This is a genomic window from Streptomyces sp. NRRL B-1347 (assembly GCF_000720325.1).
Lineage (GTDB): Bacteria > Actinomycetota > Actinomycetes > Streptomycetales > Streptomycetaceae > Streptomyces.
This window is the reverse complement of the sequence record NZ_JOJM01000009.1, coordinates 1-57,671: the sequence shown is the minus strand read 5'-3', so window position 1 is coordinate 57,671 and position 57,671 is coordinate 1. Positions and strand designations below refer to the sequence as shown.

Genomic DNA, 57,671 nt, shown 5'->3' with positions numbered 1-57,671 from the left:
ATGACGGTCATGCGCAGCGGCTCGGGGCGGCGCGCGACGGGGGTCTCGTAGGGGTGGCGCACGCCCATGTAGATGGCGGTGCCGAAGGCGACGGCGATCAGGACGACGAGGATCGCGACCTGCCGGGAGAGCCGGCGGTGGGGGTTCGGCCTGCGGCGCACGGCGCGCGCGTGGTCGCCCATGCGCTCGCGCGCGGAGAGTTCCTGTAATCGCGCAGCGCGCACGAACGACTCGTCGAAGACGACGGATCGGTACTCGTCCTCACCTCCGGGAGCGCCCTCGGGTGTCCCCGCAGGTGGTTCTCCTGGCCCGCCCATACCTTCAGGGTAGGTCTCCGGGGCGCGCGGTAAACGCCCTGGTACACGACAAGTTCTGACAACTCCTCACGCGCCGCGTCAGCACGTTCGCCGAGCTCGCGCGGGGGTTCGCGGGGCGGTGTCAGGGAGTGCGCGGCTCCGCCGGTACGGCGGGCTGGCCGAACTCCGCCGAGGCGGAGGGGCCGCCGGTCTCGCCCGCGCCCCTGGTCTGCTCGACCTCGGTGGTCGCGGGCGGGGGTATGCGGTCCTGGCGGCCCGACGACGCGCCCCGGTACACCGCGGCGAAGGCGAAGGCCACCATGCCTATGCCCATCAGGAGGGCCAGCATCCAGGCGACGGGGCGGTGCCAGCGGACCTTGCCGCCGCGCCGGCCGTAGCGCCCGCGGCCGTCCTCGAGCAGCTCCGCCTCGTCGAGGTCGTCGAAGTCGTGGTCGTGGTCGGGGCCGAAGACGCCGTCGTCCGGGCCGTATCCGTCGTAGGCGTAGTCGTCGAAGTCGTCGTCCGCCGCGTCCCGTCCTTCGGTGCCGGAGCGGCGGGCGCGGCCGCGGCGGGCCTCGGCCTCGGCGCGGGCCTGGGCGGCGGCCAGGAGGCGCTCCACGGCGGTGGGTTCGTGGATCCGCGCGGCCCGCACGAAGTCCTCGTCGAAGACCACGGAGGCGAACTCGTCGTCCGCACCCCCGTGGTCGCGGTCGTCGTCGGGCTCCCCGCCGCCTGGGAACGGCGTGCCCCCCACGTCCTCCGGCACGCGTCCAGCGTAGACCTGGAGGGGTGGATTTGGGCAGACGGAAAGGGAATTCAGGGGTTGTGACCCCGAACGCCCCCGCCCGTCGACCGGCGGCCGGGACGGCTCAGCGCACGTGCCCGTCGCCGGTCACGATGTACTTCGTCGAGGTCAGTTCCGGAAGGCCCATCGGGCCGCGCGCGTGCAGCTTCTGCGTGGAGATGCCGATCTCGGCGCCGAAGCCGAACTGGCTGCCGTCGGTGAACCGGGTGGAGGCGTTCACGGCGACCGTCGTGGAGTCCACGAGCTGGGTGAACCGGCGGGCGGCCTGCTGGGAGGTGGTGACGATGGCCTCGGTGTGGCCGGAGGTCCACAGCCGGATGTGCTCCACGGCCTGCTCCAGGGAGTCGACGACGGCGGCCGCGATGTCGTACGAGAGGTACTCGGTCTCCCAGTCCTCCGCGGTCGCCGGTACGACGGTGGCCTTCGAGCCGGGGGCGTACGTCTGGACGCGCTCGTCGGCGTGCACGGTCACGCCCGCGTCGGCGAGGGCGTCCAGGGCGCGCGGCAGGAAGGCGTCGGCGATGCCCGCGTGCACGAGGAGGGTCTCGGCGGCGTTGCAGACGCTGACGCGCTGCGCCTTGGAGTTGATCAGGATCTCGACGGCCGTGTCGAGGTCGGCGTCCTGGTCCACGTACACGTGGCAGTTGCCGGTGCCGGTCTCGATGACGGGGACGGTGGACTCCTCGACGACGGTCCTGATCAGCGAGGCGCCGCCGCGCGGGATCAGGACGTCGACGAGGCCGCGGGCGCGCATCAGCTCGCGGACGGATTCGCGGCTCTCGCCGGGCACGAGCTGGACGGCGTCGGCCGGGAGCCCGGCGCCTCCGACGGCGTCGCGCAGGACGCGCACCAGGGCCGTGTTGGAGGAGTAGGCGGATGACGAACCGCGCAGCAGCACCGCGTTGCCGGACTTCAGGCAGAGGGCGGCGGCGTCCACGGTGACGTTCGGCCGGGCCTCGTAGATGATGCCGACGACGCCGAGGGGGACGCGGACCTGGCGCAGGTCGATGCCGTTGGGCAGCGTGGAGCCGCGCACGACCTCGCCGACGGGGTCGGGCAGCGCGACGACGTCCCGCACGTCGGCGGCGATGGCGCGCACGCGCTCGGGCGTGAGCGTGAGCCGGTCGACGATGGCCTCGCTGGTCCCGGCCGCGCGGGCGCGCTCGACGTCCTCGGCGTTGGCCTCGACGATCTCCGCCGTACGCACTTCGAGGGCGTCGGCCATGGCGAGCAGCGCGTCGTCCTTCGCGGCCCGCGGCAGCGGCGCGAGCTGCGCGGCGGCGGCCCGGGCGCGGTAGGCGGCCTGGGCGACCGGGGTCATGTTGTCGTACGGCGAGAGCGGGGCGGTCATGGGGGCAGGGTAACCGCGCGTCCCTGGCCGTCCAGCCGGTATCCCACTCCGCGAGACATGGCCGGTAATGACCAGTGGTGCGTAACCTCGCCGGTGGGGGCGCCTTCAGGGTGGACCGCACCACGTTGTCGGGCGTCTGCGGTTTCGTCGTGGCCGGTCGCGCCCACGCGGCGGCGCCGCACGTCGAAACGGTCCCGCGCCCCTACGGGGCGCTCCCCCTGCTCAGAAGGGGTGGACGCCGACGGGCGTCGCGGGCAGCGGCCCGTACCCCTCCGCGATCCGCTGGTGGTAGGTGTCGCGGTCGATCACTTCGAGGCCGACGATCTCCCAGGGGGGAAGCTGTGCGGTCTGCCGGTGCTCGCCCCACAGGCGCAGCGCGACCGCCGCGGCGTCGTGCAGGTCGCGGGCCTCTTCCCAGTAGCGGATCTCCGCGTGGTCGTGGGCGTACCGGCTGGTCAGCAGAAAGGGGTGGTCGTGGGCGAGCTGTTCGAGGCCCCGCCTGACCTCCTGGAGCGGAGTCCTGGCGCCGGAGACGCTGAGGGTCACGTGCCACAGGCGCGGCGCCTCGGCGCGCTCGCCGCCCGTGTCGTGGGGGCTCTCGTCCGTCTGCCGCGCCTCTGACTCCCGGTCGTGGCCCTCGCCCGCCTCCTCGGCGTACGTCGCCCCCGCGGCGACGCTCGTCAGGGCGCGCTCAGCCGACCCGCGGGACGCCGCCCCTGGGCGCACTCGTCTCACGACGGCCTCCTTCAACCAGTGCTGATGCGGATACGCAACGGTCGTTACGCAACGGTCGTGCGGAACTGCCTTGCCACAAAGTTGAGCAGGACAAGCGGTCTCTCGGGGCGATTTTCCGGAGTTTCCCCTCGGGCGGGCCGGTCCCGGGACGGCGTTCGCGCCTGTTTTCGGCCTGTTTTCCGCTGGTGTCGGTGGGGTCGGCGGGGATAGCGGGGCAGGACGCACAGGGGTTCGGGCGGGGCGCGGCCCGGCGGCCCCGGTCCCGGCCCTGGCCCCGGCGCCTCAGGGGTGCAGGACCACCAGGTCGTCCCGGTGGATCACTTCGCGCTCGTAGGCGGGGCCGAGCTCGCGGGCGAGCTCGCGCGTGGAGCGGCCGAAGAGCCGGGGCAGCTCCTTGGCGTCGAAGTTCACCAGGCCGCGGGCGACGGCGCGCCCCGAGGGGTCCCGCAGCTCCACCGGGTCGCCCGCGATGAAGTCGCCCTCGACGGCCGCGATGCCCGCGGGCAGCAGCGACTTGCGGCCCTCCACGACCGCGCGGACGGCCCCGTCGTCGAGCGTGAGCGCGCCCCGGGGCGCGGAGGCGTGCTGGAGCCACAGCAGCCGGTCCGCCGAGCGGCGCCCGGTGGCGTGGAAGTACGTGCCCGTGTCCCGGCCCGCGAGTGCGTCCGAGGCGTGGCTCGCGGAGGTCAGGACGACGGGGATGCCCGCGGCCGCGGCGATCCGGGCGGCCTCGACCTTGGTGACCATGCCGCCGGTGCCGACGCCCGCCTTGCCCGCGCTGCCGATCTTGACGTGCGCGATGTCGGCGGGGCCGCGCACCTCGCCGATGCGCGCCGTGCCCGCGGCCGCGGGGTCGCCGTCGTACAGGCCGTCGACGTCCGAGAGCAGGACGAGCAGGTCGGCGCGGACGAGGTGGGCGACGAGGGCGGCGAGCCGGTCGTTGTCGCCGAAGCGGATCTCGTCGGTCGCGACGGTGTCGTTCTCGTTGACGACCGGCAGGGCGCCCATGGCGAGGAGCTTGTCGAGGGTGCGCGAGGCGTTGCGGTGGTGGGCGCGGCGGCTGGTGTCGTCGGTGGTGAGCAGGACCTGCCCGACGCGGATGCCGTAGCGCGCGAAGGAGGCCGTGTAGCGGGCCATGAGCAGGCCCTGGCCGACGCTGGCCGCGGCCTGCTGGCGGGCCAGGTCCTTGGGGCGCCGGCGCAGGCCGAGCGGCGCGAGCCCGGCCGCGATGGCGCCGGAGGACACGAGCACGATCTCGTGCTCCCCCCCGCTGCGGTGTCTGGCCAGCACGTCGACGAGCGCGTCAACGCGATCCGCGTCGAGGCCGCCCGAAGCGGTGGTCAGCGAGGAGGACCCCACTTTGACGACGACCCGGTGAGCCTCTGCCACGCCCTGCCTAGTCACGCGCTTCCCCAAATGATCCCGATGCTGCTGGCCCTGCGAATCTACGCGAAGACGGGGGCCCGGCGCCCCGGCGTTCCGGCCGGTGGACCACGCGGGGGCGTCCGGCCGGCCGCACGGGGGCGGCAAGCAGCCACGCGGTGGAATTCCGGCCCCCGCACCCCGTGACCTTTGCCCCTATATGCGGTGATTAGCATCACGGAAGATTGCTAGGGAGGCACCCGGCGTCATACGGTCAGGGGTCTTCTACTCATCCGGATGCGCGATGACCTCGTCCGCTCGCCCGGATTCCCGCACCGCCCCCGCCCTGTCCGACCGCCCCCCGCCAGGAGCTCAAGCCCGTGCCCTCCGCCGGACTCGCCAACCGCCGCATCGTGCAGCTCACCGCGCTGCTGACGATGTTCGCACTCTTCGCGGCTCAGCTCGCCACCGCGCTGATCCCGTACGTCCCGGTGTTCATCGCCGCCTCCGCGGCGAACCTCGCGCTCGACATCTACCTGCAGTACAAGCAGCCGGGGCTGCTCTCGCTGCTCGGCAAGGTCCGCTTCGACGTCATCGTCCGGCAGCTGCTGCGGGACATGCTGATCCTGGTCGGCCTGCTGCGCATCGACGGCATCGAGCCGCTCTCCGAGCAGTCGCCGCTGACCATCTCGCTGCTCGTCTTCTTCGCGCTGCACTTCACCTGCACGGCCACCGCCGTCATGGTCCGCCGCAGCCGTCAGCTGCCGGTGGTCACGCGGAACATCGACACCTCCGCGCTGCACCTCACCGCCGCGCCGCCGCGCCTGCTGGCCCGCCAGCACGCGCGCCGCCTGCTCCTGTTCTCGGTGCCGACGACCCTGGGCCTGCTGCTCACGGCGGCCACCACCGACGCGTACTGGGGCGGCATCGGCCTCGGCATCTCCCTCGCGCTCCTGGGCGGCAGCGTCGCCTACCTCGCGACCTGGCTGTTCCCCAAGAAGCGCGCCAAGAACACCGAAGCGGTCATGGAGTGGCTCGACCAGTGGCTGGCCGACTACCAGCCGACGGTCGGCATGTACTTCTCCGGCGGCACCACGTCCGCGTACCAGGCCAACATGTGGCTCTCCACGCTCTCGCAGCTCGACGGCAACCCGCTGATCGTCCTCCGCGAGCGCTTCATGGTCCAGAAGATCGACTCCACGGACGTGCCGATCATCTGCTTCCCGAAGGTCGCCACGATGTTCTCCCTGGAGCAGTCGACGCTGAAGATGCTCCTGCACCCGGCGAACGCCGCGAAGACCTCGCAGGTCCTGCGCATCCCGTCGATCAAGCACGCCTTCATCAACCACGGCGAGAGCGACAAGCTCTCCTCCTGCAACCCGTACGCCAAGGCGTACGACGAGGTGTGGGTCGCGGGTCCCGCCGCGCGCGAGCGCTACCAGCTCGCCGACATCGGCGTGGACGACAAGGACGTCGTCGAGGTCGGCCGTCCGCAGCTGTCCCCGATCCGTCCGTACGCGGGCCCGCCCACCGGGTCGCACACGACCGTCCTGTACGCGCCGACCTGGGAGGGCTGGGACGGCAACCCCGGCAACACCTCGGTCATCCTCGCGGGCGAGAACATCGTCCGGCACCTGCTCGCCGACCCCGGCGTGCGCCTGATCTACAAGCCGCACCCGATGACCGGCTCCCAGATCCCGGCCGCGGGCGCCGCCAACGAGCGCATCAAGGCCATGATCCGCGAGGCCAACGCCCAGCGCTCCGGCGCCCGGCCCGGCCCGGAGGCCGAAGCCGAGCTGGTCCGCCGCACCGAGGAGCTGAACCTCCTCACCGCGAAGAAGTTCCGCAGGGGCGCGGACGAGCAGGAGCGCATGATGCTCCAGGGCAAGCCCGACGGCGACATCCGCGCCGCGATCATCGAGGCGACCCTCGCCTGGGAGACCGCGTACTGGGCGGCCCTGCCGGAGTGGGAGCACCAGATCATCACCGAGTCGCGCCCGGCGATCTTCTCCTGCTTCAACCAGGCCGACGTGCTCATCAGCGACGTCTCCTCGGTCGTGTCCGACTGGCTGAGCAGCGAGAAGCCGTACGCCGTCGCCAACACGACCGGGCTGAGCGAGGCGGACTTCCGCGCCGGCTTCCCGACCGTGCGGGCCGCGGCCATCCTGTCGCCCGAGGCGGAGGGCGTGCCCGCGCTCCTGTCCGCCGTGCGCGACCCGCGCCACGACGTGCACGCCGAGGCGCGGGCCGAGCTCAAGGAGCACCTGCTCGGTCCTTCCGACCCGCCCTCCCTCGTCCGCTTCAACGCGGCGGCGATGGAGCTGTGCGCCAAGTCCGAGGCGCGGCGCGTGCGCGCTGCCGCCCGGGTCGCGGCGGAGATCCCCGCGCAGCGGGAGGAGGCCGCGGAGGAGGCTGCCGCGGAGGCGGCCGAGTCGGCCGCGGAGGAGCTGGAGTCGGCGTAGTCCGTACGACGAAGGGGCCCGGAGCGAGTGATTCGCTCCGGGCCCCTTCGCTTGCTCCGGGACGGTTGCTCGGCGCCTGCCAGGCAGCGCCTAGAACGGGTTGAAGTCCTTGAACTCCCGTTCCGACTCGTCGCGCTCGGCGTCGCGGTCGCGGCGGCGCTGGGCCGCGGGACGCGGGGCCTCAAAGCGGTGGTCCTCGCCGCGGCGGCCGAGCATCTCGGCGCCCGCGGACATCGACGGCTCCCAGTCGAAGACGACGGCGTCGTCCTCGGGGCCGATGGCGACGCCGTCGCCCGCGCGGGCGCCCGCCTTCATCAGCTGGTCCTCGACGCCGAGGCGGTTGAGCCGGTCAGCGAGGTAGCCGACGGCCTCGTCGTTGTTGAAGTCGGTCTGGCGGACCCAGCGCTCCGGCTTCTCGCCGCGGACGCGGTACACGACCTCGCCGTCCTCGTCCTCGCGCGTCACGGTGAAGCCCGCGTCGTCGACGGCCTTGGGCCGGATGACGATGCGCGTGGCCTCCTCCTGGGGCTTGGCGGCCCGCGCCCCCGCGACCAGCTCGGCGAGCGCGTACGAGAGCTCCTTGAGGCCCTTGTGGGCGACGGCGGAGACCTCGAAGACGCGGTAGCCGCGCTCCTCCAGGTCGGGCCTGACCAGGTCGGCGAGGTCCTGGCCGTCGGGGATGTCGACCTTGTTGAGGACGACGAGCCGGGGCCGGTTCTCCAGGCCCCCGCCGTACTGCCGCAGCTCGGCCTCGATCACGTCGAGGTCGGAGACCGGGTCGCGGTCCGACTCCAGGGTCGCGGTGTCCAGGACGTGCACGAGCACGCTGCACCGCTCGACGTGGCGCAGGAACTCAAGGCCCAGGCCCTTGCCCTGGCTGGCGCCGGGGATGAGGCCGGGCACGTCGGCGATGGTGTAGACGGTGGAGCCCGCGGTGACCACGCCGAGGTTCGGCACGAGCGTCGTGAACGGGTAGTCCGCGATCTTCGGCTTGGCGGCGGACAGGACCGAGATCAGCGAGGACTTGCCCGCGCTCGGGTAGCCCACGAGCGCCACGTCCGCGACGGTCTTCAGTTCCAGGATCACGTCGCCCGCGCCGCCGGGCACGCCGAGCAGCGCGAAGCCGGGGGCCTTGCGCCGGGCGGAGGCGAGCGCCGCGTTGCCGAGCCCGCCGCGGCCGCCCTGGGCGGCGACGTACGAGGTGCCGTGGCCGACGAGGTCCGCCAGGACGTTGCCCTCGCGGTCCAGGACGACCGTGCCGTCCGGCACCGGCAGGATCAGGTCCTGGCCGTCCTTGCCGGAGCGGTTGCCGCCCTCGCCGGGCTTGCCGTTGGTGGCCTTGCGGTGCGGGCTGTGGTGGTAGTCGAGCAGGGTGGTGACCGACTGGTCGACGACCAGCATCACATCGCCGCCACGGCCGCCGTTGCCGCCGTCCGGGCCGCCCAGCGGCTTGAACTTCTCACGGTGGACGGAGGCACAGCCGTGGCCTCCGTTACCCGCGGCGACGTGCAGCTCGACGCGGTCCACGAAGGTGGTCATGGTTCGGTGCCTCCAGAAACGTACGGGGTTGTCACTGCTTGCTGTGTCTATTCAAAACACGCGAAAGGCGGACCCGCTTCCCGACAGGGAAGTGAGGTCCGCCTCGCGAAAGTTCCGGTCAGAGTGCCGTTCAGGCGACCGGGACGATGTTCACGACCTTGCGGCCGCGGTGGGTACCGAACTCCACCGCACCGGCGTCCAGGGCGAACAGGGTGTCGTCCTTGCCGCGGCCGACGCCCGAGCCCGGGTGGAAGTGGGTGCCGCGCTGGCGGACCAGGATCTCACCGGCGTTGACGACCTGACCGCCGAAGCGCTTCACGCCGAGCCGCTGAGCATTGGAGTCGCGACCGTTCCGGGTGGACGATGCGCCCTTCTTGTGTGCCATCTTGTCTCAGTCCCTTACTTCGCAGCCGTGGGGATGCCGGTGACCTTGATCGCCGTGTACTGCTGACGGTGACCCTGGCGACGGCGGTAGCCGGTCTTGTTCTTGTAGCGCAGAATGTCGATCTTCTGGCCCTTGTGGTGGTCCACGACCTCAGCCGTGACCTTGATGCCGGCCAGGACCCACGGGTCGCTGGTCACGGACTCGCCGTCGACAACGAGCAGGGTCGAGAGCTCGACCGTGTCGCCAACCTTGGCAGTGGAAATCTTGTCAACCTCAACGATGTCGCCGACAGCAACCTTGTGCTGGCGACCACCGCTGCGCACGATGGCGTACACGCGGATCTCTCTCTCGCTCGGAACGGAATCCCCGCAGTCCAGCCGCCCGGCGCGACAGCGCGAACGGCCTCTCCCGGACACTTCTGGGAAATTCCCGGGAGGAAGAAGGTTTACGAGGGTGGGCGCACGTATGGACACGCCGACGGTCAAGATTACGGGGCCCGCCCGTACGGGTCAAACCGGGCCCCGCACAGCGCTCAGCGCGTCGGCTTCTCACCGTCCGGCGGCAGCGGCTTCACGCCCCTGCACAGGTCCGTCTTGTCCTTGGTCCCCGGCCACGCCACCTTCTTCACGCGGTTGAAGTGCTTGAGGTAGGTGTTGTGCACGGCGTCGTCGTCGACCTTCACGATCAGCTCGTCGTTCTCGCGGAGCGCGGGCGCGGTGTAGTTCTGCGAGCCGGTGAAGGACACCTTCTTGATCTTGCCGTCGTACTTGCCGTCGATGAGCACGTACTTGCTGTGGATGATGAACGGCGTGACGAGCTTCTGGCCGGGCCTGAGCGGGTCCCGGTCGTCGTTGTAGCAGCGCAGGGCCGGGCCGCCGGGCTCGTGCAGCCCCTCCCAGGTGCCGGGCTTGCCGTTCTGGCTCTTGGCGCTGTCCGTCTCGGCGTACACGAGCTCGACGGCGCAGCCCGCCTTCTGCAGGGAGACCAGCTTGTCGGCGATCTGCTTGCGGGTGATCTTGAAGATGGAGGCGCGGACCTTGGTGCTGCGCTTGACGCCCTTCGCGTCCTTGTACGTGCACGAGACGTTGTTCAGGACCGAGTACATGGTGTCGGTCTCGTTCACCGTGCCGACGCGCGGGAAGAAGTACGCCTTGTAGCGCCCGCTGCTGACCGTGCGGTAGTCCCAGGCCTCCCAGTTCCTGCCGACCATGTCGGTGAAGTACTCGGAGAACGCGTCGTACATGGCCGGGTTGTCCGGCAGCAGCAGCGCGTCGTTGAAGAACTTGGTGTGCGCCGACGGGGTCGAGTTCGACGTGGTCTGCACGACGACGTCCCGGGCCCCCTTGACCTCGGAGAACAGCCAGAACTTGTTGTGCATGATCGATTTGCCGTACTTCGGGTCGCCGAGGCACGACTTGTTCGGCGGGCACAGCGTGACGAAGGACGACTTGGCCCGGTTGGCGCCGAGCTCGTTCACGAGCGTGGCGTACGCGGTGTTGTCCGGGCGGTCCGTCTTGCTGGTCGAGTCGAGCAGGATCTGTACGTCGACCCCGCGCTTGTGGGCGCTGACGAGCGCCTCGACTATGGGGGCCTCCCACACGTGGTAGACGGCGACCTTGATGGTCGAGCCCGGCACGGCCGCGTCGGTCAGCTCGATGAGCCGGGTGCGGATCGCGTGCTGCTGGTCGACGGTGCCCAGCGGGTCGTTGAAGACCGGGCCCTCGGGCCAGGAGGGCGTCGTGGCGGGCGCGGCGGTGGCGGTGGCCGTGGCCGGCAGGGTGGCGGCCGACAGGACCGTCGCCAGGACCGCGGCCTGGCGCCCTCCCTTGGCGGGCCGTACCGCCCTGTGGCGCCCCGTGCCCCTCAGGCGTATCCCCCGTGGACGTGCTGCCGCCATGTCCATCCCTCCCCTTGCTCAACGGACCGGATGAGTCTTACAGGTATCCGGCTCCGCCACCAAGTGCGGGGTGAAAAGGCGATATCGACAACGGATGGGTGACAGTGGAGCGCGGGAACGCAGGAGCCCCCGCCCGGCGGAATCGCCGGACGGGGGCCCCGAGCTCCTGACCTCTGCGGTCGCTGTGCCCTTACGGGTCAGCTCGCGTCGGCCGAGACGGCGGACGGCGACGACTGCTCGGCCGCCGCGGCCTTCTTGGCGGTGGTCTTCTTCGCCGCCTTCTTGGCCGTCGTCTTCTTCGCGGTCGTCTTCTTGGCCGCGGTCTTCTTGGCCGCCGTCGTCTTCTTGGCCGCCGTCTTCTTCGTGGCGGCCTTCTTGGCGGTGGCCTTCTTGGCCGTCTTGCGCGCCGCCTTCTTGGCGGGCTTGGCCTCGGCGTCGGCCTCGGGGGCCGCTTCCGCGGCCGCCTCTTCGGCGGTCGCGGACGGGGCCTCGGGGGCCTGCTCCACCGGCTTGTCGGCCGGCTTCTCCACCGGCTTGTCCGCCGCGGGGAGGACCACCACGGCCGCGTCCTCCGACGCGGTCGGCGCGGTCGCCTTGCGGACGGCGCGGCGGCGCGGCCGGGCCGGGGCCTCGGCGACGGGCTCGGCGACGGGCTCCACGACCGACTCCGCGACGGGCTCGGCGGCAGCGGCCACCGGCTCCGGCTCGGCCGGTGCCGTCGGCTCCTGCTTGGCGGCCTCAGTGACGACCACCTCGGCGTCGACGGCGGCCTTCGGCGAACCGGCCGGAGCCGATGCCTTACGGGTCGCGCGGCGGCGCGTACGCCCCTTGGGAGCGGCGTCGTCCTCGGCGGCGGGCGCCGGGGCCGAGGCCTCGGTCACCGGGGCGGCCTCGACGGGCGCCGCCTTCTCGGGCGCCGCCTGCGCGGGCTCGGTCTTCGCGGGCTCCTCGGCCTGCACGGACTCGGCCTTCGCGGACTCGGCCTTCTCCGACCGGGTCTTCGCCGAGCCGGACTTGGCCTTCTTGGCCTTGCGTCCGGACTCCGGCCGCTCGGCCTCGGGCGACTGCTCGGGCTGCTCGGCCCGCGCGGTCGCGGCGGGGGCCTCCGCGGTCTGCTCCGACTGCGGCGCGCCCGCCGGAGCCGACGCGCGGCGCGTGGCCCGGCGCCGCGAACGGCCCCGGGTCGCCGCGGCCGCCTCGGCCTCCGCGGCGCTGCTGTACAGCTCCTCGTCCGGCGCGAAGTCGGGCTCGGGCAGCGCCGTCGGCGCGGCGGTCTCCGCCTCGACCTCGGCCGCCGTCTCGGTCGTCGTGTCCTCGGACTCGACGGCCGCGGGGGCCTCGTGCGTGTGCTCGGCACCGCCGCGTCCGCGCTTCTTGCGCTTGCCGCCGCCACCGGCGGACGTCGCCTGGTCCATGTGCACGATCACACCGCGGCCGTTGCAGTGGACGCAGGTCTCGGAGAAGGACTCCAGGAGGCCCTGGCCCACCCGCTTGCGGGTCATCTGGACGAGGCCGAGCGAGGTCACCTCGGCGACCTGGTGCTTCGTACGGTCGCGGCCCAGGCACTCCAGCATCCGCCGGAGGACCAGGTCGCGGTTGGACTCCAGGACCATGTCGATGAAGTCGATGACGACGATGCCGCCCAGGTCGCGCAGCCGGAGCTGGCGCACGATCTCCTCGGCCGCCTCCAGGTTGTTCCTGGTGACGGTCTCTTCGAGGTTGCCGCCCTGACCGGTGAACTTGCCGGTGTTGACGTCGATCACGACCATGGCTTCGGTCTTGTCGATCACCAGCGAGCCGCCGCTCGGCAGCCAGACCTTGCGGTCGAGCGCCTTCGCCAGCTGCTCGTCGATCCGGTACGTCGCGAAGACGTCGACCTCGGACGTCCAGCGCTGGAGCCGGTCCGCCAGGTCGGGGGCGACGTGCGAGACGTAGCCGTGGATCGTCTGCCAGGCGTCGTCACCACTGATGATGACCTTGGAGAAGTCCTCGTTGAAGATGTCGCGGACCACGCGGACGGTCATGTCCGGCTCGCCGTACAGCAGGCTCGGCGAGCTGGTGGTGGTCATCTTCGACTTCTTGAGGATGTCCTCCCACTGCGCCTGGAGCCGCTCGACGTCGCGGCGCAGCTCGTCCTCGCTCGCGCCCTCGGCGGCGGTGCGCACGATCACGCCCGCGTCCTCGGGGACGATCTTCTTGAGGATGGTCTTCAGACGCGCCCGCTCGGTGTCGGGCAGCTTGCGGCTGATGCCGGTCATCGAGCCCTCGGGCACGTAGACCAGGTAGCGGCCGGGCAGCGAGACCTGGCTGGTCAGACGGGCGCCCTTGTGGCCGATCGGGTCCTTGGTGACCTGCACCAGGACCGACTGGCCGGACTTGAGGGCGGACTCGATGCGGCGCGGCCCGTTGGCCATGCCGAGCGCCTCGAAGTTGACCTCACCGGCGTACAGGACGGCGTTGCGGCCCTTGCCGATGTCGATGAAGGCGGCCTCCATCGACGGCAGGACGTTCTGCACCTTGCCCAGGTAGACGTTGCCGACGTACGACGTCGACTGCTCCTTGTTGACGTAGTGCTCGACGAGCACGTTGTCCTCAAGGACGCCGATCTGGGTGCGGTCGCCGTTCTGGCGGACGATCATCTCGCGGTTGACCGCCTCGCGGCGGGCCAGGAACTCGGCCTCGGTGATGATCGGCACCCGGCGGCGGCCCTGCTCGCGCCCCTCGCGGCGGCGCTGCTTCTTGGCCTCGAGACGGGTCGAGCCCTTGATGGACTGCACCTCGTCCGACGGCGCGTCGTCGCTCTTCTTGCGCGGCTCGCGCACCTTCACGACCGTGCGCTCGGGGTCGCCGTCGCCCGGCTCGGACTCGGCGGCGTCACCGGCGCGGCGGCGACGGCGGCGGCGACGGCGGCTGCTGCTGGAGCCGGCCGGGCCGTCAGCGGCGTCGTCGGCCTCTTCGGCGTCCTCCGCGGTCTGCTCGGCGGCGTCCTCGGCGTCCTGCTCCGCCTGCTCGGCGGCGATGTCGGCATCGGCCTCGGCGTCGGCGCTGTCGGCGTCCGCGGACTCGCCGCGACGACGACGGCGGCCACCACGGCGGCGACGGCGGCCCTGGCGCTCGCCGGCCTCCTCGCCATCGGCGGCCTCGGTCTCGGCCTCGGCCTCGGCGTCCTGGGGCTCATCGGCCTCGGGGGCCTCGGGAGCCTCCGTGACCACCGCGGTCTCGACGGGCTGCGGGGCCTCGACGGGCTGCTCGTCGGCGGCACGGCGGCGACGGCGACGGCGCGGGCCCGTCTCCTCCTCGGCGGCGGGCGCGCTCTCGGCCTCGGCCGCCTCGGCGGCGGCAGCGGCGGCGGCGCGCTCCGGGGTCTGGAACATCGGCTCGGTGAACACCGGCGCCTGGAACACGGCGACGGACGGGCGCGCGGGCCGCTGGCCGTCGTCGCCCTTCGCACGCGCCTCGGCGGGCGGCGCGGTGAACCCGGCGGCGGCCTTGCGGGTGGCGCGGCGGCGGGCGCGAGCGGGGCGGGCGGCCTCGGCCTCGGCCTCCGGCTCGGCGGCGGCCTGCGGGGCCTCAGCGGCCTTCGCCTCCGCGGCGGGCGCGGCGGCCGCGCGGGTGGCACGGCGACGGGCGCGGCGGGGCGTCTCGGTCTCGACGGCCGCGGGGGCCTCGGCGGCCGGGGCGGTCTCGGCGGTGGTGGTGTCCGGCACGTCGGCGGTCTCCTCGGCCTGCGGCTCGGCGGCGGGGGCGGCGACGGCGCGGGTGGCACGACGGCGCGCACGACGCGGCGCGGCCTCGACCTCGGCCTCCGGCTCGGCGGCGGCCTCGGGCTCCTCCGCGGCGACCGGCTCGGCGGCCTCGGCGGCGGGCTCCTTCGGGGCCTCGTCAGCGGCCTTGGGGGCACCGGCCGGAGCCGACGCCTTACGGGTCGCACGACGACGCGTACGCGCCGCAGGCGCCGCCTCAACGGTCTCAGCGGCCTCAGCGGTTTCGGCGACCGACGGCTCGACGGCCTCGGCCTGCTCCGCGGCGGCCTCCTTCGGGGCCTCCTCCGCGGCCTTGGGCGCACCGGCCGGAGCCGACGCCTTACGGGTCGCACGACGACGCGTACGCGCCGCAGGCGCCGCCTCAACGGTCTCAGCGGCCTCGGCGACGACGGCCTCGGCGGCCGTCTCGTCCGTCTCCTCGGTGTCCACGTCCACGGTGGCGGGGGCGGCCGGTATGGCCGGAGCGGCGTCCGTGGCGGTGCCCGCGGGCGGTCCCGCGGGGCGCGACGCGGCGCGGCGCCGACGGCGCGGCGGCAGCGTGTCGCTGGGGGTGCTGCTGTTCTGCGATCCCTCAGTGGGGTCGTTCGGCTCAAGCATGCGGGCGGTTCTCCCGTCACGCTCCCGGGCGCCGCGCCGTAAGCCGGACGTACCCGCGGCCCTCGCCTGTCGCGGGGGGCCGCCATCCGAGGGCGTGGGCGCCGCACGGGAGCTGTCTATGTCTTGTCTCGCCGGTTCCGTACGCTCCTGGCGGACGGCCTGGCGAAAGTCTTCTGGTCAGTGCGCTGCCCGACCCAGGTGGCTCCCGAGTACCAAGGGCGGCGCTGCGGTGTTCTCGGCGAACGCCCCTACGCGGGACCTTCCGGCACCGGCGCCGTCGCGGCGGCAGCTGCGGCGGCCCCTGAATCGGGGTGCCGATCGGCCGGGGCGGCCGTGACTGCCTCGCGGTCGGGCGCGAGCGGGTCGGTCACCGTGCCGGTCTCGTCATCGAAAAGCCCCTGCGCCAGCCTGGTCACCGCTGCGGGGACCGGCGGCGCCAGGTCGGCCACAGCTCGGAGACCGGACAGGACGTCGTCGGGTCGGACGGCAGGTGTCACGTGCCGTACAACCAGCCGCAGTATCGCACAGGGCTTGTCGGTCGGCCTATCAGCGACGGAGGCGAGCGCCTCCGGGCCGAGGGCGTCCAGGCTCACGACGGCGGCGCGGGCGTCGAACGTGCGCATCCCGTTCTTCGTGCGGCGCTGGACCTCGACGGTCTCGGCGGCGCGGAAGGCGGCGGCGGCCCGCTCGGCGTCGGCGGTCTCCACGCCGTCAAGACGCAGCTCCCACACGGAGGCGGTCAGCCGGTCGGCGAGGCCGGAGACACGGGCCTCGACGGCGTCCGTGATGTCGAGCCCGGCGGGCAGCGACTCGTTGAGCAGCTCCCGCAGCTTCTGCGGGTCGCGCGGCTCGGTGAGCGCGATCTCCAGATACTCGGCCTCGCTGCCCGTGCCGGTGGGTGCGGCATTGGCGTACGACACCTTCGGGTGCGGGGTGAAGCCCGCCGAGTACGCCATGGGCACCTCGGCGCGGCGCAGCGCCCGCTCGAAGGCGCGCTGGAAGTCACGGTGGCTGGTGAACCGGAGGCGGCCGCGCTTGGTGTAACGCAGACGGATGCGCTGCGCCACGGGCGCGGGCGGCGGGCCTTCGGGCTGTCGCTTGCCCAGTGTCCTAGTCCTTCGTGAGTGGGGTCGTACCGCTACCTAGGGTACGTCCCCGGCCAGTGTCCGGTTCCCGCCGGGCCCCGGGTCCTTCGATGACGGGCGCCTTCTCGCGGGACGTGCCGAACAGCATCCGGCGGAAGTCGGCCCGGGCCTCGCGCACGCTCTCGCGCACGGAGCCGAGCGCCTGCCGGGCGACGTGGCCCACGGCCCGGGCGCCCCGCGCCACCGGGCGCCACAGCGTGTCGCGCACGGCGTGCCCGACCGGGGTGAGGAGGTTCCGGTACACCCAGCGCACCGGCTCCACGACCATCAGCTTGAAGAGGTGGCACAGGAAGCCCCACACGGCCCGCGAGATGTGCCCGGCGATCCGCCATGCGTGTCCGAACGCGTCCCCGATCTCCCCGGCGACGAAGACGACGGCCCGGCCGACCGGCGCAAGCACCCAGCGCCACAGGGCGACCACGGGCACCACGAAGATCCACCGCAAGAGTGTGCCGACGGCGGTCCCGATGCCCCGGACCACCCACCAGATCCCGAGGCCGATCCCCCGCAGCACCCACCAGACGCCCCGGGCGAGCCACGCGATGCCGTGCCCGACGGGCGTCAGGAGGCGCGCGTACAGCCACCGCGCGGGCTCGACCACGAGCACCCGGCCGAGCCAGGCGAGCCCGTGCCCGACCGGGGTGAGCACCCACCGGTACACCCACACGGCGGGTACGACGACCAGCACGTGCCCGAGCCAGAGAAGGCCTAGCCCGATCGGCTTGAGCACGAACCGCCACAGGGCCACCCAGGGCCAGACGAAGAGGGCCTTGCCGACGAAGCCGAGGACGGCGCCGATCCCCCGCCCGAACCAGGCGAGCGCCCGCCCCAGGGGCCGCAGCGCCCGGTCGAACACGAACCGTCCGCACACCACCAGGGCGTCCCACACGATCCGCACCGGCACCACGAGCACCAGGACCACGATCCGCAGCGGCAGCCGCAGCGCCACCACGAGACACCCCTCGGCCCGCGGGGCGGGCTCGGGCGCGCTCTTCGTCAGCCGCACGGGCCCGGCGGCCGCCTCCGGCGCCCGCGCGGGCCACGGCTGCCGCTCCGGCTGCGGCTGCGGCTCCGCCGGGAGCCCCTTCTCAAGGTCCATGCCTACTGAGACGCCGTCACCGACGCCCCGTTCCCCCCGTTTCCGAACTGCGACGAGCGGGGCCCGCTACTTGACGACCGTGAGCGGCAACAGCTTCTTGCCGGTCGGGCCGATCTGGATCTGCGTGTCCATCTGCGGACACACCCCGCAGTCGAAGCACGGGGTCCAGCGGCAGTCCTCGACCTCGGTCTCGTCGAGGGAGTCCTGCCAGTCGTCCCAGAGCCAGTCCTTGTCGAGGCCGGAGTCCAGGTGGTCCCAGGGCAGGACCTCCTCGTAGGTGCGCTCGCGGGTGGTGTACCAGTCGACGTCGACGCCCATCTCGGGCAGCGTCTTGTCGGCGCACTGCATCCAGCGGTCGTAGGAGAAGTGCTCGCGCCAGCCGTCGAAGCGGCCGCCGTCCTCGTAGACGGCGCGAATGACGGCGCCGATGCGGCGGTCGCCGCGGGAGAGGAGGCCCTCGACGATGCCGGGCTTGCCGTCGTGGTAGCGGAAGCCGATGGAACGGCCGTACTTCTTGTCGCCGCGGATCTTGTCGCGGAGCTTGGCGAGGCGGGCGTCGGTCTCCTCGGCGGAGAGCTGCGGGGCCCACTGGAAGGGGGTGTGGGGCTTCGGTACGAAGCCGCCGATCGACACCGTGCAGCGGATGTCGTTCGAGCCGGAGACCTCGCGGCCCTTCTGGATGACGTTCATCGCCATGTCGGCGATCTGGAGGACGTCGTCGTCGGTCTCGGTGGGCAGGCCGCACATGAAGTACAGCTTCACCTGGCGCCAGCCGTTGCCGTACGCGGTGGCGACGGTGCGGATGAGGTCTTCCTCGGACACCATCTTGTTGATGACCTTGCGCATGCGCTCGCTGCCGCCCTCGGGGGCGAAAGTGAGGCCGGAGCGGCGGCCGTTGCGGGTCAGCTCGTTGGCCAGGTCGACGTTGAAGGCGTCCACGCGGGTGGAGGGGAGGGACAGGCCGATCTTGTCCTCGGTGTAGCGGTCCGCGAGGCCCTTGGCGATGTCGCCGATCTCGGTGTGGTCGGCGGAGGAGAGGGAGAGCAGGCCCACCTCTTCGAAGCCGGTGGCCTTCAGGCCCTTGTCGACCATGTCGCCGATGCCCGTGATCGAGCGCTCGCGCACCGGGCGCGTGATCATGCCCGCCTGGCAGAAGCGGCAGCCGCGCGTGCAGCCGCGGAAGATCTCCACGGACATGCGCTCGTGCACCGTCTCGGCGAGCGGCACGAGGGGCTGCTTCGGGTACGGCCACTCGTCCAGGTCCATGACGGTGTGCTTGGACACGCGCCACGGCACGCCGGACTTGTTCGGCACGACGCGGCCGATGCGGCCGTCCGGAAGGTACTCGACGTCGTAGAACGCCGGGATGTAGACACTGCCGGTCCTGGCGAGGCGGAAGAGGACCTCCTCGCGGCCGCCGGGACGGCCCTCGGCCTTCCAGGCGCGGATGATCTCCGTCATGTCGAGCACGGCCTGCTCGCCGTCGCCGATGATCGCCGCGTCGATGAAGTCCGCGATCGGCTCGGGGTTGAAGGCCGCGTGCCCGCCCGCGAGGACGATCGGGTCGTCGAGCCCGCGGTCCTTGGACTCCAGCGGGATGCCCGCGAGGTCCAGGGCCGTCAGCATGTTCGTGTAGCCGAGCTCCGTGGAGAAGCTCAGGCCGAAGACGTCGAAGGCCTTCACGGGGCGGTGCGAGTCGACGGTGAACTGCGGGACCTTGTGCTCCCGCATCAGCTCCTCCAGGTCCGGCCACACGCTGTACGTGCGCTCGGCGAGGACGCCGTCCCGCTCGTTGAGGACCTCGTAGAGGATCATGACGCCCTGGTTGGGCAGACCGACCTCGTACGCGTCCGGGTACATCAGCGCCCAGCGGACATCGCAGGATTCCCACGGCTTGACCGTGGAGTTGAGCTCGCCGCCTACGTACTGGATCGGCTTCTGCACATGCGGGAGCAGGGCTTCGAGCTGCGGGAAAACCGACTCGACAGACATCGCTGGACCTTCGTGAGCTGACAGGGGTGACCCTCAAGCCTAACGTGACCGGGGCCGCGCCCCGTACCTCGATCGGCCCACCCCCGGCGCGCGCTCAGTCGCCGAGCGCCGCCCGCAGCTTCGGTGCCGCCGCCCTGGCCCACACCTCGGGCAGCTCCCGCTCCCGGGCCGCCGCGGCCGCCTCCTCGCGGCCGTACAGCAGGCCCCAGGTGTACGCGGACTCGCCCGCCGCGTGCGCCTGGATCGCCAGGTTCCGCAGGGCCTCGCGGGCGACGACGCTGTCCTGGTGCTCGCCGAGGACGCTCTGCACGGCCTTCATGCGCTTCGCGAAGCGCTTCGCGGGCTTGCCGAGGGCGGGCTTCGCGGCCTCGCCCGCGTACCGGGCGCGCTTGGCCGCCTTGCGGGCCTCGTGCATCGCCGCGTCGCGCTCCTCGCCGGGGGCGAGGGCGAGGGCGTGGTCCACGCGGGCGGCCAGGCGGTCGAAGTCCTTGCGGACCGCCTCGGGCAGGACGTTCCCCGCGGGGGCCGCGGCGGCCTTGCGCAGCGGCGGGTCTGCGAGCAGCGCGTCGACGGCGTCCAGGAGGGCAAGATAGCGCGGCGAGTCGAGGACGGCGACCGTCTTGCGGCGCGATCCGGTGCGGCCCGCGATCGACCAGATCCGCAGGCGGGCGCGGACCGGGCCGAGGCGCAGCGTGCGGGGGACCTCCGCGAGGGCCGTCGTGAGGCGCTCGGTGAGGACCTCGCGGTCGCGGTCCACGCCCAGCTCTCCGGCCAGCCACTTCAGCTCGTCGCCGAGCGGGTCGGTGGCCTCCCTGTCGAGGACCTTCCGGTACGTCTTGAAGGCGCTGCGCATGCGGCGCGTCGCCACGCGCATCTGGTGGACGGAGTCGGGGAGGTCCTGGCGGACGGCGGGGTCCATGGCGATCAGGGCGTCGCGCTGCTCGCGGAGGTAGGCGAGGACGTGGGCGCCGGCTCCGTCACCTGTGCGGGGCTGGGGGTGGGTCACTCGTCCCGCGGGACGACCGCCCGCGGCGAGGACCCCGTCTGCCGTCTCCGACAGCGCCCGGGCCAGCTTCGAGCTCGATGTCGAGCGGCGTACGCCCGCCTTGCGGAGCTTCTTCTCGACCCTGTCCAGGAGTTTCGGGTCCGCCGTCTCCCCCAGTTCGACCTCGATCTCCGTCCAGGCGGTCGCGCCGGGGCCGCCGTGCAGGCGTTCCGCCCGTACGCCGTCGACGCTGACCTCGGCGAGGAGGGTGCCCGACCCGTCCACGAGGTGGCGTACGGCGCGTGCCGAGCGGAGGCGTACGACCGGCACCAGCGGGGTGTCGCGCACGCGGGAGCGGACCAGGCCCGCGAGGGGGCGGGGGACGTCGTCCGACAGGGGGGCGTGGACCTCGTCGCGCACGCCGTCCGCGAGCGCGACGGGGAGCTTCAGGTGCCAGCCCGCGTCGGAGCCGCCGGTGCGGCGGCGCAGGGTGATGGCGGCCTCGGCCAGGCGCTGGTCGGCGGTGTCGTAGTAGACGGCGTCCAGGTCGGCGACGCCCTTGTCGATGACGTCGGCCACCCCGGCGACGCCGCTCAGGTCGGGGAGGCTTCCGTCGGCTCCGGCGTCGTACTTGCGCTCGATCTCGCGGTGCGTCGCAGTCCCGTGCTTCGTGTCCGCCATGAACCGAATCTAGACGCGATCCGGGGCGCCCGGCAGTCCCTGGGCGCCCCGGTTGCGGGATCAGGCCGACAGCGGCCGCTGCACCTTGATCGACTGGAGGAGGCCGACGGCCACCCAGACGGCGAACATCGACGTTCCGCCGTAGGAGACGAAGGGCAGCGGGAGGCCCGCCACGGGCATGATGCCGAGGGTCATGCCGATGTTCTCGAAGGCCTGGAAGGCGAACCAGGCGATGATCCCGGCGGCGACGATCGTGCCGTACAGCTCGGTCGTCTCGCGGGCGATGCGGCAGGCGCGCCACAGGACCACGCCGAGGAGGAACAGGATCGCGCCCGCGCCGACGAAGCCCAGTTCCTCGCCCGCGACGGTGAAGACGAAGTCGGTCTGCTGCTCGGGCACGAACTGGCCGGTGGTCTGGGAGCCGTGGGTGAGCCCGGTGCCGGTGAGGCCGCCGGAGCCGATGGCGATGCGGGCCTGGTTGGTGTTGTAGCCGACGCCCGCCGGGTCGAGCGCGGGGTTGGCGAACGCGGCGAAGCGGGCGATCTGGTAGTCGTCGAGGACGCCGAGCTGCCATATGGCGACGCCGCCGAGCGCGCCCGCGCCGAGCAGTCCGAAGACCCAGCGGTTGGAGGCGCCGGAGGCGAGCAGGACGCCGAGGACGATCATCACTATCACCATGACCGAGCCGAGGTCAGGCATCAGCATGATGATCATGATCGGTACGGTGGCGAGGCCGAGGGCCTGGACGACGGTGCGGTGGTCGGGGTGCTCGCGGTCGCCCGCGTCGACGCGGGCCGCGAGCATCATCGCCATGCCCAGAATGATGGTGATCTTGCAGAACTCGGAGGGCTGGAGCGACTGGCCGCCGATGACGATCCAGGCGTGGGCGCCGTTGACGGTCGCGCCGAGCGGGGTGAGGACCAGCAGGATCAGGAAGACCGAGATGCCGTAGAGGATCGGCACGGCGGTGCGCAGCATCGTGTGGCCGAGCCAGATCGTGCCCGCCATCAGCGCGAGGCCGATGCCGATGTTGATGACGTGCTTGATCACGAAGGCGTACGGGTCGTCGCCGACCAGCTCGGTGCGGTTGCGGGTCGCCGAGTAGACGAGCGCCGAGCCGATCACGGAGAGCGCGAGGGCGGCGAGCAGTATCCACCAGTCGAGGCGGCGCAGCAGCGAGTCGCGGGCGAACAGGCGGGCCATGGTGGAGCGCTCGGGGCCGTAGCCCGAGACGGAGAAACCGCTGGTGCCGGCCATCAGTCGCGCCTCCAGCCCGCGGGCGCGCCCGCGAGTTCCTGCTGGTCCTGGTCCTGGTCCCGCCGACCCGGGTCCTGCTGGTCCTGTTGCTGCTGGTCCTGCTGCTGTTGCTGGTCCTGCAGCTCCTGCGGCGTCTTGGGCTTGCCGGGCTTGTACGGCTTGATCTTCGGGGCGTCGATGGAGCCGTCGGCCCCGATCTTCGGCAGGGACTTCTGCGGCTCGGGCAGCAGGGCCTTCTTCAGGTCCTGGTTGCCGCTGTCGTCGAGGCCGTAGATCGCGTTGTAGATCTGGCGCACGGCGGGTCCGGAGGCGCCGGAGCCCGTACCGCCCTGGGAGATCGTCATCACGATCGAGTAGTCCTTGGTGTACGTCGCGAACCACGACGTCGTCTGCTTGCCGTAGACCTCGGCGGTGCCCGTCTTGGCGTGCATCGGGATCTTGTCCTGCGGCCAGCCGCCGAACCGCCAGGCGGCGGTTCCCTTGGTGGCGACGTCGGCGAGGGCACCGTCTATGTCCTTGCGCAGGGCCGCGTCCATGGGCAGCTTGCCGTGCGCCTTGGGCTTGATCTCCTCGACGTGCTTGCCGTCGGGGCTGATGATCGCCTTGCCGACGGTGGGGTCGTAGAGGGTGCCGCCGTTGGCGATGGCGGAGTAGATGGTGGCCATCTGGATGGGCGTGACGAGGGTGTCGCCCTGGCCGATGGAGTAGTTGACGGAGTCACCGGCGCGCATCTTCATGCCTTCGAGGCAGTTCTCGTAGGCGATGCGCTCGGCGTAGTCGCCGCTCTTCTTGCCCTGCTTGCACCAGGCGTCCTTGTTGGCCTTCCAGTAGTCCTTCTTCCAGCGGCGGTCGGGGACGCGGCCGCTGACCTCGTTGGGGAGGTCGACGCCGGTCTCCTTGCCAAGGCCGAACTGGTGGGCGGTCTTGTAGAACCAGTCCTTGGGGTCCTTCGCCGGCTTGTTGCCGCCGTCCTTGCGCCACTCGTCGTGCGACAGCTTGTAGTAGACGGTGTCGCAGGAGACCTCCAGGGCCTGGCCGAGCGTGATGCTGCCGTGGCCCTGGGACTCGAAGTTCTTGAAGACCTGGCCGCCGATCGCGTACGAGCTGGGGCAGGGGTAGCGGCCGTTGAACTCGTAGCCCGCGTTGACGGCGGCGGTCGTCGGGATGACCTTGAAGATCGAGCCCGGGGCGGCCTGGCCCTGGATGGCGCGGTTCAGGAGCGGGTAGTTGGACTTCTTGCCGGTGAGCTTGGCGTAGTCCTTGCCGGAGATGCCGCCGACCCAGGCGTTCGGGTCGTACGTCGGGTTGGAGGCCATGGCGACCACGCGCCCGGTCTTGTTCTCCATGACGACGACGGCGCCCGCGTCGGCCTTGTAGTTCTCGCCGGTGTTGTCGTCGAACTCGTCGCGCGCCTTCTTCATCGCGTCGTTCAGCCAGTACTCGGACACGGCCTGGACGCGGGCGTCGATGCTGGTCACGACGTTCGAGCCGGGCTCGGCCTTGTCGGACTTGGCCTTCCCTATGACCCGCCCGAGGTTGTCGACCTCGTAGCGGGTGACGCCGGCCTTGCCGCGCAGCTGCTTGTCGTACGTGCGCTCGAGGCCGGAGCGGCCCACCTGGTCGGAGCGCAGGAACGGCGAGTCGGTGTCCTTGGCCTTGTTGATCTCGTCGTCCGTGACGGGCGAGAGGTAGCCGAGGACCTGGGCGGTGTTCGCCTTGCCGGGCGCGCCGTAGCGGCGGACGGCGGTGGGCTCGGCGGTGATGCCGGGGAAGTCCTCGGAGCGCTCGCGGATCTGCAGGGCCTGCTTGGGCGTGGCCTCGTCGGTGATGGGGATCGGCTGGTACGGCGAGCCGTTCCAGCAGGGCTGCGGGGTCTTGGAGTCGCACAGCCGGACCTTGTCCGAGACGTCCTTGGTGCTCATGCCGAGGACGTCGGCGAGCTTGGCGAGGACGCCCGCGCCGTCGTCCTTCATCTTCATCAGCTCGGTGCGGGACGCGGAGACCACGAGGCGGGTCTGGTTGTCGGCGATGGGCACGCCGCGGGCGTCGAGGATCTCGCCGCGCACGGCGGGCTGGACGACCTGCTGGACGTGGTTGCCGGAGGCCTCCTCGGCGTACTCGTCGCCGTTGCGGACCTGGAGGTACCAGAGGCGGCCGCCGAGGGTGAGGAGCAGCGAGACGACGAGGATCTGGATGACGACGAGGCGGATCTGGACGCGTGGCGTCCGGCCGGTCTCGGGAATGTTGGTCATGGGCGCAGCCCCTTCTTCGGAAGGGCGGTGGCGGGCGACGGGTGGGCGTTGGTCACTGCTTCGCTCCTCCCCTGTTCCGTACGTCGACGGGTGCGCCGCCTTCGCCGTACGTCAACTGCGGTGCGCTCACAGGCGCTTGACCCCCTTGATCCGTCCGGCGCGGGCGGCGCGGACCTTGGCCGCCTTGGTGCGCAGGCCGCCGCCGCGCTGGTTGCCGATGCTCAGGCCGGTGCCGGAGGACAGGAAGCCCGAGGAGACGTCGGCGGCCTTGCCGCCCCCGGCGGTCTCGCCCAGCGGGTCGTTCTCGGCGCGGCGGGCGAGCGCGATGATCAGCGGAATGGTGAACGGCGCGAGCAGCAGGTCGTACAGGGCGGCCGTGAACAGCAGGCCGCCGAGGCCGACGTGGCGGGCCGCGTCGTCGCCGACGAGGGCACCCACGCCCGCGTACAGGAGCGTCGAGCCGACGGCGGCGCCGACCACGACGAAGAGCGGGCCACTGGCGGAGCGCAGTCGGCCGGTCTCGGGCTTGGCGAGGCCCGCGAGGTAGCCGATGACGCACAGCACGAGGGCGTAGCGCCCGGCGGCGTGGTCGGCGGGCGGCGCCAGGTCGGTGAGCAGGCCCGCGCCGAAGCCGATCAGGGCGCCGCCGACGTGGCCGTAGACGAAGGCCAGGCCGAGGACGGTGAGCAGCACCAGGTCGGGGACGGCGCCCGGCAGCTGGAGCCGGGCGAGCACGCTGACCTGGACGACGAGGGCGACCACGACGAGGGCGCTGGAGAGCAGGATCCGGTTGAAGCGCATGGTGTCAGTGCTCCTACTGCTCGTATCGCTCGGTGCCGTCGGCGGGTGCCTGCCCGGACGGCGTCGCGGTGACCGTCACGGTCGGGGCGGGCTTGGGCTTGGCGGGCTTGTCGGGCAGGACGGTGTCGCGGGGGTCCTTGCGGGGGGCCTCGACGACGACGCCGACGACGTCCAGCTTGGTGAATCCCACGTACGGCCGTACGTACACGTTCCGGGTCAGGTCGCCGCCGGAGGGGTCGACGCGGACGACCTCGCCGACGGGGACGCCGGGCACGAACGGCTTGTCGGCCTGCGAGCCGAAGGTGACCAGGCGGTCGCCCTTCTTGATCTTCGCCTTGCCGTTGAGCATCTGGACCCGCAGCGGGCGGTCGCCCTGGCCGGAGGCGAAGCCGAGCTCGTCGGTCTTCTCCATGCGGGTGCCGACGGTGAAGTCGGGGTCGTTGGCGAGCAGGACCGTCGCGGTGGACGGGCCGACGGTGGTGACGCGGCCGACCAGTCCTTCGCCGTTGAGGACCGTCATGTCGCGCTTCAGGCCGTCGTTCGCGCCGGCGTCGATGGTGACCGTCCAGGAGAAGCCCTGGGCCGCTCCTATGCCGATGACCTCCGCGCCCTTGATGCCGTACTGGCCCGCGCCCGCCTTCTTGAGCAGGGAGTCGAGCTGTTTGACCCGGCTGCGGTTGCGGTCGTCGCTGCCGAGCTTGGCCTTGAGCGCGGCGTTCTCCCGCTCCAGTTGCGCGATGCGGTCGTGGCGGTCACCGGAGTCGCGGACCGCGCCGATGGCGTTGCCGATCGGGTCCACTGCGCCCGCCATGCCGTCCTCGACCGGGCCGAAGACCGTGGCGGCGGCCTGTCGGGCACCGTCGACCGGTGAATCCTCGCCACCACGGATGTCCACCGTGATCAGTGCGAACGCGATGGCGATCAGCAGCACCAGGAGCAGCCGGCTCTCTCGTGTGTCCCTCACGTGCGGCGGCCGTGCCTTCCTCAAGTAGGAATCTGCGGAATGTGAGCCCGCGGGGTCCCCGGAGCCCCGAAGTCCGCGGAATTCTTATGCCTTGCCTATATATCAACGATCCGCCGCACGAGGCGGCAGGCACTCGTACGGCGGACCTTTTCACGTCAGGTCGTGTGCGGGTCGTGACGTCCGGTCAGCGGACGCGGGCCGCCCGGCCACCGTGGTGACCGGGCGCGTGGTGCGCGACGCGGCGGGACGTCGACCGGGTGCCCCCGCGTCGTCGCCGCGTACGCGTCGTCTTCCCCAAGGGTCAGCGGCGCGGCTGGGCGTCGAGCACCTGCTGCAGCGCCTCGAACTCCTCGACGCACTTGCCGGAGCCGAGCGCCACGCTGTCCAGCGGGTCCTCGGCGATGTGGATCGGCATGCCCGTCTCGCGGCGCAGCCGCTCGTCGAGGCCGCGCAGGAGCGCGCCGCCGCCGGTCAGGACGATGCCGCGGTCCATGACGTCGCCGGACAGCTCGGGCGGGCACTTGTCGAGCGTGGTCTTGACCGCGTCGACGATGGCGTTGACGGGCTCCTCGATCGCCTTGCGGACCTCGGCCGCGGAGATCACCACGGTCTTGGGCAGGCCGGAGACCAGGTCGCGGCCGCGGATCTCGGTGTGCTCGTCGGCGTCCATGTCGTACGCGGAACCGATGGTGATCTTGATCTGCTCGGCCGTGCGCTCACCGAGGAGGAGGGAGTACTCCTTCTTGATGTGCTGGATGATCGCGTTGTCCAGCTCGTCGCCCGCGACGCGGATGGACTGTGCCGTGACGATTCCGCCGAGGGAGATCACCGCGACCTCGGTGGTGCCGCCGCCGATGTCCACGACCATGTTGCCGGTGGCCTCGTGGACCGGCAGGCCGGAGCCGATGGCGGCGGCCATGGGCTCCTCGATGATGTGCACCTGGCGGGCACCCGCCTGCGAGGAGGCCTCGATGACGGCGCGGCGCTCGACTCCGGTGATGCCGGAGGGCACGCAGACGACGACGCGCGGGCGGGCCAGATACCGACGCTTGTGGATCTTCAGGATGAAGTAGCGGAGCATCCGCTCGGTGATCTCGAAGTCGGCGATGACGCCGTCCTTCAACGGGCGCACCGCGACGATGTTGCCGGGCGTGCGCCCGATCATCTTCTTCGCTTCTGCGCCGACCGCGAGGATGCCGCCGGTGTTGGTGTTGATCGCGACGACGGACGGCTCGTTGAGTACGATCCCCCGACCCCTGACGTACACCAGCGTGTTGGCGGTCCCGAGGTCGACAGCCATGTCACGGCCGATGAACGACATGTTGTTCCCCATGAGGATGCGTCTGGCCTTCCCTAGTGGAGCGTGTGATGGCTTGTTAGGTAGGCGAGGTGGGTGCTGTGTGGCGTGGAGGCTTCCATCGTAGTCTCGCCCGCACGCACACGGCGCGAGGGTCTCCGCCATTGTCAGCAGATGATGTGCCGCCCCGCTCTTGGAGACGTGCCATCCGAGGCACGGGTTCCCCCAATCGGGGCGCATATGCCAAAAGACGGCCGAATTTCTTCGGCCGTCCCTGGTCGGTGGAGCGTTCGCACTGACTACATGTCAGAACTGGGAATCTCAGACGAGACCCGGAAAGAAGATCTTCAGCTCGCGCTCGGCGGACTCCTCGGAGTCCGAGGCGTGCACCAGGTTCTCCCGGACGATGCTGCCGAAGTCGCCGCGGATGGAGCCGGGCGCGGCGGCGATCGGGTCGGTCGGGCCCGCGAGCTGGCGCATTCCCTCGATCACGCGCTCACCCTCGACGACGAGGGCGACGACCGGGCCGGAGGCCATGAAGGCGACCAGCGGCTCGTAGAACGGCTTGCCCTTGTGCTCCCCGTAGTGCGCCTCCAGGGTGTCCTGGTCCAGGCTGCGCAGTTCCAGCGCGGAGATGGCCCAGCCCGCCTTGCGCTCGATACGGCCGATGATCTCCCCGATCAGTCCGCGGCGGACGGTGTCGGGCTTGAGAAGAACGAGCGTGCGCTGGCTCATGGTGTGCGGCTCCAAGCGGTGTTTTTACGATCACATGGGATGGGTTCCGCACGATACCGGGGGCACTACGGAGGGTGGCCATCGGGTGAGCGCGATAACGGGCCACTCCGGCAGGTCGGATTCACAGGGAAAGCGACCGCCGCAGCACCGATAAAGCCCGTCCGGCGATTGAGGACAAGCGCGCAGCGCGACGCACGGCCCGGGGCCCGGGGGCGAAGGCCCGCTCAGCCCCCGGAGGCCTCCCCCTGCTCGGCCAGCGCAGCGAACCGCGCCTTCGCCTCGTCGATCTTCTGGCCGAAGTGCACGGACGCCCACCACAGCGCGGCGAACATCGCCCCCATGAAGAACATGATCGGCACCACGAAGCCGCTCGCGATCAGGGCGACCTGCAGGGCCCAGCCGAGCTGGACCCCACCCGGCCGGGTGACCATGCCGCACAGCAGGACGGACAGGGCCATCGCGACGCCGCACACCGTCCAGACCGTGCCGGTCTCCAGGTCCGGGTCCTTCATGGCGACCAGACCCGCGAAGCCGATGACGAAGAACTCGCCGATCAGGGTCGAAGAACAGAGCGTACGCACAGCGGTCAGCGCCTTCCCAGGAGCAGTCGGGCCTCACCCACGGTGATGACGGAGCCGGTGACGAGGACGCCGCCGCCCGCGAACTCGCCCTCCTCCTCGGCGAGGGTGACCGCCGCCTCCAGGGCGTCGTCCAGGCGCGGCTCCACCTGGACGCGGTCGTCGCCGAAGATCTCGACGGCGATGGCCGCGAGCTCGTCCGCGCCGAGGGCGCGGTCGCTGGAGTTCTGCGTGACGACGACCTCGGCGAAGATCGGCTCGAAGGCCTCCAGCATCCCGCGCGCGTTCTTCCCGTCGCTCACGCCGAGGACGCCGATCAGCCGGCTGAAGTCGAAGACCTCGCCGATGGACGCGGCGGCGGCGCGGGCCCCCGCCGGGTTGTGCGCGGCGTCCAGGACGACCGTGGGCGAGCGGCGGACGACCTCGAGGCGGCCCGGGGACGCCACCGAGGCGAAGGCCTTGCGGACCGTCTCGATGTCCAGGGGTTCCACGCGCTGGGCGCCGACGCCGAAGAACGCCTCGACGGCGGCGAGCGCCACCGCCGCGTTGTGCGCCTGGTGCTCGCCGTGCAGCGGCAGGAACACCTCCTCGTACTCGCCGCCGAGGCCGCGCAGCGTGAGCAGCTGCCCGCCGACGGCGACCTGACGGGCGGCGAGGCCGAACTCAAGGCCCTCGCGCGCGACCGTCGCGTCCACCTCGACGGCCTTCTTCAGGAGCACCTGCGCGGCCTCCACCGGCTGCTGGGCCAGGATGACCGTCGCGTCCTGCTTGACGATCCCGGACTTCTCCACGGCGATCTCGGCGGGCGTGCTGCCGAGCCGGTCGGTGTGGTCCAGGTCGATGGGGGTGACGACGGCGACCGCGCCGTCGATCACGTTCGTGGCGTCCCAGGTGCCGCCCATGCCGACCTCGACAACGGCGACGTCGACCGGGGCGTCCGCGAAGGCCGCGTACGCCATGCCCGTGAGCACCTCGAAGAAGGAGAGGCGGTGCTCCTCCTTGGCGTCGACGAGCTCCACGTACGGCTTGATGTCCTGATACGCCTCGATGAAGCGCTCGGGGGCGATGGGGGCGCCGTCCAGGCTGATGCGTTCCGTTATCGACTGGACGTGCGGGGAGGTGTACCGGCCGGTGCGCAGCTCGAAGGCGCCGAGGAGGGCCTCGACCATGCGGGCCGTGGACGTCTTGCCGTTCGTCCCCGTGATGTGGATCGACGGGTACGCGCGCTGGGGCTCGCCGAGGACGTCCATCAGCGTGGCGATGCGCCGCAGGGACGGGTCCAGCTTGGTCTCGGGCCAGCGGGCCGTGAGCTCCCTCTCGACCTCGCGCAACGCCCTGTCCACCTCGGGGTCGGCGGGGCGGGCCGGGACGTCGGCCTGCGGCGGGCCTGCCTGGGTGCGCAGGGTGCGGCTGCCCGCCTCGATCACGGCGAGGTCGGGGTCGCGGTCGGTCTCGGCCGCGACGATGTCGTCGAACTGGTCGGCGGGGTCGGCCGGGCCGGTCTCGTCGTCGCGCGGGCTGTCGTTCGGCGGGAGGTCACTCACGTACGCCAGTCTACGGAGACCCACCGACAGCGGCCGGGCGGGCGGACCCCGCGTGCCCGGGGCCGCCCGCCTCCGCGCCCCGGCCGGCCCCCGGAGCGTGTCCGCGCAGGCGGGCGCGGGCCGTATCCGGCACGGGTCGGGACCTTCGACCTGTCCGATTCGGGACTTTGGTCCCTCCGTCACCCGAACGGGCCCGGCAAACTTGGCGATCATGGACATAGGGATCGACCTCGGCACCGCCAACACGCTTCTGTACGTCCGCGGTCAGGGCATCGTGCTCAACGAACCGTCCGTGGTCGCCGTCAAGGAAGGCGCGCGGGCCGCGCTCGCCGTGGGGACGGAGGCCAAGGAGACCATCGGCCGCACCCCCGGCACCATCACGGCCATCCGCCCCCTCAAGGACGGCGTGATCAGCGACTTCGAAGCGGCCGAGGAGATGATCCGGCACTTCGTGCGCAAGGCCGTACCGGGGCGCCGTCCGCGCACGCGCATGGTGGTGTGCGTCCCCAGCGGCGTCACGCCCGTCGAGCGGCGCGCCATCGTGCACGCCGCGCAGCGGGCCGGGGCGCGGGCCGTGCACCTCGTCGAGGAGCCGATGGCCGCGGCGATCGGCGCGGGCCTCCCCGTGGCGGAGCCGCGCGGCTCCATGGTCGTCGACATCGGCGGCGGCACCACCGAGGTCGCCGTGATCTCCCTGGGCGGCATCGTGACCGCCCAGTCCCTGCGCGTCGGCGGCGACCGCCTCGACACCGCGATCACCGACTACGTGCGCAAGGAGCACGCCCTCCTCATCGGCGAGCGCACCGCAGAGGACGTCAAGGTCGGCATCGGCTCGGCGTGGCCGGTGCCCGACGACGACTCCTTCGAGGAGCGCACGTTCACCGTGCGGGGCCGCGAGAAGGTGGGCGGCCTGCCGAAGACGGTGGAGCTGACCGTGCGGGAGGTGCGGTCCGCTCTCGACGAGCCCGTCGAGGCGATCATCTCGGCGGTGCGGACCACCCTCGAGGAGTGCCCGCCGGAGCTGTCCGGGGACGTCATGGAGCACGGCATCGTCCTCACCGGGGGCGGCGCGCTCCTGCCCGGGCTCGACCTGCGCCTCGCCTCCGCGACGGGCATCCCCGTCTTCGTGGCCGACGACCCGCTGGACAGCGTGGCGCTGGGCTGCGGCAAGTGCGTGGAGGACTTCGACGGCCTCGAGCGGGTCATGTCCGCGGCCTAGCTCCGCCGGGGTGCGGGCATGTCGGCGCTCCGCGCCTCGTCCTCGAACGCCGGACGGGCTGGATGGTGCCGCTCTCGGGCCGGATCCTGCCTGCGGGCCCACGCCGGGTGCGGGACTCAGGTCAGCTCTTCGGCCGGGAGGTCGGCCACGACCTCGTAGGCCCCGGCCCGCGCCCCCGCGACGAACGTTCCGCCGAGCGTCCACACCCGCTCCCCCATCCCCGCCGTCCCCGTCCCCGCGGACACGGGCGCCGTGGGGGCATCGGGCTCGGCGGTGGACAGGGGGTTGCTGACCCGTACGCGGAGGTGGCCCTCCCGGGCGGTGACGTGGACCTCCACGACCTGCCCGGGCGCGTGCTTCGCCGCGTTCGTGAGGCACTCCTGCACCACCCGGTGCACGGCCGCCTGGCGCAGGGGCGAGAGGCGGTGGGCGGCGGCGTCGACGTGGAGATCGACGGGGCTGCCCGCCAGGGCGCTGCGCCGGGCCAGCTCGGGGAGGGCCTCCAGACCGGGCGTGGGGCGGCCGTCGACGCCGCGCTGGACGATGATCTCGTTCAGCATGCGGTGCGCGGAGCGCGCGGTCTCGGAGAGCTCCTCGAAGCCGTCGGCGTGCGGGCCGCCCATCGCGCGCCGCGCGAGCACCTGGGAGCGGACGCTGAGCAGCGTCAGCTCGCGGCCGACGAAGTCGTGCACGTCGCGGGCGATGCGCGCCCGCTCGCGCTGCACCGCGTGCAGCGTCTCCGTCTCGGCCCGCTGGGCCTGGAGCGCGCGGACGAGGTCCTGCCGGTTCGCGGCGACGCCGACGCCCGCGGCGAGCGCGCCGATCGGCACGACGAGGCTGAGGAACTCGCTGAGCGTGTCGCCCCTGTGCACCGGCCAGCCGGGCAGATTGAACATCACGTACGCGAAGGAGACATAGCCGACGACGCCGCAGGCCCCGGCGAGGCGGCCGCGGTAGCGGGCCAGCGAGTACAGGGCGAACTGCGCGAGGGTCAGCTCGTGCAGCCAGCCGAGCAGCACCAGCGCCACCAGGTACGGCACCCACGGCGCAGCCCGGCGCAGCAGCAGCGTCGCCGCCCCCGCCGTGAGGACGAGCGCGGCCGTGACCCCGGTGAGGGAGTTGTCGGCGGCGGCCAGGCCCGGCACGTCGAGGGCCATCAGGGCGAGGCAGGCGAGCGCCGTGAGGAGATCCAGGGCCCGAGGTTCGCGTGTGCAACGCCGAGCGAGGCGACGGCCCGCGGCCACCGCCTGGCTGAGCGCCGTGACAGCGGCGGGCCGGTCGTGCATATCCCCTCCATCATCGCCGAGGCTTTTGACCCGACACATCAGACTTTCGGCCCTCGCGCCCGTCCGGAGGCGTGACGTGCCGCACGGACGGGCCCGAGCACCGCCCCCACGCGACACGAGCCGTCTCCGTACGACAACGGGTGTACTCCCCGGCGCGGCTGCCCCGCCCCCGTGCGGACCGGCGTTCCAATCGGACCATGTGGTATGCCCAGAATCCGGGTCGCAGGACCCGTCAGCTCGCCGGGGACCTGGCCGTCCTGCTGTGGACCGCGCTGTGGACCGCCGCCGCCCTCGTCGCCTACCGCCTCGCCGCGCTGCTCAGCCACCCAGGCCCCGACTCCGGCGTCGCCTCTTCGTGGTCGCCCGCCGCGCGCCTACCCGTCGTCGGCGACGACGTGGACGCGGCGCTGCGCTCGGTGGTCGGCTTCGTCGACGCCGTCGACCCGGTGACGCTGCGGGCCACGCTCGCCGTGGCCGCCGCCAGCCTGTTCCTGCTGCCCATCGGCCTCGTCCTCGCCGTCTGGCTGCCGCGCCGGGTGCGCTGGGTGCGGCAGGCCGCCGCCGCCCGCGAACTCGCGGCCTTCGCCAACGGGCGCGAGCTGCTCGCCCTGCGCGCGCTGCTCCGCCCCCTCGACGAGGTGGCCGCGACCGCCGCCGCCCTGCCGGACGCGACCCCCGGCAGCCTCGCCGAGGGCTGGCGCACCGCCGACCCGCGCACCCTGGACGCGCTCGCGGACGCCGAGCTGGAGCGGCTCGGCCTCGCCCCCGGCCCGGAACCGCTCGGCCCGCTCGTGGTCGAGCCCGCCGGTTAGGCCGGGCGCGTGCCGACCGAACCCCGGGGCCTGCACGCCCCGTTCTCCGCGGCCGTGCTGCGGGCCATCCCGATGGGGGCGCTGCTCGTCGGGGACGACGGCCGGGTCGTGGCGGCCAACCCGCAGTTCACCGAGGTCTGCGGGCTGCACGGCGTCGACACCTCCACGGGCGCGCCCGCCGACCCCATCGCGGACGCCGTGGTGCGGCTGCTCCCGGAGCACGAAGCCGCCGCGCTGCCGACGCTGCGCGGGCAGTTCGTCCGCAAGGCCGAGCTCCGGCTGCGCGACGGGCGCACGCTGCGCCGCAGCCGCCAGCCCATCGACGCGGGCGAGCAGCACCTGGGCGTCCTGTGGCTCGTCGAGGACGTCACCGAGCAGCGCCGGTACGAGGCCGATCTGCACCGGCACATCGACACGCTCGGCGAACTGGCCCGCGACCGCGCCGAGTTCGCCGCCCGCACCTCGCACGAGCTGCGCACCCCGCTGGCCACCGTGCTCACCTTCTGCGAACTGCTCACCGACCCCGCCACCGGCGCCCTCGACGAGGTGCAGCGCTCGTACCTGGACACGATCCGGCGGGCCGCGACCCGCATGCAGGACATGGCCGACGGGCTCCTGCACCGGTACGCGGAGGCCGCGAGCGGCGCCCCGCCGTCCTTCGCCCCGCTCGACCCGGGCCGCCTCCTCGCCCGCCTGGTGCACGACATCACCCCGTGGGCCACCCGCGACGGCGTCTTCGTGGCCCTCGACCTGCCCGGCGGCGAGCCGCCGCCGCTCACCGCCGACGCCGACCAGCTGGAGCGGGCGCTGACCGCGCTGCTCGACAACGCCGTGAAGTTCACCCCCGCCGGCGGCACCGTCACCGTCACCGCCCGACCGTGCCACGGCCCCGGCGACACCGACGGCGATCCGCCGCCCGGCTGGCGGATCACCGTCGCCGACAGCGGCATCGGCATCCCCAAGGAGTTCCAGGAGGAGGTCTTCACCGAGTTCGTCCGCGCCCCGAACGCCCGCCGCGGCCCCTACCCGGGCACCGGCCTCGGCCTGAGCGTCGTACGCGACGCCGTGCGGCTGCACTCCGGCACGGTCACCGTCCACAGCGACGAAGGGCACGGCACCGGCGTGGAGGTGTGGCTGCCGCTCGGCGGCCCGCCCGGGACCGGCCCGGCATGACCCGCCTGCTGCTCGTCGAGGACGACCCCGACCTGGGACTCGCCCTGCGGGTCCTCTTCACCCGCGCCGGATACGACGTCGTCGCCGCGGACGACGGGCAGGCCGCGCTCAAGCTGCTCTTCGCCCGGCGGCCCGCGCTCATGGTGCTCGACCTGGTCCTGCCGGGCCTTGACGGCTGGGAGGTGCTCGACCGCACCCGCGACCTCACCGACCTGCCCGTCCTCATCCTGTCCGGCCGCACCAGCCCCGCCGAGCGCGTCCGCGGCCTGCGCTCCGGCGCCGACGACTACCTGTGCAAGCCCTTCGACCACGTGGAGCTGCTCGCCCGCGTGGAGGCACTCCTGCGGCGCTCCAACCCCGGGCAGTGGCGGGGCGACTACGTCGAGGCGGGCCTGCGCCTCGTGCCCGAGCGGCGGTCGGCGGTGTGGCAGGGCCACGAGACGCGCCTGAGCGCGATCGAGTACCGGCTCCTGGAGGTCCTCGTCCGCAACCGGGGGCGGGTCGTCACCACCGAGCAACTGCTCGACCTCGTCTGGGACGATCCGGGTGGGACCGGGCGGGAGCGGGTGAAGTTCGCGGTCCTGCGGTTGCGGCGCAAGCTCGCGGTGGGTGAGGGAGACGATCCCCTGGAGTCGGTACGGGGCCTCGGCTACCGCTACCGGGGCGAGGGCTGAGGCGGCTGCCCTCGCGGGGCGCCCCTGACCCGCCCCTTCCCGACCTGGGGCTCCGCCCCAGACCCCGCTCCTCAAACGCCGGAGGGGCTGAGAAATCTGCCGCGAGCGACACCGTCTGGGGCGTCCCACGCGGGACCTAAGTCCCGGCCGGGCAGGACCTGTGGGCCGGGGCCTTCGCCCCGAAAAGGCGCGGCCGCAGGCGCCGCAACCGTTCGGCAACCGAAGGCGAGCCACCCCCGCAACCCACACCCCACAGGCTCCTGATTCCGCACCGCCCCACCCGCCAGGAGCCCCGTTGCCCGCCGCCACCCTCCCGCCCCGCTCCGTCGCGATCGTCATCGGCACCCGCCCCGAGCTGGTGAAGATCGCCCACCTGGTCCGCATCCTCGGCCCGGCCGCGCACCTGGTGCACACCGGTCAGCACTACGACGCCGCGCTCTCCGGCCGGTTCCTCACCGAGCTGGGCCTGCCCGAGCCCACCCTCCTGGACGGCATCGGCGGCAAGCCCCGCGCCGTGCAGATCTCCGCGGCCCTGGCCCAGCTCGACGCCCTGTTCGCCGAGGAGGCGCCGCTGGCCGTGGTGGTGCAGGGCGACACCAACGCCGCCCTGGCCGGGGCGCTCGCCGCCAACGCCCGGTGCATCCCGCTCGTGCACGTCGAGGCGGGCCTGCGCAGCCACGACCGGGCGATGCCCGAGGAGCACAACCGCGTCGTCATCGACCAGCTCGCCGACGTGCTCTGCGCGGCCACCGAGGACAACCGCGACCTGCTGCGCGCCGAGTCGGTCCCGGCGGGCCGGATCACCGTCACCGGCAACACCGTCGTCGAGGCCGTCCAGGAGCACCTGCCCGCCGCCGACGAGCGCGCCGCGCTGCTCGCCGCGCACGGCGTGAGCGCCGACCGCTACGTCCTCGCCACCGCGCACCGCCCGGAGAACACCGACGACCCCGCCGCGCTCGCCGCCATCCTGCGCGAGCTCGCATCCCTCGCCGACGAGCTGCCGGTCCTGTTCGCCGTGCACCCGCGCACCCGCGCCCGGATCGAGTCGGCCGGGCTCACGCACCTGCTCGAACCGCTCACCGAGCTGGCGCCCCTCGGCTACGGCGAGTTCCTCGCCCTCGCCCGGCACGCCGCCGTCATCGTGTCCGACTCGGGCGGCATCCAGGAGGAGACCACCGTCCTCGGCCGCCCCCTGGTGGTCGTACGCCGGTCCACGGAGCGGCCCGAGGCCATGGACGCCGGGTTCGCGGAGCTCGTCCCGCCGGGCCGGGAGATCGGCCGCGCGGCGCGCCGCCGCCTCGCGGACGGCCAGGCCGGTCTGCGGCACCTCGCCGAGCTGCCGTCCCCCTTCGGCGACGGGCTCGCCTCGCAGCGGATCGCCGTCCTCCTCGGCGCGCTGGCCGCGGGCCACGCCGAGCGCGAGCTCACCACCGCCGCCTGACCCCGCTCCGCCCCGTCCCCCACCGCACGAGGACCCGATGCTCACCCCCCACGTCCTGCTCTACGCCCTGCCGTTCTTCCTGCTCGCCTGCTTCCTGCTGTACTGGGCCGGCGCCCGCCACGCCTACGTACGCCGCCCCGCCGTGCCGATGTCCGACTCCGCCCCCTTCACCTGGCACTTCTTCGTGCCGTGCCGCGACGAGGAGACCGTCATCGGCACGACCGTCGCCCAACTGCGGGCCGACTTCCCGGCCTCGCACGTGTGGGTCGTCGACGACGACAGCGACGACGCCACCGCGGCCGTCGTGAGCGCGCTCGCCGCGGACGACGCCCAGGTGCACCTGGTGTCGCGGCGCCGCCCCGACGCCCGCATCGGCAAGGGCGCGGCCCTCAACTCCGCGTACGCGGCGCTGAACGCGTCGCTGCCCGAGGGCACCGACCGCTCCCAGGTCGTCGTGTGCGTCGTGGACGCCGACGGGCGGCTCGCCCCCGACGCGCTCGCGCGGGTCAGCGGCCCCGCCGGGTTCGGCGACCCCGAGGTGGGCGGCGTACAGGTCAGCGTGCGGATGCGGAACGTCGACGAGGAGCGGCCGCCGCTGCCCGAGCGCGGGCGCCTCGCCAACGCCGTGGCGCGGCTCCTGGTGCGCATGCAGGACATGGAGTTCGCCGTGTCCAACGCGGGCATGCAGCTGCTGCGCGGCCGCACCGGCTCCGTGGGCCTGGGCGGCAACGGCCAGTTCACCCGGCTCACCGCCCTCGACCACATCGCCGCCGCCGAGCGCCGCCCCTGGCAGCGCGACGCGCTCCTGGAGGACTACGAGCTGGGCCTGCACATGATCCTCGGCGGCTACCGGATCGCGCACATCGCCGACACCTACGTCTCCCAGGAGGGCCTGCCGCGCCTTCGCCGCTTCCTCACCCAGCGCACCCGCTGGGCGCAGGGCAACCTCCAGTGCGTGCGGTACGCGCCGCGCATCGTCGCCTCGCGGCACTACTCGGGCCGCGGCGTCCTGGAGACCCTGTACACGTTCATGCAGCCCCTCGCGCACGTCGCCACGCTCGTCCTGAGCGTGCTGCTGCTCGGCAGCGTCGTCATCGGCGGCTCGATGCGCGACGCGTTCCTCGGCGCGTGGCCGCTGATCCTGGTCCTGTCCGCCCTCTCGGTGCTGCCGTTCGTGGCCTGGGGTCCGCTCTACCGCCGCGACTACGCGCCCGACCGCTCCCGGCTCACCGGACTGCTGTGGGGCCTGGCGCTGTGGGTGTACGCGTACCACGTGTTCATCGTGGCGGCGCGCGGCTTCCTGCGCCTGCTGCGCGGCCGCAACGGCTGGGCGAAGACGCGCCGCAACGCGGAGGCGGTCGGGACGGGGCCGGTCGCCACGGAGGCGTAACGGCGGTGGGGGTACGCGAAGGCGCCCGGAACTCGTGGGAGTTCCGGGCGCCTTCGCGTGCCCGCGGGGCGAACCGCCTTACGCCGCCGGGAGGTTGTCCAGCTGGGTCTGGAGGCGGGCGATGTCCTCTTCGGCCTTGGCGAGGCGGCCGCGGATCTTGTCGACCACCTGGTCCGGGGCCTTCGCCAGGAACGCCTCGTTGCCGAGCTTGGCGGTGGCCTGGGCCTTCTCCTTCTCGGCGGCGGCCAGGTCCTTGGCAAGGCGCTTGCGCTCGGCCGCCACGTCGATCGTGCCGGACAGGTCGAGCGCGACCGTGGCGCCCGCGACCGGCAGGGTCGCCGTCGCCGCGAAGCTCTCGCCCTCCGGCTGGAGGCGCAGCAGCTGGCGGACGGCGGCCTCGTGCGGCGCGAACGGCGTGCCGTCCAGGGTCAGCCGGGCGGGCACCTTCTGACCGGGCTGGAGGCCCTGGTCGGCGCGGAACCGGCGGACCTCGGTGACCAGGTCCTGGACGGAGGCGATCTCCTTCTCGGCACCCGCGTCACGGAAGCCGCTGTCCTGGGGCCAGTCGGCGATGACCACGGACTCGCCGCCGGTCAGCGTGGTCCACAGGGTCTCCGTCACGAACGGCACGACCGGGTGGAGCAGGCGCAGCGTGACGTCGAGGACCTCGCCGAGGACGCGCTTGCTGACCTCTGCGGCCGGGCCGCCCGCCATGAACGTGGTCTTGGACAGCTCCACGTACCAGTCGAAGACCTCGTCCCACGCGAAGTGGAACAGGGCGTCGGAGAGCTTCGCGAACTGGTAGTCCTCGTAGTACGCGTCGACCTCGGCGACCACGGTGTTGAGGCGGGAGAGGATCCAGCGGTCGGTCGCCGACATCTCGGCGGCGTCCGGCAGCGGGCCCTCGACCGTGGCGCCGTTCATCAGCGCGAAGCGGGTCGCGTTCCAGATCTTGTTGGCGAAGTTGCGGGAGCCCTGGACCCAGTCCTCGCCGATCGGCACGTCGACGCCGGGGTTGGCGCCGCGCGCGAGGGTGAAGCGCAGGGCGTCAGAGCCGTACTTGTCCATCCAGTCGAGCGGGTTGACCGCGTTCCCGAAGGACTTCGACATCTTCTTGCCGAACTGGTCGCGGACCATGCCGTGCAGGGCGATGGTGTGGAACGGCGGGGTGCCGTCCATCGCGTACAGGCCGAACATCATCATCCGGGCGACCCAGAAGAAGAGGATGTCGTAGCCGGTGACCAGGACGGAGTTCGGGTAGAACTTCGCGAGGCTCTCGGTCTGCTCCGGCCAGCCGAGCGTGGAGAACGGCCACAGGCCCGACGAGAACCAGGTGTCGAGGACGTCGGTGTCCTGCGTCCAGCCCTCGCCGGTGGGCGCCTCGTCGTCGGGGCCGACGCAGACGATCTCGCCGTTCGGGCCGTACCAGACGGGGATGCGGTGGCCCCACCACAGCTGGCGCGAGATGCACCAGTCGTGGAGGTTGTCGACCCAGTCGAAGTAGCGCTTCTCCATCTCCTGCGGGTGGATCTTGACCTGGCCGTCGCGGACCGCGTCACCCGCGGCCTTGGCGAGCGGGCCGACCTTGACCCACCACTGCATGGACAGGCGCGGCTCGATGGTGGTCTTGCAGCGCGAGCAGTGGCCGACCGAGTGCGCGTACGGGCGCTTCTCGGCGACGATGCGGCCCTCGGCGCGCAGCGCGCCGACGATGGCGGAGCGGGCCTCCAGGCGGTCCAGGCCCTGGAAGGGGCCGGGGACGGTGATGACCGCGTGCTCGTCCATGACCGTGATGTTCGGCAGGTCGTGGCGCTGGCCGATCTCGAAGTCGTTCGGGTCGTGCGCCGGGGTCACCTTGACGGCGCCGGTGCCGAACTCCGGGTCGACGTGCTCGTCGGCGACGACGGGGATGGAGCGGTCGGTCAGCGGCAGCCTGATCTGCTTGCCGACCAGGTGCTTGTACCGCTCGTCCTCGGGGTGCACGGCGACGGCGGTGTCACCCAGCATGGTCTCGGCGCGGGTGGTGGCGACGACGATCGTCTCGTCGCCCTCGCCGTACTTCATGGAGACGAGCTCGCCGTCGTCGTCCTGGTACTCCACCTCGATGTCGGAGATGGCGGTCAGACAGCGGGGGCACCAGTTGATGATGCGCTCGGCGCGGTAGATCAGCTCGTCGTCGTAGAGCCGCTTGAAGATCGTCTGGACGGCCTGGGAGAGGCCCTCGTCCATGGTGAAGCGCTCGCGGGACCAGGCGACGCCGTCGCCGAGGCGGCGCATCTGGCCGGAGATCTGGCCGCCGGACTCGCCCTTCCACTTCCAGACGCGCTCGACGAAGGCCTCGCGGCCGAGGTCGTGGCGGGACTTGCCCTCCTTGCCGAGCTCGCGCTCGACCACGTTCTGGGTGGCGATGCCGGCGTGGTCCATGCCGGGCTGCCACAGCACCTCGTAGCCCTGCATGCGCTTGCGGCGGGTGAGAGCGTCGATGAGGGTGTGCTCGAAGGCGTGGCCCAGGTGCAGGCTGCCGGTGACGTTCGGCGGGGGGATGACGACGGTGAAGGGCTCCTTGTCGCTCTTCGCGTCCGCGTCGAAGTAACCGCGCTCTACCCAGCGCTCGTACAGCGTCCCCTCTACCTCGGCCGGTGCGTACTGCGTCGGGAGCTCGGGGGTGGTCGCTGGGGGCTGCTGCTGAGTGTTCTCGGTCACGGGCCCAGTTTAGGGGTGTCACAGACCGGTCCCGAAACCGGAATATCAGTAACGGTTGACTCCCCGGGCCCCACGGTGCTCCCGACGTCGGTCAGGATGTCGGGAACACATAAACGTGCGGGAGAACGTAGGCGCACACACGCGTTCGAGGGGGAGCTTCAGCATGAGCTACAACCAGCCGGGCCCGTACGGCGGTCAGCAGCCGCAGCAGCCGGGTCCGTACGGTGGCGGCCAGCCCCAGCAGCCGGGCCCGTACGGCGGCCAGCCCCCGCAGCCCCCGTACGGACAGCCGCCCCAGGCCCCGCCGCCCGGCTACGGCTACCCCCAGCAGGCCCCGCAGGGCGTCCCGCCGCAGCAGGCCCCCTACGGCCAGCCGCAGGCGCCCTACGGACAGCCGCAGGCCCCTTACGGGCAGCCGCCCCAGGCCCCCTACGGACAGGTCCCGCCGCCCCCGCCGCCGAGCGGGGGCGGCGGCAAGAAGACGGGCCTGGTCATCGGCGCGGTCGCGGCGGTCGCCGCGATCGGCGTCGGCGCGTATTTCGTGCTCGGGGGCGACGACGGCGGCTCCGGCTCGGTCTCGGACGACGGGCCGCACAAGCTGGTGTCCCCGGCCTCGGTCGGCGAGTACCAGAAGGACGTGTCGTCGGGCTCCTCCGGCGGCCCGCTGGGCGACGCCGACACGGAGGACGCCGCCGCGATCGGGATCAAGAACGCCGAGCAGGACAAGGCGGACTACAAGTCCGGCACCGGGCTCAAGACGAAGGGCATGAACGTCGTCGGCATGTGGGGCGAGATCAGCGACCCGGAGAAGACCCTCGACGGCGCGTTCGACAAAATGCACGAGGAGACGGAGAAGGAGAAGGACGAGGGCGACAGCGGCGAGAAGGAAGAAGTCACCTGGCAGGGCAGCCCCGAGTCGGTCTCGCCCAGCGGCCTGGACAACGCGCTGATGAAGTGCCAGAGCGTCAAGGTCGCCCAGGGCGGCAAGAGCCTGGAAATCCCGATCTGCGCCTGGGCCGACCGGAGCACCTTCGGCATGGTGACCGCCACCGACGCCGCCGCCTTCATCTCCGGGGGCAAGGGCATGGCGACGGACGACGTCGCCGACCTCGCCGCCAAGTACCGCGACGCGGCCCGCGTGAAGAAGTGACACGCGCGCGCACGCTCGCAGCAGCAGTTAACGGAGGGAACCCCCAGCAATGAGCTTCAACCAGCCGGGCCCGTACGGCGGCCAGCAGCCGCAGCAGCCGGGACCGTACGGCGGCGGCCAGCCGCAGGCACCTTACGGCCAGCCGCCCCAGACCCCGCCGCCCGGCTACGGCTACCCGCCCCAGGCCCCGCAGCAGCCCGGCTACCCCCAGCAGGCCCCCTACGGCCAGCCGCAGGCACCCTACGGACAGCCGCCCCAGGCGCCCTACGGGCAGGTGCCCCCGCCGCCGAGCGGAGGCAGCGGCAAGAAGACCGGCGCGATCATCGGCGCGGTCGCCGTGGTCGCGGCGATCGCGGTCGGCGGCTACTTCCTCTTCAGCGGCGACAGCGACAGCGACGACTCCGCCAAGGGCGGCGGCTCGGGCAAGGGCGGCGGCTCCGTCGCGGTCAAGGACGACGGCCCGCACAAGCTGACGACGCCGGACACCGTCCTGGACGGCACGTACAAGCTGAAGCCGGGCAGCGCCAAGGACGACGCCATGTCCCCGGAGAAGGCCAGGGAGGCCGAGGAGCACGGCGTCAAGAACGCCAAGGACGTCGAGGCCCAGTACGAGTACGGCAGCGACGACAACCCGCTGGGGCAGAAGCTCTTCCAGTTCAACGGCCTCTACGGCGACATCGAGGACCCCGAGGCGGTCGTCGACAAGATGTTCGGCTCGGTCGAGAAGAAGGCCGCGCAGGACAACGGGGGCGCCAAGGTCACCCTGGTCGGCAGCCCCGAGGTGTACAAGCCCGCCGGGCTCGACGGCGCCACGATGAAGTGCCAGGAGATGAAGTACAGCTTCGGCGGCGCGTCGACGACCGGCGCCAAGGGCCCCAAGGAGATGTCGATGGCGACGTGCATCTGGGGTGACAAGAGCACCATCGGCGTCGGCATCACGGCGGACATGGCCAACGTCATGGCCGGCAAGTCCGCCGACCTCGACGAGGGCGCGGAGAAGACGGCGAAGTTCCGCACGGAAGTCCGCGTCAAGGCCTGACCCACCGGGTCAGACAGCACCAGCGAAGGGTCCGGCCGGTCGCTCCGGCCGGACCCTTCGCGCGCACCCCCGGCCCCGCACGGGGCGGCACAGCACGAGCACGGAGGAATCCCCCGATGAGCCACTACCAGCCGGGCCCGTACGGCCAGCAGCCCCCGCAGGGCCCGCCCCCGCAGCCCGGCTACGGGCAGCCGCCACAGGCCCCTTACGGGCAGCCGCAGGCGCCGTACGGGCAGCCGCCCCAGGCCCCCTACGGCCAGCCCCAGGCGCCCTACGGGCAGGCCCCGTACGGGCAGGTGCCCGGGCAGCTGCCGCCGCCTCCCCCGCCCGCGCAGAGCGGCGGCAAGAAGGCCGGGATCGTCATCGCCGCCGTCGCCGCCGTCGCGGCGATCGGTGTGGGCGCGTACTTCGTGCTCGGGGGCGACGACGGCGGCTCGGTGGCCGTCAAGGACGACGGGGCCCACAAGCTGATCACGCCCGAGACCGTGCTCGGCGAGTACAAGAAGGGCAGCGGCTCCGCGTCGGGCGGTTTCAACGACCTCGACGACGCCGAGGAGCAGGGGGTGAAGAACGCCACGTCCGTGCACGCCGGGTACGAGGTGCGCGACCAGTCCAACCCGCTGGGCGGCAAGCTGATCCAGTTCGGCGGGGCCTACGGGGAGATCAAGGACCCCGAGAAGACCGTCGACGCCATGTTCGCCGACGCCAAGGCGGACGCGAAGAAGGACAGCGCGGACGGCGGCAACTCCGGCGAAATGGTGGGCAGTCCGCAGGACTTCAGCTCCGACGGCTTCGTCCTCAAGTGCCAGGAGGCCCTCGTCAAGAAGGGCTCAGGGGTGAGCGGCAGCACCGGCTCCGGGCCCAAGGAGGCACGGATGGCCGTGTGCATCTGGGGCGACCACAGCACGGTCGGTCTCTCCATGCCGATGGAGGTCGCGGACATCATGGCGGGCAAGAGCCCCTCGCTCGGCGATGCCGCGGAGATCGCGAAGAAGCTCCGCGCCGAGGTCCGGGTGAAGCAGTGAGCCGACCGCCCGGCCACGGCTGAGCGGTACGTGCGACAGGGGCGCCCGGCGAGGTCAACTCGCCGGGCGCCCCTGGCTGTTCGTGTGGTGCGGCAGCTTCGGGCTAGGCCGACTTCTGCTCTCCGGCGCCGGGGCCGCGCACCTCGCGCGGCACCAGGGTCGGGTTCACGTTCGAGTGGACGACGTCCGCCGTGATGACGACGCGGGCGACGTCCTTGCGGGACGGCACCTCGTACATCACCGACTGGAGGACCTCCTCCATGATGGCGCGCAGGCCGCGCGCGCCGGTCTGGCGCAGGATCGCCTGGTCCGCGATGGCCTCCAGGGCCTCGCGCTCGAAGTCCAGCTCCACACCGTCGAGTTCGAAGAGTCGCTGGTACTGCTTCACCAGCGCGTTGCGCGGCTCGACGAGGATCTGGAGCAGGGCCTCGCGGTCGAGGTTGTGGACCGAGGTGATGACGGGCAGCCGGCCGATGAACTCGGGGATCATCCCGAACTTCACCAGGTCCTCCGGCATGATGTCCTCGAACTGGTCCTTCTCCTCCAGCTCCCGCTTGGAGCGGATGGTGGCGCCGAAGCCGATGCCCTTCGCACCCGCCCGGGCCTCGATGATCTTCTCCAGGCCCGCGAAGGCACCGCCCACGATGAACAGCACGTTCGTCGTGTCGATCTGGATGAACTCCTGGTGCGGATGCTTGCGGCCGCCCTGCGGCGGGACCGAGGCCGTCGTGCCCTCCAGGATCTTCAGCAGGGCCTGCTGGACGCCTTCACCCGAAACGTCACGCGTGATCGACGGGTTCTCGCTCTTCCGGGCGACCTTGTCGATCTCGTCGATGTAGATGATGCCCGTCTCGGCCTTCTTGACGTCGTAGTCAGCGGCCTGGATGAGCTTGAGGAGGATGTTCTCCACGTCCTCGCCCACGTATCCCGCCTCGGTGAGCGCGGTGGCGTCCGCGATGGCGAAGGGGACGTTCAGCATGCGGGCCAGGGTCTGGGCGAGCAGGGTCTTGCCGGAGCCGGTGGGTCCGAGCAGCAGGATGTTGGACTTCGCCAGCTCGATGGCGTCCTCGCGGCCCTGCGCGCCGCCGTTCTCCCCGGCCTGGACGCGCTTGTAGTGGTTGTAGACGGCGACGGAGAGCGCCTTCTTGGCGGGCTCCTGACCGACTACGTACCCCTCGAGGAACTCGTAGATCTCGCGGGGCTTGGGCAGCTCTTCCCAGCGGACCTCGCTCGTCTCGGCGAGCTCTTCCTCGATGATCTCGTTGCAGAGGTCGATGCACTCATCGCAGATGTACACGCCCGGGCCTGCGATGAGCTTCTTGACCTGCTTCTGACTCTTTCCGCAGAACGAGCACTTGAGCAGATCGCCGCCGTCACCGATGCGTGCCACGGTGTGCTTCCCCTTCGCCTGGGAGACGCCGTTGGTCCAGCGGCTCCTGGTGCCTTGTATCCGACGGTACCTTGCCTGGCCCCCCGTTCGGGCCCCCCTTGGCGCGGTTCGCTGTTACGCGGAACCGCGAAGAACTACGAAATGTCGCAGATCGACACGGACCGACGCGACCGCGCCAAGGAGCGGGCAGATGGTGCTGCGGTTTCCCCGGACGAGTATCAGGCGACCGCGGCGTTGTTCATCTTGCGGGTGGAGATGATCTGGTCGATCAGGCCGTACGCCAGCGCGTCCTCGGCGGTGAGGATCTTGTCGCGCTCGATGTCGTCGCGGATCTTCTCGATCGGCGTCGTGGAGTGCTTGGCGAGCATCTCCTCGAGCTGCGTGCGCATGCGCAGGATCTCGTTGGCCGCGATCTCCAGGTCGGAGAGCTGCTCGCGGCCGGTGCCGCCGGACGGCTGGTGGATCAGCACGCGCGCGTTCGGCAGGGCCATCCGCTTGCCGGGGGTGCCGGCGGCGAGGAGCACGGCCGCGGCGGAGGACGCCTGGCCCATGCAGACCGTCTGGATGTCCGGCTTCACGAACTGCATCGTGTCGTAGATGGCCGTCAGGGCGGTGAAGGAGCCGCCCGGGCTGTTGATGTAGACCGAGATGTCCCGGTCGGGGTCCATCGACTCCAGGCACAGGAGCTGCGCCATGACGTCGTTGGCGGAGGCGTCGTCGATCTGGACGCCGAGGAAGATCACGCGCTCCTCGAAGAGCTTCGCGTACGGGTCGTACTCACGCACGCCCTGCGACGTGCGCTCGACGAAGCGCGGGATCACGTAACGGTTGTCCACCTGGGGGCCGGTGTGCAGGCCCGTGGGCTGGCCGCTGACGGGGAAGCTGTTCATCTGAGGTGTTCCGTCCTGGTGATGAGCGTGGGCTGGGTCGGCTGGGGCGGGCCGGTGGCGCGCCCCCGTCGGAGGCCTTCTCGGGCCTCCTGGGCGCCTTCTCAGGCCCCCGTGCCGCCGCCGCCCGGAACACCGGAAGCAGCGGTGATGATCTCGTCGATGAGGCCGTACTCCTTGGCCTCCTCGGTGGTGAACCAGCGGTCGCGGTCACCGTCACGGATGATCGCCTCGACCGTCTGGCCGGAGTGGCGGGCGGTGATCTCGGCCATCCGCTGCTTGGTGCGCAGCAGGTACTCCGCCTGGATCTTGACGTCCGATGCGGTGCCGCCGATGCCCGCGGAGCCCTGGTGCATCAGGATGTCCGTGTGCGGCAGGGCGAAGCGCTTGCCCGCGGTGCCGCCGGTCAGCAGGAACTGGCCCATGGAGGCGGCCATGCCCATGCCGATCGTGACCACGTCGTTCGGGATGTACTGCATGGTGTCGTAGATCGCCATGCCGGCCGTCACCGAGCCGCCGGGGCTGTTGATGTAGAGGTAGATGTCCTTCGACGGGTCGGCCGCGAGCAGGAGCATCTGCGCCGTGATCTTGTTCGCGATGTCGTCGTCGACCTGCTGGCCGAGGAAGACGATGCGCTCGCCGAGGAGCCGGTTGTAGACATGGTCGCCGAGGCCACCACCGATGGACGGCTCACCGGCTGCGTAAGGCATCAGATTCGTCACGTATCCACCTGCTCGTCTCTGACGGCTACCGGCCGTCTCAGCATCTTCGTTCTGAGGGCAACGACTCCACTGCCCCCGTATCCATGGACCCTAACGCGCGGCTCCCTTCGGGGAATCCCGCAAGGGCAACTGTTCGCTGTGAGCGCAGGTAGCACGCCCTGCGGACAGCGCCCCGAAGGGGCACGGGGAACCGCGCGCCCGGCCCACCGCGGAGCCGCACCCGCGCGGACGCGTCCGGAAGGCGCCCACAGGGGCGTGAAGGGCCCCCGGGACGGGTGTCCCGGGGGCCCTTCACGTACTACTGGGGGGATCAGGCCTCGGCCTTCTCCTCACCGGCCTTGTCCGCGTCGGCGGCGGCCTCGGCGGCCTCACCCTCGGCGGAGTCGGCGTCGTCCTCGTCGTCGAGGTCCACGACCTCGCCGTTCGTGTCCTTGACCGTGGCGGCCTCGACGACGACCGCGAGGGCCTTGCCGCGGGCGACCTCGCCGACCAGCATCGGGACCTGGCCGCCCTCGACGACGGCCTGGGCGAACTGGTCGGGGCTCATGCCGGAGGACTGGGCGCGACGCATGAGGTGCTCGGTGAGCTCCTCCTGGTTCACGTTCAGCTTCTCCTTGTTGACCAGCTCGTCGAGGATGAACTGGGTCTTGATGCCCTTGACCGCCTGCTCGCTGGTCTCGGCGTCGAACTCTTCCTCGGTCTTGCCCTGGATCTCCAGGTACTTCGCGAGGTCGAGGCCCATCTGGCCGAGCTGGTGGTGCTCCAGGTTGTGCTTGCGGGTGCGGACCTCGTCCTCGAGCAGCTTCTCGGGGACCGGCACCTCGACGAGCTCCAGGAGCTTGTCCAGGACGCGCTCCTGGGCCTGGGTGGCCTGGTCGAACTGGCGGGCCGTCTCCAGGCGCTTGCGGCTGTCGGCCTTCAGCTCGTCCAGGGTGTCGAACTCCGACGCCAGCTGCGCGAAGTCGTCGTCCAGCTCCGGCAGTTCGCGCTTGGCGACCTGGGTGACCTTGACGGTGACCTCGGCCTCCTTGCCCGCCGCGGAGCCGCCCTTCAGCTCGGAGGTGAAGGTGGCCTCGCCGTCGGCCTCCAGGCCGGTCACGGCGTCGTCGATGCCCTCGAGGAGCTCGCCGGAGCCGATGGTGTACGAGACGCCCTTGGCGACGCCGTCCTCCAGGACCTCGCCGTCGACCTTGGCCTCCAGGTCGACCGTCACGACGTCGCCGTCCTCGGCGGCGCGCTCGACGGGCGCGGTGGACGCGAAGCGGCCCCGCAGCTCCTCGACGGCCTTGTCGACGTCCTCGTCGCTGACCTCGACCGCGTCGACCTCGACCTCGATGCCGGAGTAGTCCGGGATCTCGATGGTCGGGCGGACGTCGACCTCGGCGGTGAAGCTGAGGGTCTCGTTGTCCTTCAGCTCGGTGATGTCGACCTCGGGCTGGCCGAGGACGTTGAGCTCGGCCTCGTTGACCGCCTCCGTGTAGAACTTCGGGAGGGCGTCGTTGACGGCCTCCTCCAGCACAGCACCGCGGCCGAACCGCTGGTCGATGACGCGGGCCGGGATCTTGCCCTTGCGGAAGCCCTTCACCGTGACCTGCTGGTTGATCTTCTTGTACGCCGCGTCGAGGCTGTCCTTGAGCTCCTCGAAGGGCACCTCGACAGTGAGCCGAACCCGGGTCGGGTTCAGGGTCTCCACGGCGCTCTTCACGGTTCGGTCTCCTTGTGGGCTGACTGCTTGGTTTCTGCCCGGTAGAGAGACACACGGGCACACAGCTTGCATAGTAACGGCACGCGGGAGCCGACCCACAATGCGATCTTGAAAGACGAGCCGAAGACGGACCGCGGAGCGGGCTCATCCGGATCTTCGACCCGGGAACCGGCCACTGAGCTGGAGAGATCCTGCTGGTCGGGGTGGCGGGATTTGAACCCACGGCCTTCCGCTCCCAAAGCGGACGCGCTACCAAGCTGCGCCACACCCCGTCGGTGCGACACGTAGGGTACATGCCCGCAGGCAGTGCGGCGCCCGCTTATCGGGGTGTGGGAAGAGCGCGGGGGTGGGGGTGTGCGGCCGACCGCCGCGACCCGCTACGATGCATGCCGTGCCGCGCTCGCTGACCTGCGATGCGCTGCACCAGCCGTGCGGGCGTAGCTCAATGGTAGAGCCCTAGTCTTCCAAACTAGCTACGCGGGTTCGATTCCCGTCGCCCGCTCCATGGCCTCCGGCCCGGTGCCCAGGTTCGCCCCTGAGCACCGGGCCGGAGGCTTTTTGCGTCCGCGCCCGTCCCCGCGTTCCGTAACCGCGCCCGCGCGCGGGGCTTCAGGGGTCGCGTACGTCGACGCTGTAGACGGAGCGGATGCCGTAGGGGACGTAGAGGGCGTCGCCGACGAGGGTCGGAGGGACACCGGAGACCACGCCCAGGACGCCACCGGCGATCTCGGAGCCGGAGCGGTTCCACCGCACGTCGCCGGTCCGGCGGTCGAGGGCCGCGAGACGGCCTCCGGGCGAGGCGACGAAGACGTACTCGTCCGAGACGAGCGGGGGGCCGGGGAACTCCACCCCGGAGTCCCGCTCCCACTTCAGGCGTCTCGTCAGCGGGTCGACGGCGCGCACGCCACCGCCTTGGCGCGTGAAGTAGAGGGTGCCGCGACCGAGCACGACCTCGCTCGCGGGCGGCTCCAGGGGCAGCGACACCGGATCCGGGAGGCGGGTGTCCACGTCGACAGTCAGGACCCCGGTGCCCTTCTCCTCCAAGTCGGAGCTGACGAAGACGAGCCGGTCGGCACTCCGGCCGACGAGATCCTGCTGCCCGTCGAGCGTGGCCGTCCAGCTCGGCCTGCCGTCGGACGGGGCGACACGGTGGACACGGGTGACGTCTCCGCGCTTGGTGCTGACGTAGCAGAGCAGGTAGCCGTCACCGGCCGCCACGGCCACCTGACAGGTCGCGTCCCCGCCCGTGGGCACCGGCAGGGGCCGCTTCCAGCGCACCTCACCATCGGCCTCGTCCAACAGGGCGTACGAGGTCCCCGCGGCGCCGTACACGGTGAGGATGCCGTCGTCCGTGCGAGCCGCGTGCCCGCTGACGTCCGGATCCGGGTCCGGCGCCTGTGCGTCGGGGCCGCGCTCGGTGGGGCGGGACCACAGGACGCGGCCGATCCGGGCGTCGACCGCCTGGATGGCGTAGTTGTTGTCGGGGTCGCTGTCGTCCTTCCCGCTGGCGATCTTGTTGTTCCCGTAGACGAAGACGCGACGGCCGGAGGCGCCGATGACGGCGCCTTCGCTGAGCGAGACGTCGCTGTCGGTGGTGTCGACGGGCAGGCTCCACTCCCTCTTGCCGGTGGCGAGCGACAGCCGTACGGCCTTGACGCCGTCGCCCGCGCAGATGAGTCCGCCGTCCGCCGCGGCACAGCTGCCGAAGGAGCCGCCCGGGGTGCCGTCATCGCTGATGAGCTCGCTCTGCCAGGCCCGCCAGCCGTCGGGCAGATCGCTGGGCGGGCCGTCGCCCGGCAGCCACATGACGAGCCCGGCGGCGAGGCCGGCGAGCAGGGCGCCGCACGCCGACGCGGCGATCACAAGGCGGCGCCGGCGGCGCGGGCGCGGTGCGGCCCCGTCTTCGGCGAGCGGCGCGGGGCGCGGTGGCACGGGGTCGCCCCGCAGCACGGCGAGGAGTTCGTCCGGGGTGGGACGTTCCTTGGGGTGTTTGGCCAGGCAGAGGGTGACCAGGGCGCGCAGGTCGTCCGGTACGGCGTCGAGTCGGGCGTCCCCCTCGACCACGCGGGTCGCCGTCTCGTACGGGGAGACGTCGTCGAAGGGGCCACGCCCTGTGGCCGCGTGGACCAGGACCGAGCCGAGGGAGAAGACGTCGGAGGCGGGGCCCACGTCGCGGGGCGAGGTGAGCTGCTCGGGGGACATGTAGGGCGGCGTGCCCATGACGCGGCCGGTCTGGGTGAGGGGGTCGCCCGCGAGGGCCTCGGCGGCGCGGGAGACGCCGAAGTCGATGACGCGGGGGCCGTCTTCGGCCAGCATCACGTTGGCCGGTTTCAGATCACGGTGGACGACACCCACGCGGTGGATGTCGCGCAGCGCCTCGGTGAGGCCCGCCGCGAGCTCCAGGAGGCGCTCGGCGGGCAGCGGGCCGTGGCGGCGGACGTACTCGCCCAGGTTCTCGCCCGGGATGTAGAGGGTGGCCATCCACGGGCTCGGCGCGTCCGCGTCGGCGTCCACGACGGGGGCCGTGAAGGCGCCGCTGACCTGCCGCGCGGCCTCGACCTCGCGGCGGAATCGGGTGCGGAATTCCGGATCGTCGGCGTACTGCGCGTGCACGACCTTGACCGCGAGGCGGCGCCCGGACGCGGAGCGCGCGAGATAGACGACACCCATCCCGCCCGAACCGAGGCGGTCCTCGACCGGATAGCCGCCGACCTCCTTGGGATCCGTTTCCCGCAGCGCCACCGCTCCTAGACCCCCCAGCGTCGCCGTGGCCGGCCGTCAGCCGTCAGAACTGTATGTCGCCGATGGTCTCCGCCAAGGAGTTGAGAAGCTCCTGGATGTCGTCTGCCATTCCCGTCGAGGCGAGGGTGAAGCCGAAAGTCGCCGCGACGATGGCGGGCCATACCTTGATGTTCCCCTGACGAATCATCAAGACGAGGACGATCGCCAACAGCAGTACCACTGACAGCGAAATGGCCACACTCATCACACCCTAGGTCGGTCGCTCTCCCGCCCGGGGGGTACGGCCCCGCACACCCCCGCCAGGAACCATCGTGCCACCAACAGGACCGCCCTATGCGGCCGGTGACACATCGTCGGCCACGCGTTGACCAGTGACGCACCCGTCCCGTCCGTGCCTCGGGGGGTCGCGGGGCACGTGCCGCACGGGTACCACCCGGATCCGTACGGCAATTCGACGGCTCCACTGGAGGGCGAATTCGACGTGATCGTTTCCATGGCCAGCCATCGCCCGACGGCCGTGCGCGACAGCGTCCTCACCCGCAGTTCACCGGGAATTCGAATTGTTGCCGAGAGCACATCGCGGGGGCTCCCATAACCCATCACGGGCCGATCAACCGGACATTTCACCGGAGTCGCCCGCAGGCGTTATGCACGATTTAAGCGGTACGAGTGGTGACGTATCGGACAGCGATCAGTGCGTTTTCGTCCTTTCCCCCCGGGTACCCGAGGCTCAATTGCGGGATCCCGGCAAACCAGCTGAGAGCCGCCGACCCGCGGAACGGACCGGCGTACCGGCCGGGTTGTCGACGTCGTTACGAGCGCATTGGCGGGGCATTGAGCGGATGAATGAGTCGAGAGTTTTACGGGAAGAGCGGGGCGGCGCTAGGGTGCGCCAGATGTTCCACGCTGCCACGACCCCCGCAAGCGCAGTGCGGTCCCGGATCGTCTCACCGAGCTCCTGGTGGGAGGGCCTGTGACGAACTCCGTGCAGCCGCACGGCCGGCACCGGGCACCGCTGCCCCCCGTACAGGAGACGGCCGCCACGACACCCGCCCGGCGCGCCCCGCACTCCCCCCAACACGCTTCCCCCCAGCACTCCCCCCGCCCCGCCGCTCCCGCCCCGCGCCCCGGCACCGGCTCCGCCGACGGCCCCGCCAAGCAGCGCGACGCGTTCTTCGACAACGCCAAGTACCTGGCGATCGTGCTCGTCGCGATGGCCCACGCGTGGGAGCCGCTGACGGATCACAGCCGTACCGCCGAGGCGCTGTACATGACCGTGTACACGTTTCACATGCCGGCCTTCATCCTGATCTCCGGCTACTTCTCCCGCAGTTTCGACATGCGGACCGACCGGCTCAAACGCCTGGTGACCGGCGTCGCCGTGCCGTACGTCGTCTTCGAGATCGCCTACACCCTCTTCAAGCGGTGGGCGGACGACGACCCGACGCAGCCGATCAGCCTGCTGGACCCCTGGTACCTGACCTGGTTCCTGATCGCCCTGTTCGTGTGGCGCCTGACGGTCCCGCTGTGGAAGGTCGTGCGCTGGCCGGTGCCGCTCGCCCTCGGCGTGGCGCTGCTCGCCGTCATCTCCCCCGACATCGGCGACGACCTGGACCTCCAACGGGTCCTGCAGTTCATGCCGTTCTTCGTCCTGGGCCTGTTCCTGAAGCCCGAGCACTTCCAGCTGGTGCGGCGGCGCGAGGTCCGGATCCTGTCGGTGGCCGTCTTCGCCTGCGCGGTCCTGCTCGCGTACTGGGCGGCGCCGCGGATGACGTCGGTGTGGTTCTACCGGCGCGACAGCGCCCAGGAGTTGGGCGTGCCGTGGTGGGTCGGCGTCGTCATGACGCTGGCGCTCTTCGGCTGCTCCGTGGTCCTCACGGCGTGCTTCTTCGCGTGGGTGCCGCGGCGGAAGATGTGGTTCACCGTCCTCGGCGCGGGGACCCTGTACGGATATCTGCTGCACGGGTTCCTCGCGAAGGGCTCCCGGTTCTGGGGCTGGTTCGAGGACTACCCGTGGCTGCACCGGCCGGTGGGCGAGGTGTTCGTGTCCGTGGTGGCCGCCGCGGTGGTCACGGCGCTGTGCACGCCGGTGGTGCGGCGGACGTTCCGCTTCGCGATGGAGCCGCGGATGGAGTGGGCGTTCCGGCGGGACGCGACGGAGGTCGCCCGCGAGCGGGCGGGCTCACCCGGGCGTTAGCCCCCCGTACCGCACAGCCCCAGGCACACGTTGCTCGGAGCCTGGGGCTGTGCTCGTGGGCGGGAGGCGTCAGCCGGTCGGCCGCAGTGCCGCGCGGGCCGGCAGTGTGGTGGCGAGCAGGCCCAGGAGGACCGCCGAGCCCGCGAAGGACGCGTACAGCAGCGGCGGGACGTACGGGGACTCCCCGGTGAGGCCCTTCACCATCGGCACCAGCGTGGCGAGCGAGATGGCCGTACCGATGATCACGCCCGCGCAGGTCACGAGGAGCGCCTCCCAGCGGATCATCCGCATCACCTGGCTGCGGGTCGAGCCGATCAGGCGCAGCATGCCGAGCTCGCGGCGCCGGTCGAGGACCGTCATCACCAGCGTGTTGGCGGCGGCGACGGCCGCGAAGCCGCCGAGGACGGCCGCCATGACGCCGTTGGCCCAGGCGTTGACCTCCCGGTCGACGGACTGGGCGGTGGTGTAGCCGTCCCGGTCGTGGACCGCTCCCAGGGACTTCAGCGCGGCCGCCGTGCCGCCCTTCGTCCAGATCTCCGTGTCGAGGGCGGCCGTGACGTGCTGCCGCACCCCGGCCGCGGGCAGCGTGACCTGGGACAGGCCGAGACCGCGCGCGTACGTCGCCGCCACCTTCGGCCGGATCTTCGTACCGTCGGGCAGGCGCAGCTCCACGCGGTCGCCGGTCTTCACGTGCGCGGAGGTCGCGAGGTTCGCGTCGAGGCCGATCTCGCCCTCGCGGAGGGTCAGTTCACCGGTCTCCACCTTCAGGTCCTGCACCTCGGCGAGGTCCGCGGCGGAGCCCGTGACGCCCTGGGCGCTCGCGCTCTGCAGCCAGCGGTCGCCGCCGGAGCCCATGGGGACGAGCACGGACGTCTTCAACAGGCCGACCGCCGAGGTCACTTCGGGGGCCTCGGCCGCCTCGCGCACGGCGCCGGGGCCGAAGCCCGCGGCGGACGTGACGATGTGGTCGGCGGTGATGCCGTCCCGCTGCTGGTCCGCCGCCACCTTGTCCTCGCTCGTGTGCATGAAGACGAGCGTGGAGGCGAACGCCATGGCGAGGACGATCGGGGTGATCGCGGAGGCCAGCCTGCGGGCGTTGGAACGGGAGTTGGCGGCCGCGAGGGACGCGGAGGCGCCCGCGCCGCGCAGCGGCAGGCCGAAGAGGGCCGCGCAGCCGCGCGCCACCAGCGGGCCGAGCAGCGCGACGGCCAGCATGAACAGCATGACGACGCCGAGGGCCGCGTTCGCCGCGTCGTCGCCGGTCGAGGTGGCGGCGACCCGGGAGAGGACGATGCCGCCGACGGTCGCGGCGACGCCGAGCGGCGTCCGGATCCAGCCGGGCCGCAGCGGCTCCACGGAGGCCTCGCTGAGGGCCTGCCCCGGCTTGATGCGGGAGGGGCGGCGCGCGGCCATGTACCCGGCGAACAGGGCGGTGAGCACGGCCGTGCCCGCCGCCGTGACCAGCGGAATCCAGGACACGGCGAGGTCGACCGCCTCCGGGACCGCGCCGCGGTCCTTGAGCTGGCCGAACCACCAGCTCGCCAGGGCGATGCCGGGGAGGCAGCCGGCGGCGCCCGCGAGCGGGGCGACGAGCAGCGTCTCGGTGGCGATGGTGCGGCGCACCTGCCGCGGGGTCGTGCCGATCGCGCGCAGGAGGGCGAACTCGCGGGCCCGCTGGCCGACGGAGAGCGCGACGGTGCCCGCCGCGGTGAAGACGGCGACCATCGCGGCGATGCCGCCGAAGGAGCCGCCGAGGCCGGTGAGGAGTTCCTCGGCGCCGACGAGCGAGGGGTCCTCGACGCCGCCGCGGTCCTCGCCCGTGTGCACCTTCGCCTTGCCGTCGAGGGCCTTGGCGACCTGGGACTTCAGTGCCGCGTCGGTGACGCCGTCCTTGGGCAGGACCGCGATCGCGTCGACGCGGCCCGGGTGCCCGGAGGCGCGGACCGCCTCGGCGTCGCTGAACCAGACGGTGGGCCCGGCGGCGCCGCCGACCGTGCCGGAGACCCTGACGGTCCGCGGGCCTTCCGCCGTGGTCAGCGTCACGCGGTCGCCGACGCGGGCCCCGGTGCCGGCCAGGACCGCCTCGCCCGCGGCGGGCGCGCGGCCCGCGCTGAGCTGCTCGCCGGTGAAGGCGGTGGCTCCCCAGCCGTGCGCGGTCAGGGCCTTGTCGCCGCCCTTCGCCGCGAGCGCGACCGGGAACGTGACGTCCGCGACGGCCGTACGCGCCCCCGGCACCGCCGCGGCCTTCGCGACCAGGGAGCCGTCGAGGCGGGCGCGGTCCGGGACCGGCTCGGTGGAGGTGTTGTCGCCGCTGCCGAAGTGGACCCGCTGGTCGGCCGCGGCCACCACGGGCGCGTCCGCGTACCGGGTGGGCGGCACGGAGGCGCGCAGGCCCGTCTCCAGGAGGATGCCGCAGGCGGACACGATCAGCGACGCCATCATCAGCGCGACGAACGTGCCCACGAACGCGGCGGGCTTGAAGCGGACGGCCGCGCGGGCCAAGCCGTTCGGGACGAAGCTCATGCCGCCGCCGCTCCCGCGTACGTGGGCGCGGCCGCGGGCGCGGTCAGCGTGCGCATCCGGTCCGCGATCAGCGCGGCCGACGCGCCCTCCAGGCGGTCGACGATCGCGCCGTCGGCCAGGAACAGCGTGCGGTCCGCGTACGCGGCCGCGGCGGGGTCGTGGGTGACCATCACCACGGTGGCGCCCATGCCGTCGACGGCCGAGCGCAGCAGGCCGAGGACCTCCGCGGCCGTGGTCGTGTCCAGGGCGCCCGTCGGCTCGTCCGCGAACACCACGTCCGGCTCGGTCACCAGGGCGCGGGCGATCGCGACGCGCTGCTGCTGGCCGCCGGAGAGCTGGCCCGGGCGGCGCCTGCCCTTGTCGCCGAGGCCCACGCGGGCCAGCACGTCGGCGGCCTTGCGGTGGTCGGGGCGGTGGCCCGCGAGGCGCATCGGCAGGAGGACGTTCTGCTCGACGGTGAGCGAGGGCAGCAGGTTGAAGGCCTGGAACACGAAGCCCAGGCGGGTGCGGCGCAGGGCCGTCAGCTTGTTCTCGCTCATGCCGGTGATCTCGGTGCCGCCGAGGTGGACGGTGCCGCCCGTGGGGCGGTCCAGGCCCGCCGCGCACTGCAGGAACGTGGACTTGCCGGAGCCGGAGGGGCCCATCACGGCGGTGAAGCTGCCGCGGGGCAGGGCGAGGTCGATGCCGCGCAGGGCGTGCACGGCGCGGGTGCCGCGGCCGTACTGGCGGCGGACGTCGCGCAGCTCCACCGCCCAGTCGGCCGGGGCGCCGTACGGTGCCCTCTGCTCGGGGGCGGGGGTCGCGCCCTGCCGGCCCCGCTGCCTCTTCTTGCGCAGCCCCATGGCGTGCCCAGCCCTTCCGTAGTCCTGTCCGTGCTCGATGCATCGAACCTACGGATCCGGGGGCGGCCCGGGCCATGAGGTGCACCGGCGGATAGGGGGTGGGGTTTCCCCCACCTGCCCCAGGGGTGGCACCCGGCGCCGGAGGGGCTGAAACGGCCCACTGAACGACGGCGTGCAAGCCGCTAGGTCGGGGCCGGGCGGAGGAACTGGGGTGGTACGGGTGGGCGG

Annotated in this window: 43 protein-coding genes and 2 tRNA genes (1 of these 45 running past the window's edge); 12 read left to right on the top strand and 33 right to left on the bottom strand. The window is 72.1% G+C overall.

Features of this window, described 5'->3' with window-relative positions; genetic code table 11:
• The 5 genes from IG74_RS0111555 to proB form a co-directional block, all read right to left on the bottom strand.
• Positions 1-317 carry the beginning of a hypothetical protein gene (locus IG74_RS0111555; RefSeq protein WP_030673943.1) on the bottom strand. Its footprint begins 748 nt before the window's first position, so only the first 317 of its 1,065 coding nucleotides appear in the window; it begins with the start codon at positions 315-317; the stop codon falls past the left edge of the window.
• Between the two features lie 121 nt (positions 318-438).
• Positions 439-1,062 (bottom strand): hypothetical protein, encoded by a 624-nt coding sequence (locus tag IG74_RS0111550; RefSeq protein ID WP_030673940.1) that lies wholly within the window; start codon positions 1,060-1,062, stop codon positions 439-441.
• A gap of 103 nt (positions 1,063-1,165) precedes the next feature.
• Positions 1,166-2,452, bottom strand: coding sequence for a glutamate-5-semialdehyde dehydrogenase (locus IG74_RS0111545; RefSeq protein ID WP_030673936.1), 1,287 nt, complete (start codon positions 2,450-2,452; stop codon positions 1,166-1,168).
• Between the two features lie 222 nt (positions 2,453-2,674).
• Entirely contained in the window at positions 2,675-3,187 is a 513-nt protein-coding gene (locus tag IG74_RS0111540; RefSeq protein ID WP_030673934.1) for a hypothetical protein, read from the bottom strand.
• Between the two features lie 282 nt (positions 3,188-3,469).
• Positions 3,470-4,576, bottom strand: coding sequence for a glutamate 5-kinase (gene proB, locus IG74_RS0111535; protein WP_030673932.1), 1,107 nt, complete (start codon positions 4,574-4,576; stop codon positions 3,470-3,472).
• Positions 4,577-4,929: 353 nt separating this feature from the next.
• On the opposite strand from proB, the gene IG74_RS0111530 reads away from it, so the two are divergent.
• A complete protein-coding gene (locus IG74_RS0111530; RefSeq protein WP_030673930.1) occupies positions 4,930-7,011 on the top strand; it encodes a membrane protein in 2,082 nt (693 codons plus the stop codon).
• 90 nt (positions 7,012-7,101) lie between these two features.
• Here the strand turns inward: IG74_RS0111530 and obgE are convergent, their stop codons facing one another.
• The 17 genes from obgE to folC all read right to left on the bottom strand — a co-directional run bounded on the left by obgE (position 7,102) and on the right by folC (position 30,523).
• Complete coding sequence (gene obgE, locus IG74_RS0111525) at positions 7,102-8,550, bottom strand: GTPase ObgE (protein WP_030673928.1); 1,449 nt, start codon at positions 8,548-8,550, stop codon at positions 7,102-7,104.
• Between the two features lie 130 nt (positions 8,551-8,680).
• Positions 8,681-8,935 carry a 50S ribosomal protein L27 gene (gene rpmA, locus IG74_RS0111520; protein WP_010986870.1) on the bottom strand — a complete coding sequence of 85 codons (255 nt, stop codon included), beginning with the start codon at positions 8,933-8,935 and terminating at the stop codon, positions 8,681-8,683.
• A 14-nt stretch (positions 8,936-8,949) separates the two neighbouring features.
• Positions 8,950-9,270 carry a 50S ribosomal protein L21 gene (rplU, locus tag IG74_RS0111515; RefSeq protein ID WP_030673925.1) on the bottom strand — a complete coding sequence of 107 codons (321 nt, stop codon included), beginning with the start codon at positions 9,268-9,270 and terminating at the stop codon, positions 8,950-8,952.
• A gap of 197 nt (positions 9,271-9,467) precedes the next feature.
• Complete coding sequence (locus IG74_RS0111510; RefSeq protein WP_030673922.1) at positions 9,468-10,832, bottom strand: phospholipase D-like domain-containing protein; 1,365 nt, start codon at positions 10,830-10,832, stop codon at positions 9,468-9,470.
• 197 nt (positions 10,833-11,029) lie between these two features.
• Complete coding sequence (locus tag IG74_RS0111505; RefSeq protein ID WP_030673919.1) at positions 11,030-15,193, bottom strand: Rne/Rng family ribonuclease; 4,164 nt, start codon at positions 15,191-15,193, stop codon at positions 11,030-11,032.
• Positions 15,194-15,441: 248 nt separating this feature from the next.
• Positions 15,442-16,260 (bottom strand): TIGR03936 family radical SAM-associated protein, encoded by an 819-nt coding sequence (locus IG74_RS0111500; RefSeq protein ID WP_030673916.1) that lies wholly within the window; start codon positions 16,258-16,260, stop codon positions 15,442-15,444.
• 43 nt (positions 16,261-16,303) lie between these two features.
• A complete protein-coding gene (locus tag IG74_RS0111495) occupies positions 16,304-17,437 on the bottom strand; it encodes a hypothetical protein (protein WP_234334312.1) in 1,134 nt (377 codons plus the stop codon).
• 66 nt (positions 17,438-17,503) lie between these two features.
• Positions 17,504-19,429: a TIGR03960 family B12-binding radical SAM protein gene (locus tag IG74_RS0111490; protein WP_030673909.1), complete on the bottom strand. Its 1,926-nt coding sequence runs from the start codon at positions 19,427-19,429 to the stop codon at positions 17,504-17,506.
• Positions 19,430-19,523: 94 nt separating this feature from the next.
• Entirely contained in the window at positions 19,524-21,095 is a 1,572-nt protein-coding gene (locus tag IG74_RS0111485; RefSeq protein WP_030673905.1) for a CYTH and CHAD domain-containing protein, read from the bottom strand.
• A gap of 60 nt (positions 21,096-21,155) precedes the next feature.
• On the bottom strand, positions 21,156-22,352 hold the full coding sequence (rodA, locus tag IG74_RS0111480; protein WP_030673900.1) for a rod shape-determining protein RodA: 1,197 nt from the start codon (positions 22,350-22,352) through the stop codon (positions 21,156-21,158).
• Positions 22,352-24,604, bottom strand: a complete 2,253-nt coding sequence (gene mrdA, locus IG74_RS0111475) for a penicillin-binding protein 2 (RefSeq protein WP_030673898.1) — start codon at positions 24,602-24,604, stop codon at positions 22,352-22,354. Before mrdA ends, rodA begins: the two co-directional genes overlap by 1 nt.
• Before the next feature lie 126 nt (positions 24,605-24,730).
• On the bottom strand, positions 24,731-25,405 hold the full coding sequence (gene mreD / locus IG74_RS0111470) for a rod shape-determining protein MreD (protein WP_030673895.1): 675 nt from the start codon (positions 25,403-25,405) through the stop codon (positions 24,731-24,733).
• A gap of 13 nt (positions 25,406-25,418) precedes the next feature.
• Positions 25,419-26,369 carry a rod shape-determining protein MreC gene (gene mreC, locus IG74_RS0111465; RefSeq protein ID WP_030673893.1) on the bottom strand — a complete coding sequence of 317 codons (951 nt, stop codon included), beginning with the start codon at positions 26,367-26,369 and terminating at the stop codon, positions 25,419-25,421.
• Between the two features lie 301 nt (positions 26,370-26,670).
• Positions 26,671-27,690 (bottom strand): rod shape-determining protein, encoded by a 1,020-nt coding sequence (locus IG74_RS0111460; RefSeq protein WP_030362602.1) that lies wholly within the window; start codon positions 27,688-27,690, stop codon positions 26,671-26,673.
• Between the two features lie 297 nt (positions 27,691-27,987).
• Entirely contained in the window at positions 27,988-28,401 is a 414-nt protein-coding gene (gene ndk / locus IG74_RS0111455) for a nucleoside-diphosphate kinase (RefSeq protein WP_030673888.1), read from the bottom strand.
• A gap of 224 nt (positions 28,402-28,625) precedes the next feature.
• Positions 28,626-28,982 (bottom strand): DUF4233 domain-containing protein, encoded by a 357-nt coding sequence (locus IG74_RS0111450; RefSeq protein WP_030673885.1) that lies wholly within the window; start codon positions 28,980-28,982, stop codon positions 28,626-28,628.
• A 5-nt stretch (positions 28,983-28,987) separates the two neighbouring features.
• Positions 28,988-30,523: a bifunctional tetrahydrofolate synthase/dihydrofolate synthase gene (gene folC, locus IG74_RS0111445; RefSeq protein ID WP_030673882.1), complete on the bottom strand. Its 1,536-nt coding sequence runs from the start codon at positions 30,521-30,523 to the stop codon at positions 28,988-28,990.
• A 211-nt stretch (positions 30,524-30,734) separates the two neighbouring features.
• Here folC and IG74_RS0111440 point away from each other — a divergent pair, with 211 nt between their 5' ends.
• On the top strand, positions 30,735-31,742 hold the full coding sequence (locus IG74_RS0111440) for a rod shape-determining protein (protein ID WP_030673881.1): 1,008 nt from the start codon (positions 30,735-30,737) through the stop codon (positions 31,740-31,742).
• A gap of 116 nt (positions 31,743-31,858) precedes the next feature.
• Here the strand turns inward: IG74_RS0111440 and IG74_RS0111435 are convergent, their stop codons facing one another.
• On the bottom strand, positions 31,859-33,028 hold the full coding sequence (locus IG74_RS0111435; RefSeq protein ID WP_030673879.1) for a sensor histidine kinase: 1,170 nt from the start codon (positions 33,026-33,028) through the stop codon (positions 31,859-31,861).
• A gap of 197 nt (positions 33,029-33,225) precedes the next feature.
• Between IG74_RS0111435 and IG74_RS0111430 the strand changes: the two genes are divergently transcribed.
• The 5 genes from IG74_RS0111430 to IG74_RS0111410 all read left to right on the top strand — a co-directional run bounded on the left by IG74_RS0111430 (position 33,226) and on the right by IG74_RS0111410 (position 38,518).
• Positions 33,226-33,840: a hypothetical protein gene (locus IG74_RS0111430; protein WP_030673877.1), complete on the top strand. Its 615-nt coding sequence runs from the start codon at positions 33,226-33,228 to the stop codon at positions 33,838-33,840.
• Between the two features lie 9 nt (positions 33,841-33,849).
• A complete protein-coding gene (locus tag IG74_RS0111425; RefSeq protein ID WP_051854796.1) occupies positions 33,850-35,013 on the top strand; it encodes a PAS domain-containing sensor histidine kinase in 1,164 nt (387 codons plus the stop codon).
• On the top strand, positions 35,010-35,687 hold the full coding sequence (locus tag IG74_RS0111420; RefSeq protein ID WP_030673871.1) for a response regulator transcription factor: 678 nt from the start codon (positions 35,010-35,012) through the stop codon (positions 35,685-35,687). The genes IG74_RS0111425 and IG74_RS0111420 overlap by 4 nt, the downstream gene beginning before the upstream one ends.
• A 295-nt stretch (positions 35,688-35,982) precedes the next feature.
• On the top strand, positions 35,983-37,128 hold the full coding sequence (gene wecB, locus IG74_RS0111415; RefSeq protein ID WP_030673868.1) for a non-hydrolyzing UDP-N-acetylglucosamine 2-epimerase: 1,146 nt from the start codon (positions 35,983-35,985) through the stop codon (positions 37,126-37,128).
• A gap of 37 nt (positions 37,129-37,165) precedes the next feature.
• Positions 37,166-38,518: a glycosyltransferase family 2 protein gene (locus IG74_RS0111410; protein ID WP_030673865.1), complete on the top strand. Its 1,353-nt coding sequence runs from the start codon at positions 37,166-37,168 to the stop codon at positions 38,516-38,518.
• Positions 38,519-38,596: 78 nt separating this feature from the next.
• Here IG74_RS0111410 and IG74_RS0111405 read toward each other — a convergent pair whose 3' ends face one another.
• Positions 38,597-41,221, bottom strand: a complete 2,625-nt coding sequence (locus IG74_RS0111405) for a valine--tRNA ligase (protein ID WP_030673861.1) — start codon at positions 41,219-41,221, stop codon at positions 38,597-38,599.
• A gap of 163 nt (positions 41,222-41,384) precedes the next feature.
• On the opposite strand from IG74_RS0111405, the gene IG74_RS0111400 reads away from it, so the two are divergent.
• The 3 genes from IG74_RS0111400 (at position 41,385) to IG74_RS0111390 (ending at position 44,435) form a co-directional block, all read left to right on the top strand.
• Positions 41,385-42,371 carry a hypothetical protein gene (locus tag IG74_RS0111400; RefSeq protein ID WP_030673858.1) on the top strand — a complete coding sequence of 329 codons (987 nt, stop codon included), beginning with the start codon at positions 41,385-41,387 and terminating at the stop codon, positions 42,369-42,371.
• Positions 42,372-42,420: 49 nt separating this feature from the next.
• Positions 42,421-43,410, top strand: coding sequence for a hypothetical protein (locus tag IG74_RS0111395; RefSeq protein WP_030673856.1), 990 nt, complete (start codon positions 42,421-42,423; stop codon positions 43,408-43,410).
• Positions 43,411-43,526: 116 nt separating this feature from the next.
• A complete protein-coding gene (locus IG74_RS0111390; protein WP_030673853.1) occupies positions 43,527-44,435 on the top strand; it encodes a hypothetical protein in 909 nt (302 codons plus the stop codon).
• 103 nt (positions 44,436-44,538) lie between these two features.
• Here IG74_RS0111390 and clpX read toward each other — a convergent pair whose 3' ends face one another.
• The 5 genes from clpX to IG74_RS0111365 form a co-directional block, all read right to left on the bottom strand.
• The gene (gene clpX / locus IG74_RS0111385) at positions 44,539-45,825 is read right to left on the bottom strand and encodes an ATP-dependent Clp protease ATP-binding subunit ClpX (protein WP_030673850.1); all 1,287 of its coding nucleotides are present in this window, start codon (positions 45,823-45,825) and stop codon (positions 44,539-44,541) included.
• A 218-nt stretch (positions 45,826-46,043) separates the two neighbouring features.
• Positions 46,044-46,715 carry an ATP-dependent Clp protease proteolytic subunit gene (locus tag IG74_RS0111380; RefSeq protein WP_030673846.1) on the bottom strand — a complete coding sequence of 224 codons (672 nt, stop codon included), beginning with the start codon at positions 46,713-46,715 and terminating at the stop codon, positions 46,044-46,046.
• Between the two features lie 101 nt (positions 46,716-46,816).
• Positions 46,817-47,422, bottom strand: coding sequence for an ATP-dependent Clp protease proteolytic subunit (locus tag IG74_RS0111375; protein ID WP_030673842.1), 606 nt, complete (start codon positions 47,420-47,422; stop codon positions 46,817-46,819).
• Positions 47,423-47,744: 322 nt separating this feature from the next.
• The gene (tig, locus tag IG74_RS0111370; RefSeq protein ID WP_030673840.1) at positions 47,745-49,139 is read right to left on the bottom strand and encodes a trigger factor; all 1,395 of its coding nucleotides are present in this window, start codon (positions 49,137-49,139) and stop codon (positions 47,745-47,747) included.
• A 195-nt stretch (positions 49,140-49,334) separates the two neighbouring features.
• Positions 49,335-49,411 (bottom strand) — tRNA-Pro (locus tag IG74_RS0111365).
• Positions 49,412-49,570: 159 nt separating this feature from the next.
• Here IG74_RS0111365 and IG74_RS0111360 point away from each other — a divergent pair.
• Positions 49,571-49,644: transfer RNA gene (locus IG74_RS0111360), tRNA-Gly, on the top strand.
• Between the two features lie 104 nt (positions 49,645-49,748).
• Here IG74_RS0111360 and IG74_RS0111355 read toward each other — a convergent pair.
• Both IG74_RS0111355 and IG74_RS0111350 read right to left on the bottom strand, forming a co-directional pair.
• On the bottom strand, positions 49,749-51,881 hold the full coding sequence (locus tag IG74_RS0111355) for a serine/threonine-protein kinase (RefSeq protein ID WP_037825070.1): 2,133 nt from the start codon (positions 51,879-51,881) through the stop codon (positions 49,749-49,751).
• Positions 51,882-51,924: 43 nt separating this feature from the next.
• Complete coding sequence (locus IG74_RS0111350; RefSeq protein WP_030673834.1) at positions 51,925-52,119, bottom strand: hypothetical protein; 195 nt, start codon at positions 52,117-52,119, stop codon at positions 51,925-51,927.
• A 735-nt stretch (positions 52,120-52,854) separates the two neighbouring features.
• On the opposite strand from IG74_RS0111350, the gene IG74_RS0111345 reads away from it, so the two are divergent.
• Positions 52,855-54,078, top strand: coding sequence for an acyltransferase family protein (locus IG74_RS0111345; protein WP_030673830.1), 1,224 nt, complete (start codon positions 52,855-52,857; stop codon positions 54,076-54,078).
• Positions 54,079-54,147: 69 nt separating this feature from the next.
• On the opposite strand, the gene IG74_RS0111340 is transcribed toward IG74_RS0111345, so the two are convergent.
• Both IG74_RS0111340 and IG74_RS0111335 read right to left on the bottom strand, forming a co-directional pair.
• Positions 54,148-56,601, bottom strand: a complete 2,454-nt coding sequence (locus IG74_RS0111340; protein WP_030673827.1) for an FtsX-like permease family protein — start codon at positions 56,599-56,601, stop codon at positions 54,148-54,150.
• The gene (locus IG74_RS0111335) at positions 56,598-57,443 is read right to left on the bottom strand and encodes an ABC transporter ATP-binding protein (RefSeq protein WP_030673824.1); all 846 of its coding nucleotides are present in this window, start codon (positions 57,441-57,443) and stop codon (positions 56,598-56,600) included. The genes IG74_RS0111340 and IG74_RS0111335 overlap by 4 nt, the downstream gene beginning before the upstream one ends.
• Positions 57,444-57,671: the final 228 nt, after the last annotated feature.

What these genes read in the sequence shown, in the direction of transcription:
- IG74_RS0111420 (WP_030673871.1), top strand. Translation starts at nt 35,010, where the DNA reads ATGACCCGCCTGCTGCTCGTCGAGGACGACCCCGACCTGGGACTCGCC.
- IG74_RS0111375 (WP_030673842.1), bottom strand. Translation starts at nt 47,422, where the DNA reads ATGCCTTACGCAGCCGGTGAGCCGTCCATCGGTGGTGGCCTCGGCGAC.
- mrdA (WP_030673898.1), bottom strand. Translation starts at nt 24,604, where the DNA reads ATGACCAACATTCCCGAGACCGGCCGGACGCCACGCGTCCAGATCCGC.
- IG74_RS0111460 (WP_030362602.1), bottom strand. Translation starts at nt 27,690, where the DNA reads ATGTCGTTCATCGGCCGTGACATGGCTGTCGACCTCGGGACCGCCAAC.
- IG74_RS0111410 (WP_030673865.1), top strand. Translation starts at nt 37,166, where the DNA reads ATGCTCACCCCCCACGTCCTGCTCTACGCCCTGCCGTTCTTCCTGCTC.
- rpmA (WP_010986870.1), bottom strand. Translation starts at nt 8,935, where the DNA reads ATGGCACACAAGAAGGGCGCATCGTCCACCCGGAACGGTCGCGACTCC.
- obgE (WP_030673928.1), bottom strand. Translation starts at nt 8,550, where the DNA reads ATGACCACCTTCGTGGACCGCGTCGAGCTGCACGTCGCCGCGGGTAAC.
- IG74_RS0111505 (WP_030673919.1), bottom strand. Translation starts at nt 15,193, where the DNA reads ATGCTTGAGCCGAACGACCCCACTGAGGGATCGCAGAACAGCAGCACC.
- IG74_RS0111440 (WP_030673881.1), top strand. Translation starts at nt 30,735, where the DNA reads ATGGACATAGGGATCGACCTCGGCACCGCCAACACGCTTCTGTACGTC.
- IG74_RS0111400 (WP_030673858.1), top strand. Translation starts at nt 41,385, where the DNA reads ATGAGCTACAACCAGCCGGGCCCGTACGGCGGTCAGCAGCCGCAGCAG.
- IG74_RS0111430 (WP_030673877.1), top strand. Translation starts at nt 33,226, where the DNA reads ATGTGGTATGCCCAGAATCCGGGTCGCAGGACCCGTCAGCTCGCCGGG.
- IG74_RS0111485 (WP_030673905.1), bottom strand. Translation starts at nt 21,095, where the DNA reads ATGGCGGACACGAAGCACGGGACTGCGACGCACCGCGAGATCGAGCGC.
- IG74_RS0111510 (WP_030673922.1), bottom strand. Translation starts at nt 10,832, where the DNA reads ATGGCGGCAGCACGTCCACGGGGGATACGCCTGAGGGGCACGGGGCGC.
- IG74_RS0111495 (WP_234334312.1), bottom strand. Translation starts at nt 17,437, where the DNA reads ATGGACCTTGAGAAGGGGCTCCCGGCGGAGCCGCAGCCGCAGCCGGAG.
- IG74_RS0111340 (WP_030673827.1), bottom strand. Translation starts at nt 56,601, where the DNA reads ATGAGCTTCGTCCCGAACGGCTTGGCCCGCGCGGCCGTCCGCTTCAAG.
- IG74_RS0111380 (WP_030673846.1), bottom strand. Translation starts at nt 46,715, where the DNA reads ATGAACAGCTTCCCCGTCAGCGGCCAGCCCACGGGCCTGCACACCGGC.
- IG74_RS0111545 (WP_030673936.1), bottom strand. Translation starts at nt 2,452, where the DNA reads ATGACCGCCCCGCTCTCGCCGTACGACAACATGACCCCGGTCGCCCAG.
- IG74_RS0111490 (WP_030673909.1), bottom strand. Translation starts at nt 19,429, where the DNA reads ATGTCTGTCGAGTCGGTTTTCCCGCAGCTCGAAGCCCTGCTCCCGCAT.
- IG74_RS0111335 (WP_030673824.1), bottom strand. Translation starts at nt 57,443, where the DNA reads ATGGGGCTGCGCAAGAAGAGGCAGCGGGGCCGGCAGGGCGCGACCCCC.
- ndk (WP_030673888.1), bottom strand. Translation starts at nt 28,401, where the DNA reads ATGAGCCAGCGCACGCTCGTTCTTCTCAAGCCCGACACCGTCCGCCGC.
- rodA (WP_030673900.1), bottom strand. Translation starts at nt 22,352, where the DNA reads ATGGCCGGCACCAGCGGTTTCTCCGTCTCGGGCTACGGCCCCGAGCGC.
- mreD (WP_030673895.1), bottom strand. Translation starts at nt 25,405, where the DNA reads ATGCGCTTCAACCGGATCCTGCTCTCCAGCGCCCTCGTCGTGGTCGCC.
- IG74_RS0111435 (WP_030673879.1), bottom strand. Translation starts at nt 33,028, where the DNA reads ATGCACGACCGGCCCGCCGCTGTCACGGCGCTCAGCCAGGCGGTGGCC.
- IG74_RS0111390 (WP_030673853.1), top strand. Translation starts at nt 43,527, where the DNA reads ATGAGCCACTACCAGCCGGGCCCGTACGGCCAGCAGCCCCCGCAGGGC.
- IG74_RS0111395 (WP_030673856.1), top strand. Translation starts at nt 42,421, where the DNA reads ATGAGCTTCAACCAGCCGGGCCCGTACGGCGGCCAGCAGCCGCAGCAG.